This is a genomic window from Falsiroseomonas sp. E2-1-a20, assembly GCF_051433195.1.
Lineage (GTDB): Bacteria > Pseudomonadota > Alphaproteobacteria > Acetobacterales > Acetobacteraceae > Falsiroseomonas.
Map to the genome: position 1 here is coordinate 162,162 of NZ_JBHMFT010000004.1, position 55,200 is coordinate 217,361.

The window sequence follows — 55,200 nt, forward strand, 5'->3', positions numbered from 1 at the left end:
GCAGACCGCCTTCATGCACCCGCCCTTCGGCTTCGCGCTGTTCTACCTGCGCGGCGTGGCGCCCAAATCCGTGCTGACGCGGGACATCTACCTGGGCGCCATCCCCTGGCTCGGGCTGCAACTGGTGCTGGTCGCCATCGTGATCTTCTGGCCGCAGAGCGTGACCTACTGGCTGGACCGCACGCCGCGGGCGGACCCCAGCACGGTCATCATCGACATGCCGCCGCCGATGCCGGCACCGGACATGCCGAGCGTGCCGATTTTCCAGTGATCCTCACCCCGATCGGCACCGTGCGCGGCGGGCGGCTGGAGCCGGCGGATGACGGGTGGGATGCCGTCGAGGCCGAGATCGTGCTGGACCCCGCGCTGCTGGGGCCTGATGCGGCGCTGGGACTGGATAGCTTCAGCCACGTTGTCGTGGTGTTCGGCTTCCACCGGCTGGACCCTGCGCAGGTGGAGCGCAACGCCCGTCATCCGCGCGGCCGGCTGGACTGGCCACGCACCGGCATTCTGGCCCAGCGCGGCGCACCGCGGCCGAACCGCCTCGGCGTCACCACCTGCACGCTGTTGGGTGTTCAGGGGCTGCTGCTGCGCGTGCGCGGGCTGGATGCGGTCGACGGATCGCCGGTGCTGGACGTGAAGCCGCACATGACCGGCTTCGACCCGCGGGGGGAGGTCCGGGAGCCGGATTGGGCGCGGGAGATCATGGCAGGTTATTGGTAGGGTCTAGACTAAGGACGCGAACCACCGCAGACCGCGCCTATCCCGTTATTCCGCGGTCACCCCGGTTGACCCATTCCCTAGTGAACGGATCGTCTCGGCAACAGCCTCACGCTTTTGTGGTCGAGTGAGCTGACCCCATCTTTGATGCGCCACCTCTGGAATTTCCATCTCAACCACCTTCTGCGGCTCGATAAGTTCCCAAGAGGCGATACGCCGGCTTCGGCATGCTGGGCACAAAGGCTGTCCATCAATCGAATAGGGCTTTCCCTGCGGGTCTGGGTCACATGCCAGAGGGCCAAAAATTTGCTGCAGGATGTCCGCTACCCGGAATGGATCTTCCGCGCCGATGGCGTCCGTCACCAACGATTTCAGCTCTTCATAAACAGCATCTTCGAAAGCATTCAGGTGTGCCAACCTTCCGGATAATGACCATAATAAGAATTCGCCATACCGACTTTCATCCAGCATTGGCGCTTCGAAGGTATGATTGCATGCGGCGCAGACATATTTTCCTAAGGTAATTTTCATGGCGTCGCAGGACTCACCATCACGGGTTTAAGGACATCGTTGAAATCGCGAATTATAACAATGTTGGTGCCTGCGGTTCTCTCGGAAGAGTATCTGATAGCATTGTAGCCATTTTGAGCGGCTCTTTTACCGATTGTCTGAGTACTGGATGAAATCGGTCCGCCAGAATAGTTCCACGCCCGGGCAACGCTCGGATCGCTGAGGTCGAGTACCCGCAACGCATTCTGATTGACGCTGAACCGTATCCCCGTTGAAGGCTGCACTCCGTGGTGCGCCAACTCCGCCAGCGCTGTTCCTGGCTGCTCCGCAACGTAGAAGCCACGGCCGAAGCGGCTCTTTGCGTTCATGAAGGCGGGATCAATCCCGGCCTCAAGGATGCTACGGACTGCTCCTGGTGTCGGTGTCGCGTGCCAGACGGAACTGGCTGCTGCGCTCTCTGCAACCTCAGCATGCCGCATTCGGGCCGGCTTCGGCGATTGGTCATGCCCTTTGCGATTTTGCGGCCGGGACCTGCTGCCAGGCCTCTCCGCCACCTCCATCTGCCCGCCACGCGGCTTCTTCGGCCCCGCCCGCACGATGATGCGGATGAACAACTCCACCCCGATCAGCGTCACCGCCGCCGCCAGGATGACCGCCGCCGCCCTCAGGTCCGCCTCGGTCTTGGCCGACTGCACGCGGTCGAATACCTCGGAAAGCTTCGCGATCCCCTCCAGCACCGCGTCCTTGGCGAACACCAGCGTCACGCCCAGCAGCAGCCCACCGGCCAGCAGCGCGAGGACGCCGGCCGGGTTCATCATCATCAGCGCCATCGTCCCGGCCATCATCGCCAGGGCTTCGGGCGAGAAGAACTCGTCGAAGCGCGCCCGCACCTCCTTGCCCAGCCCGTCCAGCGAAAGCTCATCCGGCACCTTCGCCAGCACCAGCAGCCAACGCTCGTCCATCGGCATGGCCGCGACATTCACCCCGGCCATCCGCCGCACCGGCAGGGAAACCTCGCCTTTCAGCGACTGCAGCATGGCGCGGGTGTCGCCCTCGACCTCCCGCGCGCCGGGCAGATGCGCGATGCGCATCACCAGCACCCGGCGATCCTGCACGCCGCGAGCTATGGCGGCGATGACCTCCATGCCGGTCAGCACAGGGCCGGTCAGGAAAGCCGGCTTGCCCTGGAGTTCCGCGGCGAGGTCAAGTAGGGCTGCCTGCGTCGCCCCGCCATCCTGCATGGCGCGCCTCAGTGCCGCTTGCAACTCCAGCAGGCCGACGCCGCGGGAAATGCCCTGCTGGCGCACCACCGCATCCGACATCCATGCGGAGGCGGGAATCAGCAGGTAGCCTCCCTCGGCCTCCTGTAGCTGGATGATGCGTCCCTGCATGCACAGCGATACTTCATCCGAAACGGTTCAGTGTCGAGAGTGTTGATCGGCCTTGGTTGAGGCGGGCGTTCAGATCATCGCCAGCGACCGCTTTCGCCTCGGCGGAGGAAAGGCCGCGTCCAGTTCGGCCAGATCCTCCGCCGCCAGTCGCAGGTCGCGCGCTGCCGCATTGGCCCTCACATGCGCCGGATCGCTCGCCTTCGGAATCGCGATCACACCCGGCCGCGCCAGCACGAAGGCCAGCGCCACCTGCGCCGGCGCCACGCCATGCCGCGCCGCCACCACCCGCAGCGCCTTGTGCCGCAGCAGCGCGCCGCCCTGGCCGATCGGGGAATAGGCCATCACCGGCATCGCGTGCTCCGCGCAGAACGGCAGCAGGTCGAACTCCGGGCCGCGTGCCTCCAGGTTCCACAGCACCTGGTCCGTGGCGCAATCGGCCAGCGCCGGGCCGAGCTCCTTCAGGTCCGGCACGTCCAGGTTGGAGACGCCCCAGCGCGCGACCTGGCCGCGGGCGCGCGCCGCCTCCATCGCCTGCACCGTCTCCGCCAGGGGCACGCTGCCGCGCCAGTGCAGCAGGTACAGGTCGATCCGCTCCACCCGCAGCCGCTTCAGGCTGGCCGCCAGCGCCACCGGCAATCGCGTCGCCGAGGCATTGTGCGGATAGACCTTGGAGACGAGGAACACCTCCTCCCGCCGCCCGGCGATGGCCTCTCCCACCACCTCCTCCGCGCCGCCCTCGCCATACATCTCCGCCGTGTCGATCAGCCTCAGGCCGAGGTCGAGGCCCAGCCGCAGTGCATCCGCCTCCGCCCGCCGGTCGCCGCCCTCGCCCATGCGCCAGGTGCCCTGGCCGAGCGCCGGCACCGTCACGCCATCATGAAACCGCACCTGATCCATGGAACCACAGCCTCCCTCGACCCATTTGCCAGGCATGACCCGAATCGCGCTGCCCCTCTCGGCCTTCATGGTCGCTGCCTCCCTCGCCAACGCACAACCCGTGCCGAGCGTCCAAGGCCAGGTGCCGGAGGAAATCGGGTCCTGGCGGCTGTCCTGCCTGCAGGACCGCATGACCGACCGCGCCGACTGCCTGCTGCGGCACCGCGAACCGGTGGAACCCGCCCAGAGCGCCACCGGGTCCTCCCTGGTGCTGGAAGTGCAGGACCGCGGCGGCCACCTGGTCCCCGTGGTGGCGGCGCGCGACCTCGGCTTCGAATCCGCCAGCCGCGGCCTGCTGGCGATGACCGGCACCGCCCAGCTCCGCTTTCCGCCCAACCGCTACTTCGAACTGCCCTGCACCCTGGAAGGCCGCAGCCTGGTCTGCGCCCCCAGGCCGGAAGACGCCGCCCGCGCCGCCGCGGAACTGCCCGCCGCCGAGACCGCCCTGGTCCGCATGACCGGCCTCGGCGCCGGCTCCGACCGCGCCGACCCGGCCGAACTGCGCCTCAGCCAGACGCGCGAAGCCCTGACCCGCTACCGCAGCCGCGTCCCCGAAGGCAGCACCCCACCCCCCGCCTCCGGCCTGACCCTGCCCGACATCACCAACCGCCTGCAGCGCCTCTTCGGAAACTGACGCGGGTCGGGGCGTTCGTCTGGGGGTTGCGCTGGTTGATTGCAGGGAGGGCTCTGCCCTCCCTGCACCCTCCCGCCAAGGGGCAGTGGCCCCTTGGAACCCTTTGATTCATGAACAGGATGGGAGAGGGGCACAGCGGTCGTGCCGGACAGGAACGCGCGCGGCGCCCCTCTCCCATCCTGTTCAAGGTCCCGGCGGTCCAGGTGGCCCTGCCACCTGGTCAGGGGGTGCGGGGGGCGGACAGCCCCCCGCGAACCACCCGCGCGGACCCCAGGCGGACCGCGCCCGGTCAGCGCAGCATCAGGAAGGCCAGCATCGTGCAGCCGAGGGCGATGCGGTACCAGCCGAAGGGGGTGAAGCCGATGCGGCTGATCACCTTCATCAGCCAGCGCACCACGAACAGGGCGACGATGAAGGCGGTGACGAAGCCGACGCCGATCTGGCCGAGGGCGGACAGGTCCAGGTCGGCGCGGGCCTTGTAGAGGCTGTAGGCGGTGGCGGCGAACATCGTCGGGATCGCGAGGACGAAGCTGAATTCGGCGGCCGTACGCCGTTCCACCCCGACCAGCAGGGCCGTGATGATGGTGGCGCCGGAGCGCGAGGTGCCCGGGATCATCGCCAGTGCCTGGCCGAAGCCGATCAGCAGGGCGGCGCGGGGCCCCATCTGCGGGATGGTGTGGATGGAGGGGTCGGGGCGCCAGCGCTCGATGGCGATGATGGCGATGCCGCCGAGGATCAGGGCGGCGCAGACCACCCAGGGGTTGAACAGCAGCTCCGTGATGGTGCCGTGCAGCAGGGCGCCGATGACGGCCGCGGGCAGGAAGGCCAGGATCAGGTTCCGGGCGTAGAAGCGCTCCGGCCCGGGTCTCCAGGCCAGCATCGCCAGGCGCCACAGCGTGGCGCGGAACACCAGCACCACGGCCAGTACGGCGCCGAGCTGGATGCAGATTTCGAAGGTCTTGCCGGGCGGGCCCTGGAAGCCGATCAGCTCCCCCAGCAGGATCATGTGCCCGGTGGAGGAGATGGGCAGGAACTCGGTCGCGCCCTCCACGACGCCCATCAGGAAGGCGTCCAGAAAAGTAGCGAAGTCCATCAAACATGCATCCGCCGAGGTCCGGGCGGATGTATAGCCGGATCATCAGGGCGGCATAAGGCGGGGGCGGTGGCCCCCGTCCTCACGTCACCGTTGGGCTAGCGGACCGTCTGCGCGGCCGAGAAGGCGAAGTTGTCGAAGCTGTTCTCGGCGATCCGGAACCACTGGAACTGCTCGGTCCGGAAGCGGTTGTAGCTTTCCATGATCTTGGCGAAGCGCGGGTTTCCGGCGCTGATCTCGGCGACCATCGCCTCGTTCGCGCGCCAGGCGGCTTCCAGGATCGGGCGCGGCCAGAAGCGCAGCTGTGCGCCGGCGGCAACCAGGCGGCGCAGGGCCTGCGGGTTCAGGTGGTCGTAGCGAGCGACCATGTCGCTGTCGGCCTCGGCGCAGGCGACTTCGAGGGCGTGCTTGTAGAGCGCCGGCAGCGCGTCCCAGGCGCGCTGGTTGGACATGAAGTGCAGCCGCGCGCCCGGCTCCCAGAAGCCCGGCGCGTAGTAGAACTTGGCGACGCGGACGTAGTTGGCGCGCTCGTCGTCATGCGGGCCGACGAATTCGGCGGCGTCGATCACGCCTCGCTCGAGCGACGGGTAGATGTCGGCCGGGGCGATCAGGGTCGGCTCGGCGCCCAGCCGCTGAAACAGGCGCCCGGCCAGGCCCGTGATGCGGAACTTCAGGCCGCGGAGCTGGTCGACGGAAGAAATCTCGTTGCGGAACCAGCCGCCCATCTGCGCGCCGGTGTCGCCGGCGGTGATGCCGTGGACGTTGTAGTCCCGGAACAGCTCCGCCGCGAGCTCATTGCCGCCGCCGTAGCGGAACCAGGACGTCATCTGCCGCGTGGTCAGGCCGAAGGACATCGCGGTGAAGGGGACGAAGGCGGGCTCCTTGCCGATGTAGTAGTAGGAGGCGGTGTGCCCGGCCTCGATCGAGCCCTGCTGCACCGCGTCCAGGATCTGCAGCGTGCCGACGATCTCGCCGGCCGGGAAGGTCTGGATGCGGAACTTGCCGTCCGTGAGCTGGCCGACGCGGGCGGCGATGCGCTCCAGCTGGCCGTACAGCACGTCGAACACGCGCGGGAAGGCGGATTGCACGCGCCAGCGCACTTCCGGGCTGGACTGGGCGAGGGCGGGGGTCGCGAGGGCGAGGGGGGCGGCCGCGGCGGCGGCGCCCAGCATGGAACGGCGATTCAATGGACATCCTCCCTGTTCAGGGCGCGGACGGCACACGCCCGCTTCTGTCGCCAGGATTAAGCGATCCGCGGGCGGCCGGAAATAGGCCGGGCGCCTGAGTTATGCCAACTCCCACTGATTAGGCCCCATGCGCCCATCGGGTCGAGCAGCAGCCCGGCCTGCTGGCCGGGGCTGACCAATCCGCAGTCGGGCCGCAGGACAGAAGCCTGTTCACAGCCATGGCCAGATCACGGCCGGTGCGCCTGCACCGGGAGCGGGATGGGGATGGGCGGCGGAGGGCCGCTCAGGCTGGCACCCAGCGTGCGCTCCGCAGGGGTTGGCCCAGACCGTGTGGATGCTTCGCGGCAATCATCCAGCTCCGTACCAGAGACCCCGGAGAATTGTTGCGTATAAGCACCGAGATCGGCATTTTGGTGTTCGGAGGCGCCGATGGCGTCACTTTTGAGACATCGGGATCCGGGCCACAATGCGCGTTCTCCAGACTGCCGTCCCAGCGGCGCGACTTCACTCAGGTATCGGTTCGACACTCGTCGATACGCTGAGCTACTTTTCAACGATCGCCGTCGTGATGCCGCCACTGATCACCGACGGGGCCAGCGAAGGCCTGTTCTCACGCGCGCCGGCCCAGACCAATCAGCCGATCGTATCCACGATCACCAATGAAGCTGGCCTGATGCTCTTCGCCAAGGACATGGACACGCTGCGTCGTGGTCTCTCCGCCTATCCAAGGGATGTTGGCGTCAGGAGCGCCGACAGTGGCCTGGGCCTGATCGTGGGCAAGTTCCGGCGGGAAGGGTCGGGCCTTGCAGTCAATTTCATGAAATGGGGGATCGAGAACCGCAAGCAGCACTTCCTGCACGCGACTTTCAGGATCTCGGCCTGGCTCGTGAAACATGGCACGAAGCCCTGGGAGAGAAAGGCGGCCCACCGACAGCTGAACGAGATGGGCACCAGCATGGGAATGGACTATATTATTACGTTCAAGGACTTCTGCCAGCACTACAAGCCTGATGAAAAACTGATGCGCCGCGCCAGCTTCATCTTCATTATCCGGACGGCCGACATCGCGCCCGACTTCAGTCCGCCGGGCTGCACGGTCGTCCGCTACATCGCCAACTCCCTCCAGCTGGCGGATCTCGCCACGCATGCGGTCAGCCGGAAGTCATGATGTGGCGCCCTGCCTTGCGCGACGGCTTCCGCCCAACCGCTCCTGCCATGGGACCCTTCACTGTCCCGGCATGTGCAGCGCGCCCGCACTCACCCTCCCGCATCGGCGCACCGCTCCGTGGGGCGGATTCCTGCGCGCACGTTTGGTCCTGCGAAGCACCCCAAACCCTGACCCGATGAGCCTGCCGCGCCGGCCCTGTCACATCACAGGAAAAATCGGCCCAGCACGGCGCCGGCCGCGACCATCTGGAGCAGGTTGGCGGCGACCGACAGGCGGTGGGAGAGGTCGAAGCCCCGTTTCGCCTCCGCATCGCCGGCCTTGGCGCGGTCCGACAGCGCGTTGATCCGCGGCATCAGCACCTGGCGCAGCCAGAAGGCCATGCCGGCAATGACCACCATGATGCCGGCATCGAGCGGCGACAGCGGATACAGCGCCACCGCCGCGGCGGCCGAGGTTGCCAGAACCCAGAGGTAGTAGGGCGGAAACACGCCGCGCAGGAAGCGGCCGGCCATGTCGGCCGGCAGCACGCGGAACACCGACGGCGCGATGACGGCGGCGAAGAAGGCCATGCCGCCGAACAGAAGCGCCGTGGCGAACAGCGCGACGGTCAGCAGCCCAGTCATCGGTTATTCAATCAGACCGCCCGTTCGGCCAGCATCTTCTTGATGTCGCCGATGGCCTGCGCCGGGTTCAGCCCCTTCGGGCAGGTCCGGGTGCAGTTCATGATGGTGTGGCAGCGGTACAGCTTGAACGGATCTTCCAGCGCATCCAGCCGCTCGCCGGTGTGCTCATCGCGCGAGTCGGCGATCCACCGATAGGCCTGCAGCAGCACGGCCGGGCCGAGGTAGCGGTCGCCGTTCCACCAGTAGGATGGGCAGGCGGTGGAGCAGCAGAAGCACAGGATGCATTCCCACAACCCGTCAAGCTTGGCGCGCTCCTCCTTGCTTTGCAGGCGCTCGCCATCCGGCGGCGGGGGGGTGTCCGCCTTCAGCCAGGGCTCGACGCTGCGGAGCTGCGCGTAGATCTGCGACAGGTCGGGCACCAGGTCCTTCACCACCGGCATGTGCGGCAGCGGGTGGATGCGGACCTCGCCCTTCACATCCTCGATCGGCTTCAAGCAGGCGAGGGTGTTCAGCCCGTCGATGTTCATCGAGCACGAGCCGCAGATGCCCTCGCGGCACGACCGCCGGAAGGTCAGCGTGGTGTCCACCTCGTTCTTGATCTTGATCAGCGCGTCCAGGACCATGGGTCCGCACTGGTCGAGATCGATGTCGAAGGTGTCTGTGCGCGGGTTTTCGCCCGAGTCCGGATCCCAGCGGTAGATCTTGAAGGGCCGCACGTTCTTCGCGCCGGCGGGCGCGGGGAAGTGCTTGCCCTTCGTGATGGTCGAGTTCTTCGGCAGCGTGAAGGTGGCCATGGTCGTGATCGGGCTCCTAGTAGACGCGCGCCTTGGGCGGGAAGACCTGAACCTCGTTGGTCAGGGTGCGCATCTTCACGTCCCGGTAGTCCAGCTTCACGTTCCGCTTGTCGTCCACCCAGGCGAGGGTGTGCTTCATCCAGTTGGCATCGTCGCGGTCCGGATAATCCTCATGCGCATGCGCGCCGCGGCTTTCCTTGCGGGCCTCGGCGCCCACCACCGTGGTCAGCGCGTTGCCGATCAGGTTGTCGAGCTCCAGCGCCTCCACCAGGTCGCTGTTCCAGATCAGGCTGCGGTCGGCGATCCGGATGTCGTCGTAGCTGGCAGCGACGAGGTTCATCTTGTCCACGCCTTCCTTCAGCAGCTCGGAGGTGCGGAAGACGGCCGCGTGTTCCTGCATGGTGCGCTGCATCTGCGAGCGCACATTGGCGACCGTCTGGCCGCCCTTGGCGTTGCGCACCTTGTCGAAGCGCGCGAAGGACTTCTCGCCGGCACCCGGCGGCAGCGGGGCCTGGCTCGCACCCGGCTTGATGGTCTCGGCGGCGCGGTGCGCGGCGGCGCGGCCGAACACGACCAGGTCCAGCAGGGAATTGGTGCCGAGGCGGTTGGCGCCATGGACGGAGACACAGGCGGCCTCGCCCACCGCCATCAGCCCGCGCACCACCCGGTCCTGGTCCTGCGCCGTGGGGTTCAGGACTTCCGTGTGGATGTTCGTGGGGATGCCGCCCATGTTGTAGTGGACGGTCGGCAGCATCGGGATCGGCTCCTTCGTCACGTCCACGCCGGCGAAGATCTTCGCGGTTTCGGAAATGCCGGGGAGGCGTTCGTGGAGAAGCGCGGCGCCCAGGTGTTCCAGGTGCAGGTGGATGTGGTCCTTCTGCGGGCCGACGCCGCGGCCCTCGCGGATTTCCATCGACATGGCGCGGGAGACGACGTCGCGGGAGGCGAGGTCCTTCGCCGTCGGCGCATAGCGCTCCATGAAGCGCTCGCCTTCGGAATTGGTCAGGTAGCCGCCCTCGCCGCGGGCGCCTTCGGTGACGAGGCAGCCGGAGCCGTAGATCCCGGTCGGGTGGAACTGGACGAACTCGTTGTCCTGCAACGGCAGGCCGGCCCGCAGCACCATGCCGCCCCCATCGCCGGTGCAGGTATGGGCGGAGGTGCAGGAGAAGTAGGCGCGGCCATAGCCGCCGGTCGCCATCACCACGGTCTGCGCCCGGAAGCGGTGCAGGCTGCCGTCTTCCAGGTTCCAGGCGGTGACGCCGCGGCAGACGCCCTCATCGTCCATGATCAGGTCGAGCGCGATGTATTCGACGAAGAACTCGCAATTCGCCTTCAGAGCCTGCTGGTACAGCGTGTGCAGGATGGCATGGCCGGTGCGGTCCGCGGCGGCGCAGGCGCGCATCGCCGGGGTCTTGCCGTAGTCCTGCATGTGGCCACCGAAGGGGCGCTGGTAGATCTTGCCGTCCTCGGTGCGGGAGAACGGGACGCCGTAGTGCTCCAGCTCGATGATCGCCGGAATCGCCTCCCGGCACATGTATTCGATGGCGTCCTGGTCGCCGAGCCAGTCCGACCCCTTCACGGTGTCGTACATGTGCCAGCGCCAGTCATCCTCGCCCATGTTGCCGAGCGCGGCGCCGACGCCGCCCTGGGCGGCCACGGTGTGGCTGCGCGTCGGGAACACCTTGGTGATGCAGGCGGTCTTGAGTCCCGAGGCACCCATGCCGAAGGTGGCGCGAAGCCCCGCGCCGCCGGCGCCGACCACGACCACGTCATAGGTGTGGTCGACGATGCGGTAGGCCCCGCCGCCGATCGCGGGCTTGGAGATGGCGTTCATCTGGTCTGCCGTCCATCCGTGTGGCGGGGCGAAATGGCCCGCGCCGGTTGGTATCGTATTTGGTGCTTAGACCCGGACCGCAAGGCGCAAAACCGCAACCACGGCGGCCAGCGCCAGCAGAACGCACACCGCCTTCACCGCCAGGATGGACGCGATCTTCACCCATTCCGGCTTGGCGTAATCCTCGAGGATCACCTGCAGGCCGGAGGCGGTGTGCTGGAAGGTCAGGCCGATGAAGGCCAGCAGCAGCACGGCGTTCAGCGGATGCCCGATCCACGCCGCAGCCTCCAGCTGCGTCATGCCGGCGGAGGTCGCCAGCGACACGACGAACCAGATGGTCAGCGGCAGCAGCGCGATGGAGCTGACGCGCTGCATCCACCAGTGATGCGTGCCGGATTTCGCGGAGCCCGAGCCGCGCACGCGGCCAAGCGGGGTGCGGAGCGTGGTCTGGCGCAGCGAGGGGTCCTGGGCGGCCATGGTCTCGTTCCTTACCAGGACAGCAGCAGCGCGAGCCAGGTCAGCGCCGTCAGCACCGCCGTGCCGACCAGCACCATGCGCCCGGATTTGTAGGTGGTCGGGATGTCGTAGCCATAGCCCGCATCCCAGAACAGGTGGCGGATGCCGGCCAGGGTGTGGAACCAGGCGGCGGCGGTGACGCCCATCAGCAGCAGGATGCCGACGAAGGAGCCGAGGAACCACTGCACCCGGTCGAAGGCCACGGGGCCGGAGGCGGCAGCGACCAGCCACCACACCATCACGACGGTGCCGGCCGCCCAGATGACGCCGGTGATGCGATGCGAGATCGACAGCGCGCTGGTCATCTGCATCATGTCGTAGACCTGCAGATGCGGCGACAGCGGCCGGCGGACCTGGGTGCCGTCGGTCCGGAGACCCAGCATGGTGGGGTCCTGCTGATCCTGCATCGATGACATGCGGTGCCCGCTCCTCATGGTGCGCGGCGTGCCGGATTGGCTGCCCGGGGCGCGGCGCACACTGTCAACAGCGTTCTATGGTGCAGCGCGCCATAGCGCAACGCGGCGTGGCGGGAAAATGAGAACAAATAGGGGGTGAATGGGATGATTAGGAATGATATCCTTGCCTCATGCCCCAGCCGGACCCCCGCGCCAAGCTGCCCCGCTTCGCCCCTCGGCGCCAGGCCCGGAAACGCGCGCCCAAGCCGGCGGCGAAGCCCACGCCCTCGCCGTGGCAGCCGGTGCTGGACGTGCTGCACAAGATGCTGACGGCGGGTGCCGCGCTGGCGACGATCCTGCGGTTGCTGTTTTGACGGCGAGGTCGACTGCTGGGCCGGTAGATCTCGACTTCTTTGCGCGAGGCTGTCGGCTTCACGCCACAGCAAAGCATGATACAACTTCGATACAATCCGGAGGATCCGAAATGCGGCGCCTAATCCTGGCTTGCATGCTGCTCAGCGGCTGCGCCCTTGAGCGCGACTACATCGAAGTGCGCCATGTTGCGGCCCCCGGAGTTCAAGCCATCCCCGGCGCCTCGGAAGTTGTAGTGTCGGTCGATACGCGAGACGGCAGGACGATTAGAGACCGGGTTAGTAATAAAATAAATGGGTATGGAATGGAGATGGCTCCGATCATTTCCACCAACGACGTGATCACCGAAACTCAACGTGCCATCGTAGAGGAACTGACTTCGCGAGGATTCAGAATTGGTGGAAGCGAAGCGCGGCTCGACGTCGAGGTTCTTCGCTTCTTCAGCCAGTTCCAGACCGGATTCTTTGCCGGGTCGGCAAAAGCTGACCTTTCGGTCAACGTTCGCCTGACCGACAGGTCCGGCCGCCTGGTCCTGGCAAAGACTTTCACAGCGGAGGGAATCGTCCCAAGTCTTCAACTGGCGAGCGGCGCGAATGCAAGATTGGCCCTCGAGGACGGTTTGCGGAAACTCATTCGCATGATCGGGGACGATGTTGAGCTTGCTCAAGCCCTCCTGCGAGCCGGCCCCGCCGGGCGACCGGTCAGCTAGACTGGAACTCCTGACAACGCGGTTTCAGGGAGGGCGAGTGCGTCTCCGGAGGTGTTGAGAGGAGGTTTGCCAACAGCCCTGTCATCCGGGTGCTGTTTGCCTGGGGGTACGACGGTACTGGTCATCGCGACCCTAAAAGCCCCTGCGCCACCAGTTCCTCCGCGATCTGCACCGCGTTCAGTGCCGCGCCCTTGCGCAGATTGTCGCTGACGCACCAGAAGGCCAGCCCGTTCGGCACCGTCAGGTCGCGGCGCAGGCGGCTGACATAGACGGCGTCCTCGCCGGCGGTCTCGGCTTGCGTCGCATAGCCGCCGTCTTCCCGGCGATCGAGCAGGATCACCCCCGGCGCCTCCCGCAGGGCGGACCGGGCGTCGGCTTCGGTGATGGGTTCCTCGAACTCCACATGCACCGCCTCGGCATGGCCGATGAAGACCGGGACGCGGACGCAGGTGGCCATCACGGCGATGTCCGGGCTCAGGATCTTGCGGGTTTCCTCCGCCATCTTCGTCTCCTCCCGCGTCGAGCCGTCGCCGAGGAAATTGTCGATGTGGGGGATGCAGTTGAAGGCGATCTGCTTGGTGAACTGCTCCGACGGCGGCGTTTCGTTCACATAGACGCCGCGGGTCTGCGACCACAGCTCGTCCATCGCCTCCCGCCCCGCGCCGGACACCGACTGGTAGGTGGACACCACCACGCGCTTCACCCGCGCCAGGTCGTGCAGCGGCTTGAGGGCGACCACCATCTGGATGGTGGAGCAGTTCGGGTTGGCGATGATCCGCCTTTTCTTGAAGCGCGCCAGCGCCTGTGGGTTCACCTCCGGCACCACCAGCGGCACGTCGGGGTCCATGCGGAACTGGCTGGTGTTGTCGATCACGACGCAGCCGGCGGCCGCCGCCCGCGGCGCATGCACCGCGCTGATCGCGGCGCCGGGGGAAAACAGCGCGATGTCGATGCCCGTGAAGTCGAAGCTGCCCAGCGACTTCACCGTCAGCACCTGGTCCTCCCCGAAGGAGACCTGCTGGCCGGCGGACCGGCCGGAGGCGAGGGCCACCATGCTGTCCACCGGGAAGCTGCGCTCCGCCAGCGTCTTGAGGATCTCGCGCCCCACCGCGCCGGTGGCGCCGACCACGGCCATCCTGTAGCCCATGCTGCCGTTCCTTCGATGTGGCGGCGGGCTTAGGCGCTTCCGGCCCGCATGGGCAAGCTTCGGCGCGCCTACATGGACCGCACGCTGCGCAGGAAGCTGTCGGTCTTTTCCTTGAGCTGCCGCGCCTGGCCGGCCAGCGCGCCGCTGTCGTCGCGCATGGCACCCGCCGAGGCGCCGGTGGCTTCCGCCGCGCCGCGCACCCCCTCGATCCGCTGCGCCACCGTCTGCGTCGCCTCCGCCACCTGTGCCGCGCTGCGGGCGATCTCCTGCGTGGCGGTCCCCTGTTCTTCCACCGCCGCGGCGATCGCGGTGGCGATCTCGCTGGTGCGTTCGACCGTGGCGCCGATGCCGCGGATCGCGGCCACGGCCTGGCTCGTCGCCTGCTGCATCTGGCCGATCTGGGCGGCAATCTCCTCCGTCGCCTTCGCGGTCTGGCCGGCGAGGGACTTCACCTCGGACGCCACCACCGCGAAGCCCTTGCCGGCCTCCCCGGCGCGGGCGGCCTCGATCGTCGCGTTCAGCGCCAGCAGGTTGGTCTGCCCCGCGATGTCGCCGATCAGCCGCACCACGTCGCCGATCCGCGCCGCGGCCTCCGACAGGCCCTGCACCGTGGTGTCGGTGGCCTGCGCCTCCGCCACCGCGCGGCGGGCGACCTGGGCGGCCTCCCCCACCTGGCGGGAGATCTCGTGGACGGAGCTGGCCATTTCCTCGGCCGCCGCCGCCACCGCCTGCACGTCGCCCTGCGCCCGCCCGCCAGCCGCCGCCACCGCCGCGGCTTCCTGGCCGGAGGTCGCGGCGGTGCCGCTGAGCGCCACGGCGGAGTCCTGCAGCCGGGTGGCGGACTCGGCCACGGCGGCGACCACGGCGCCGATCTCCGTCTCGAAGGTGTCCGCCAGCCGGACCTTCTCCGTGCCCACCGTCCAGGCAAGCATCGCCGCGGTGTAGCCGCCGGCGGCATCGAGAATGGCGGAGATGCGCAGCTCCAGCACCTCCTCGCCCAGGCGGATCCGCGCCGTGTGCGGCAGGCGCGAGGCATCGGCGAGCATGGCGTGCTGGTGCGCCGGGTTCTTGTGAAAGATGTCGATGGACTGGCCGAGCATGTCCTCCGGCCCCATCGGCAGGACGTGGCGGATGCTGCCGAGCAGGCGCCTTGTCTCCGCATTCATGTAGGTGATGCGGAAGCCGTCGTTCGGGTCCGCGCTCATCACCGCGGCGGGAAGCTGCTCCACCATCTGGCTTTGCGCGAAGGCGGTCCGCACCGTGCCGCGCAGGGCCTCCAGCGCCTCCGCCATCTGGCCGATCTCGTCGCGGCGGCCGCGGTCCGGCACGGCCATGTCGGCCTGGCCGGACGCGATGCGGGCCATGATGGCGGACAGCCGGCGCAGCGGGGTGCTGATGGCGCGGGCCATGGCCAGGGCTGAAAGCAGCAGCACCAGGCTGATGGCAAGCCCGGTCCAGACGGTGCCCATGCGGACCAGCGTGGTGCGTTCGGACACCTGCGCGCGCTGCTCGGCGGCGATGGCGGCGCCGGCGGCGGCCAGGGTGGCGGCGGCGTCGCGCATCGCCAGGCGCGCCGGCGCCACCTGGTCCTGCCGCGCATTGGCGACCTGTTCCCCGGCATCCAGGATGGTGCCGGCGGCCGTGCCGAGGCCCTGAACATGCTCCACCAGCTTCTGAAGGTCGTCCCGCAGCCGCTGCACGCTGGAATTGGCCAGCAGGCCGCGGCTATGGACGCGGGATTGCGCGATGCCGCGGCGGACGCGGCGGACCTGCTCCTGCTCGCCCGTCGCCAGGAGACGCTGCACGCCGATCCGCACGTCGTTCACCGCCGCGTGCACGGTCAACAGCCGGTGCCGCGCCTCCTCGCGCTCGGCCGGTGGCAGGTCGAACTCGAAGCTGGTGGAGATCGACTCGAAGGTGGAATCGTAGGCCGCGGACAGCGGGAACAACTCCCGGTCCCGCGCCACGATCATGCGGGCCCGCTGCGTCGCCACCCGTTCCAGCGCACCCCGGTAGGTCGCGGCCACCTCGGCCAGGTTGTCGGCGGCGGCCAGGAGACGCGGTTCCCCGACGCTGGCGGCGGCCATCTGGACCTGCGCCAGGCCGTCCGCCAGCGCGCGACTGATCTCGGCCCAGGCGGGCGCCTGGCCCGCCTCGTCATGGGTCAGCAGCAGGTCGCGTTCCAGCACCGCGACGTCGCCCAGCCGGTCGGCTCCGGCCTCCATAGCGTCCATCGCTTCCTGGGTGCGTGCCGAGCCATCCTGTTCCGCCAGGATGCCGGCACTCTCGCGCCAGACCATGCCCACCAGCCCGGTCAGCAGCAGCAGGGCCAGGCAGGCGGACGCCGCCAGCTTTCGGCCAACCGACATGTCGAGGAGAAGGCGCATCATGCAGGCTCCGGCGTGCAGCGAGATGCGCAGCATGCCGGCCCGGCATTGCCATCCCGTGAACGGGAGGCGAAAGGCGGCCCCGGCGGTGACCGGGGCCGCGATGGTCACGCCATGACGAGGTTGTCGGGCACGTTCTGGCCGTTCTCCCGCAGGTAGCGGGCGGCACCGGGGTGGAAGGGCAGGAAGGTGTTCTTGGTCCAGTTCCCGATCACGGTCTCCGACGCCGCCGCGATCGCCGCCTTCAGCCGGTCGTTCTGGCCGAGCACGGACTTGGTGATCTCATAGGCCAGGTCGTCGGGGATCGACTTGTGGGCGATGGCGAAGTTGTACATGCCGACGATGCCGAGCGGCTTCTGCTGCGTGCGGTAGGTGCCCATGGGCAGCGACCCCGCGGCCAGTTCCGGATACTTCGCCGTCAGTTTCGCGGTTTCCTCCTGCGTGAAGTCCAGGAAGTTCACCTCGGCCTGCACCTCGATCTCGGAGAAGGCCGGCACCGGCACGCCGGAAGCGAACAGGAAGGCATCCAGCAGCCCGTCCTGGATCTGGCCCACGAGGTCGGAGGCGGAGCCGTAGCGGACGGCGGAGGGGGTGATGCCCAGTTCGGTCAGGATCTGCGGGTAGTAGGTGCCCGGCGTGCCGCCGCGCGGGCCCACGCCGACGCTCTTGCCGTTCAGGTCGGCATGCTTGGTGATGCCGGTGCGCTTCAGGGCGATGCCGTGGAACGGCGTGTCGTACATCGGGAACAGCGCGCGGATGTCGCGGAACTTGTTGCCCTGGGTCCAGGCGCCGACGCCGTTCCAGGCCTGCAGCGCCACGCCCATCGTGGCCATGCCGAGCTCGATTTCCTTGCGGTTCACCAGGATGATGTTCTGGTTCGGGCCCTGCGTCGTGCGGTAGGAAATCTGCACGCCGGTGGCTTCCTGGGCGATCTGGCCCCAGGCCGGCCCGTACAGCGCATAGGTGCCGCCCGGTGCGGCGGTGCCCATGTTCAGGGCGCGCGGCCAGGACGCATTCTTTGGCTGAGCGAGGGCCGGTGTCGAAAGAAGGGGGGCGGCAGCACCCAGGGCCGTGGCGGCAAGCAGGTGGCGGCGGCGCATGGTTTGTCTCCCTTGGACGGTTTCGTTGCCTCCGATTAACCCCGGATCACCGCCTGAGGCAAGCTTTGCGGCCCGGCGTGTCGATATAGACTGTTGACCAGGCTTGCCGCGACTCGGCCGCAGGCCACATGCATTCGGGCATGCTGCACCTGCTGAAACTCTGCGTCGGGCCGAAGGAGGTGGCGGAACTCGCCGCCGGGCAGGCGCGCCGCGCCGTGGTCGACCCGCCGCTGCGGCACCAGACCCGCATGGTGCCGAAGCGGGCGGCGGAGCTGGTCGAGGGTGGCTCCCTGTACTGGGTGCTGGCCGGGCTGATCCGCGTGCGGCAGCGCATCCTGGAGGTGCGGGACGAGCGCTGGGATGACGGCACCGCCTGCGCCGGCCTGGTGCTGGACCCGGAGCTGGTGCTGCTCCAGCCCCGGCCGCAGAAGCCGTTCCAGGGCTGGCGCTACCTGGACCCCGCCGCCGCGCCGCCTGATGCGCCAAAGGCAGGCCTGGCCGCGGATGGCATGGAGGCGCTGCCCCCGGCCCTGCGGCGGGAGCTGGAGGCGCTCTGCCTGATCTGAGCCCGCCGCATCCCGCATCGCGGCAAATGCTGGCGCCGCAACGAATTGGAAGCTTGTGCGCAACCGCCGCTGCGGTCATCTTCGCTCAACCTGCCATCAATTTTCCGCCGTCGATCGGGATCGCGCCATGCGCCGTTTTGCCCTCCTGGCCCTGCCGCTGGGGCTGCTTCTGAGCCTGCCGGCCGCCGCCCAGCATTGGAACGATTCGCCGCCGGGGCGCGACCTGCTGAGCTCGACCATCACGGATTTCGAGAATTTCCGGGAACGTGCGCCGGCGCCGCCAAGCTTTTCCTCCCGCGGCGCGCCCGTGGCCGACTCCACGGCGCGTGGCCCGATCCCGCTGCTGGACTGGGTGCCGCCGCCGCCGGTGGCCGCCGCGCCGCCGCGCCCGCAGCGCCGCAGCCCGCCGCGCCGCACCGTGCGTCGTGCGACGCCGCCGGTCGAACGCGAAAGCGCCGCCCTGCCGGCCCGGTCCACGCCGCAGCGCCAGGCGGCGTCCGTCAGCGGCGGCGGCGACTGGGAACGGTCCCTGGCGGACCGGGAGCGGGAGTTGCAGCGGCTGCGCCGCATCCTGGAAGACGATCGCCTGCGCTACCAGCAGGACCGCCAGCCGCAGTTGCAATAGGCGGCACCGCGGGGCAGGCCCCGCGGCGGCTTGGATTTCAGGCGGCGACCAGCGCGGTTTCGAAGGCCGCCTCGGTCTTCTCGCGGATTTCCTGTTCGGTCACGCCGGGCGCGATCTCCAGCAGCCGCATCGGCGCATCGCCCTTCTTGTCGATGCCGAAGACGCCGAGCTCGGTCACCACGATATCCACCACCCGGCGGCCGGTCAGCGGCAGGGTGCATGCGCGCAGCAGCTTCGGCTTGCCGCCGGCGGTGTGTTCCATCAGCACGATCACGCGCTTGACGCCGGCGACCAGGTCCATGGCGCCGCCCATGCCCTTCACCATCTTGCCCGGGATCATCCAGTTCGCCAGGTCGCCATTCTGCGCCACCTGCAGCGCGCCGAGGATGGACAGGTCGATATGCCCGCCGCGGATCATGCCGAAGGACTGGGCGCTGTCGAAGAAGCTGCTGGTGGGCAGCTGGGTGATGGTCTGCTTGCCGGCATTGATCAGGTCCGGGTCCTCCTCCCCCTCGAAGGGGAACGGGCCGAGGCCGAGCATGCCGTTCTCGGATTGCAGCTGCACCGACATGCCGGGGGGCACGTGGTTCGCCACCAGCGTCGGGATGCCGATGCCGAGGTTCACGTAGAAGCCGTCCTGCAGCTCGCGCGCCGCGCGCGCCGCCATCTCGTCGCGGGTCCAGGGCATTCGTTATCTCCCAAAAAGGGCGGCACGTGCCGCTTTGCACGGGCCGAGGCCGCGCATGCGGCCAGCGCACAGACCATCATTGCATCCCAGCACCACAGCGTCCTGCGCGAAGCCAAGGGCGCGGAGCGCCCGCCCGGCGTCTGAGGGCATCATGCAAGCACGCGCTTCGTCACGGTGCGCTGTTCGATGCGCTTCTCGAAGTCCGCCGGCAGGGCGATCATCCGCTTCACGAAGATGCCGGGGGTGTGGACGTGGTCGGCGTCGATCTCGCCCGGGCGGACCAGGTGTTCCACCTGCGCCACCGTCACCTTCGCCGCCGTCGCCATGATCGGATTGAAGTTCCGCGCCGTCTTCCGATAGACGAGGTTGCCCTCGTGGTCGCCCATGTACGCATGGATGATGGCGAGGTCGGCGACGATGCCGCGCTCCATGACGTAGTGCTCGCCGTCGAATTCCCGCGTCTCCTTGCCCTCCGCCACCGCCGTGCCGTAGCCGGTCCTGGTGAAGAAGGCGGGGATGCCGGCACCGCCGGCGCGGATGCGCTCGGCCAGCGTGCCCTGCGGGTTGAACTCGATGGCGAGTTCGCCGGCCAGGTACTGCTTGGCGAAGGTGGCGTTCTCGCCGACGTAGCTGCTGATCATCTTGCTGATCTGGCGCGTGTGCAGCAGCAGGCCGAGGCCGGCATCGTCGATGCCCGCATTGTTGGACACCACGGTCAGGTCCTTCACGCCGCTTTCGCGGATCGCCTCGATCAGCACGGAGGGGATGCCGCTGATGCCGAAGCCGCCGGACATGATGGTCATGCCGTCCCGCAGCAGGCCCGCCAGCGCCGCCGTCGCATCCGCATAGATCTTGCCCATGGCCCGCCTGTCGCCTTCAGCCCGTGATGGCAGGGAAACTATGCGCCTCCGCGCCGCTCCGAAAGGGGGGAAGCCGGGCTTGCGCCACTTCGGACCCAGGGCTATACGGCGCGCCTCGCAAGAGCGTGCGGGGCCATAGCTCAGTTGGTAGAGCGCTTGAATGGCATTCAAGAGGTCAGGGGTTCGACTCCCCTTGGCTCCACCAGGTTTTCGGGCCGCCAGTTCCGTCACCGGGGCTGGCGGTTTCGCTTTCGGGGCCCGCGGCATCTTTCGGCCCCCGGCGTCGTTGTCCTTTTGTGATGGACATCCTTCCCCCCAGGCTTTCCGAACCCGCGCCGCTCCAGGCGCTGGCGGCGCTTCACCCGCGGCTGGAGGCGGAGGCCGAGCAGGGCGACCGCGATGGCCGCTTCCCCGAGGCCGGCGTCGCCGCCCTGGCCGGCATCGGCCTGCTGCGCGCCCCGCTGGACGGCCTGGGCACGGCGCCGGAGGGGGCTGCCGCGCTCGCCCTGACCCTGCGCCGGATCGGCCGCGCCAGCCTGCCACTCGGCCGGTTGTTTGAGGGCCATGTCAACGCCCTGCGCCTGGTGCTGCGGCATGGCGATCCCGGCCAGCGCCGGCAGGCCGGGCGGGATGCCGAGGCCGGGCACCTGTTCGCCGTCTGGAACACGGATGACGCCGCGGCGCCGCTGATGCTGCGCGACGGCGTTCTCTCCGGCCGCAAGATCCTGTGCTCCGGCGCCGGCCATGTGCCGCGGGCGCTGGTGACGGCGCGGACGGCGCCCGATGCGCCGCCGCAGATGCTGCTGCTGGAGCTTGCGGCAGGGGAGCGCGCGGATTTGTCCGGCTGGACGCCGCTCGGCATGAAGGCGTCCGTCTCCGGCGCCATGGATTTCGAGGGTGTCGTGGTGCCCGAGGCCGCGCGCATCGGCGCGCCGGGCGCCTATGCGACGCAGCCGGATTTCTCCGCCGGCGCCTGGCGCTTCGCCGCGGTGCAGTGCGGCGGGATGGAGGCGGTGCTGGAGCAGTTGCGGGCGCAGCACCGGCGCACCGGGCGCGGCGGCGACCCGAACCAGGCGGCCCGCCTCGGCCAGGCGGCCATCGCGGTGGAGTCCGCGCGGCTCTGGGTGGAGGCCGCGGCGGGCCGTGCCGAAACCGGTGCCGCGGATGCCGCCGCCTACACCAACCTGGCGCGCAGCGCGGTGGAGCGGGCGGCGCTGGACCTGCTGGAACTGGCACAGCGCTCCGTCGGGTTGCAGGCCTTCATGACGGCGCATCCGTTGCAGCGCCTGTGCCGCGACCTCGCCACCTATCTGCGCCAGCCCGGCCCGGATGGCGCCCTGGCGGCGGGGGCGGCGCATCTGCTCGATGCTCCGGGCGCGGCCGGAGAGGTTTGGACATGAGGGCTGGCGCGTGGCTGCGCCGGGCGCAGGCGGATCTGCCGGTGACGGCGGATCCGGCCGCGGCGCTGGGCGGCACCGGCCCCCTGCTGGTGCTGGCGCCGCACCCGGATGACGAGAGCCTGGGCTGCGGTGCGCTGCTGGCGGCCTGCGCGGCGGAGGGCCGCCCGGTGCATGTCGTCGTCGTCAGCGACGGGCGCCTGTCCCACCCCCGCTCCCGCACCCATCCGGCGCAGCGGCTGGTCGCGCTGCGGCAGGCGGAGGCGCGGGCGGCGGTGGCGGAGCTCGGCCTGGACCCGGCGCGGGACCTGTCCTTCCTCGGCCTGCCGGATTGCGGGGTGCCGGCAGGTGGCCCGGCGCTGGCGGCCGCGGTGGAGGCGTTGCGAGGCGTGGTGCCCTTCACGCCCGCCGTGGTGCTCGGCCCCTGGCGGCATGACCCGCATGCGGACCATGCGGCGACGGCTGCCATCGCCGTGGCGCTGGCGGCTGGCTGCGAGGCCCGGCTGCGATCCTATGTCGTCTGGGGCTGGGCCTTCGTCACGCCGCCGCCGGGCTTCGACCTGGGCGCGGAGCCGGAGCCGGAGGGGGCACCGCAGGGCTGGCGCTTCAGCGCCGGCCGCCACCTGGCGGCGAAGCGTCTTGCGGTGGCGGCGCACAGGTCGCAGACCAGCGGGCTGATCGCCGACGACCCCACCGGCTTCCGCCTGGTGCCGGAGGCGCTGGCGCTGTTCCAGCAGCCGGAAGAACTGGTGCTGGCATGAGCCTGCCGGTCGATTACTTCGACGCGCTGTATGCGAAGTCGCCCGACCCCTGGGGCTTCGAGACAAGCCCGTATGAACGCACCAAATACGCCGCGACGCTCGCCGCCCTGCCCCGCCCGCGCTACGGCCGGGCGCTGGAGGTCGGCTGCGCCATCGGCGTGCTGACCGCGCTGCTGGCGCCGCGCTGCGAGGCGCTGCTGGCGCTGGACGGGGCGGAGGCGGCGCTGGCCCTGGCCCGGCGGCGCGTGGCGGCGCTGCCGCAGGTCCGCATCCGTCGCGCCTGGGTGCCGGGCGATTGGCCCCAAGCTGATGGGACCCAAGCTGATGGGACCCAGGCTGATGGCCCCTTCGACCTGATCCTGCTGTCGGAGGTGATCTACTACCTGCAGCCGGCCGAGGTGGCGGATCTGGCCCGCCGCGTCCGCGACACCGCGGCACCCGGTGCCGACATCCTGGCGGTGCACTGGACCGGGGAGACCGACTACCCGATGTCCGGAGATGCCGCCGCCGAGGCGTTCATCGCGGCGCTGGGTCCGCAGGCCCGCATCCTGCGGCAGGACCGGCAGCCCGAATACCGGCTCGACCTGATGCGGCTTTGAACGCCCTCAGCTTCCGCCCGCCAGGCTCCGCGCCCTGGCCGCATGCGGCAGGGCCTCCGGACGCGACTTGAGCGCGGCGATCATGCCCCGCGCCGCCAGGCTTTCGGTGCGCAGCGCGGCCAGCGGCAGGGCCTGCTGTGCCAGGCGCGGCGACGCGGACTCGACCTGTTCCCAGCCGGCCCAGAAACTGGCGGCGCCGAGGGCGCGGTCCAGCGTCCCGCCGTCGAGCCCGGCCAGCGCTGCCGGCAGCGGGCCGGCGCCATCGGCCGCCCGCGCCTGCCAGGCCAGCCGGAACTGGGCGCGGCAGCGCAGGCGGAACAGCGCCTGGCCGACCGGCTCCAGCCGGTCATCGGCCGTGGTCGCGACGCGCAGCAGGCGGTGGCGCAGGGTCTCGGCCATGCCGGCGGCGGCGCGGCCATCGAGCCGGGCGGAAACCGTGGTGCGAACCTCCGGCGCATGCCGCACCCGCAGCCCGGCGCGGCGCAGCGCGGCGACCATGGCGCGATCCTCCCCGGCCGGCTGGTCCGGCACGCCGCCGATCCCGGCCCAGGCGTGGCGCGTCAGGGCGAGGCTGGCGCCGGATTGCCGGGAGTGCCGCGGCCAGGGATCCAGCGGCTCCGGATCGAGCAGGCTGGCGAGGCGGTCGATCAACAGGGCGTAGCGCTCCTCCGCCCGGATCTGCTCCCGCAGCAGGGGCGGCAGTTGCGCCGCCTCGGCGGTATCCAGGCGGATGGCGCCGGCCACCGCATCCGCGCCCGCGGCCAGCCAGCCCAGGTTGCCGGCGAGCCAGCCCGGATCGGCCACCGCATCCGCATCCGTGGTCAGCAGCGCGCCGTCCTCCGCCACCCACGATGCGGCCATGGCCATGGCCCGGCGCCGCGCGTGGCCGGCGGAGGCTTCGGGCATCACCACGTCCCGCAGGATCAGGCGGAATGGCAGGGCCGCTTCCAGCGCCCGCGCCTGGGCCACGGTGTCGTCGGTGCAGTTGTTGGCCAGGACCAGGACGCCGATCCGGTCCCAGCTACCGTTCGGCAGGCGTTGCGCGGCAAGACCGGCGAGGCAGGCCGGCAGGCGGTCCGCTTCGTTGTGGGCGGGAATGGCGATCGCCGCCCGCAATGGGCTGCAGTCCTCGCGCGGTGGTCCTGCAGCCTTGAGCATCCGTGGCCAAACGCTGCGACGCCGGGAAGGTTTCGGCGCCGCGCGTTCAGCCCACCGCCACCACCCGCCAGGCCGCCTCCGCCCCGTCCGGTTCCCGGATCGTCACCACCTCCCCGGGCCGCAGCCAGCCGGGGCCGCCGAGGATGCGGGCGAGCGGTGCCTCGGCGGCTGGCGTTCCCTCCGGCCAGAAGCGCAGCGACCAGCCCTCCTCGTCATGCGCGACGTCGCCGTGGAGAAGCGCGCCGGCCTCGGCCTCCCGCCGCGCCGGCCAGGGGGCGGGGTCGGCCAGCCAGGCCTCGGCATCGGGTACGCCATGGGCGTCCAGCGCCATGCCGAAGGTGATCCGGTGGGCGCCCTGGTCCTCCGGCGCGGCCGGGCTCCAGGTACGCACCAGCGTCACGTCAACCAGCTTCGCCGCGGACAATCCGGCCATTCCTTCTGCAGTAGGCCGGATGAACGCCCGGCGTCGAGGATCGGTTCAGATGGCGACGCGCACGCCAAGCTCCACCACGCGGTCGGAGGGGATGCGGAAGAATTCCGTGGCCGGCAGGGCATTGCGGCTCATGATGGTGAACAGCCACTGCCGCCAGCGCGGCATCTTCGGCACCGCGGCCGCCACCACCGTCTCCCGCCCCAGGAAATAGCTGGCCTGCATGGACTCGAACGGGATGCCGATGTCGCGCAGCGCCTCCAGCTCCTTAGGAAGATTGGGGCTCTCCAGGAAGCCGTAGCGCAGGATGACGCGGTGGATGTCGGGGGCGAGTTCCGTCACCTCCCGCCGGTCCTCCACGCGGGGAATGTCCTCGTTCATCACCGTCACGAACAGCACCCGCTGGTGCAGCACCTTGTTGTGCTTGAGGTTGTGCAGCAGCGCGCCGGGCACGAAATCCGCCTGGCTGGTCATGAACACGGCGATGCCGGGCACCCGCAGCGTGCGGCTCTGCGGCAGGCGGGCCAGGAAGGATTTCAGCGGCAGGCTGTCCTGGCGGAAGCGGGCGAACAGCAATTCACGGCCACGCCGCCAGGTCCGCATCAGGGTGAACAGCGCGATGCCGAGCAGCAGCGGGAAATAGCCACCCTCCGGCACCTTCAGCAGGTTGGAGGCGAAGTACAGCACGTCGATCAGCAGGAAGGTGCCGAACACCGGCAGCGCCAGCCACAGCGGCCAGGCGAAGCGGCGCCAGAACACCACGAGCGCCAGCAGGCTGGTGCAGACGAAGGTGCCGGTCACCGCCAGCCCATAGGCCGCCGCCAGCGCGTCCGAGGTGCGGAATTCCAGCACCAGGATGATGACCCCGGCCAGCAGCAGGAAGTTCACCTGCGGCACGTAGATCTGGCCCTGCTCCGTCTCGCTGGTGTGCTTCACCGTCAGCCGTGGCAGCAGGCCGAGCTGCACCGCCTGGCGTGCGACGGAGAAGGCGCCCGAGATCATCGCCTGGCTGGCGATGATGGTGGCCATGGTGGCCAGCAGCACCAGCGGCAGGCGCAGCACCTCCGGCGCCAGCAGGAAGAACGGGTTGGCCAGCGCCTCCGGATTGGACAGCAGCAGGGCGCCCTGGCCCAGGTAGTTCAGCACCAGCGCCGGCAGCACGATGAACATCCAGGCGAAGCGGATCGGCTTGGCGCCGAAATGCCCCATGTCGGCGTACAGCGCCTCCCCGCCCGTCACCGCCAGCACCACGGCGCCGAGCGCGATGAAGGCGGCGAGCCGGTACTCCAGGGCGAAGGCCAGCGCGTGGTGTGGCGACAGCGCCGAAAGCACCGCCGGGTTCTGCACGATCTGCGCCAGGCCGAGCAGCGCCAGCACCAGGAACCACACGGCGGTGACGGGGCCGAAGATGGCACCCATCGAGCCGGTGCCGCGGTACTGCACCAGGAACAGCCCGATGAGCACCGCCAGCGAGACCGGGATCACTGCAGGCTCCATCGCCGGCGAGACCACCTTCAGCCCCTCCACCGCGGACAGCACGGAGATGGCGGGGGTCACCATGCCATCGCTGAAGAACAGCCCGGCACCGGCAATTCCGACGACCAGCACCGCGCGCCGCAGCCACGACCCCGCCGGCAGCGCCTGCTGCGCGAGCGCCGTCAGCGCCAGGATGCCGCCTTCCCCGCGATTGTCGGCGCGCAGGATGAAGCCGACATACTTCACCGTCACGACGATGATGAGCGACCAGAAGATCAGGCTGAGGATGCCCAGCACCTCGAAGGGCGAAATGCCATCCGCCGCAAACAGCAGCAGCGAGGCGCGCATGGCGTAAAGCGGGCTGGTGCCGATATCGCCATAGACGATGCCCAGCACCCCGATGACGGCAGCCACCGAGGCGGGACGGGCGGCACCAGGCTGGCTCAAGCGGAGGCTCCATCGACGTGGCCGCGGAGGCATAGGCCCGCTTGATGCTGCACTGCAAGCATGGCGGGCCGGATGGGGTGTCCCGGCCCGCCGGCGACCCTCAGTGGCCGCGCAGGATCTGGCTCAGGAACAGGCGCAGGCGGTCGGTCTTGGGGTTGCTGAACAGGGATTCCGGCTCGCCGCTCTCGACGATCTCGCCCTGGTCCATGAACACCACGCGGTCCGCCACCTGCCGGGCGAAGCCCATCTCATGCGTCACGCAGATCATGGTCATGCCGGTTTCCGCCAGCATCACCATGGTATCCAGAACTTCCTTGATCATCTCCGGGTCGAGCGCCGAGGTCGGCTCGTCGAACAGCATGATCTTGGGCTTCATGCACAGGGCGCGCGCGATGGCGACGCGCTGCTGCTGGCCGCCGGAGAGCTGGCCGGGGTACTTCTTCGCCTGCTCCGGGATGCGGACCCGGGTCAGGTATTCCATCGCCAGCTCCTCGGCCTCCTTCTTCGGCATCCGGCGCACCCAGATCGGCGCCAGGGTGCAGTTCTCGAGGATCGTCAGGTGCGGGAACAGGTTGAAGGACTGGAACACCATGCCGACCTCGCGGCGGATGGCGTCCAGGCTGCGCAGGTCGTCGGACAGCTCGATCCCGTCCACCATGATCTTGCCCTGCTGGTGCTGTTCCAGCCGGTTGATGCAGCGGATCATGGTGGATTTGCCGGAGCCGGAGGGCCCGCAGACCACCACGCGTTCGCCGGTGGCGACGTTCAGGTTGATGTCGCGCAGCACGTGCAGCGCGCCGAACCACTTGTTGACGCCTTCCAGCACGATGGCGGGCGGTGCGTCGGCCCGCATGGCGGAGGCGAAGCGGCCCTCGGTCTCGATGGTCTTACCCATTTGTTCTGCTTCCCTAGCCCGCTTCAACGGCGGCGATGTTGGTTGAGGTCGCGTTCCAGGTCCTGGCTGTACTTCGACATGGCGAAGCAGAAGACCAGGTAGATGGCGCCGACGAAGACGTAGACCTCGATCCCGAAGCCCTGCCAGGCGGGCTCCACGATGGCGGTCTTGCCGGCGGTCAGCAGGTCGAAGATGCCGATGATGAGCACAAGGCTCGTATCCTTGAAGAATCCGATGAAGGTGTTCACCAGCGGCGGGATCACCAGGCGCAGCGCCTGCGGCAGGATGATGAAACCGGTCTTGTACCAGTAGGACAGGCCGAGTGCGTCCGCTGCCTCGTACTGCCCGCGCGGCAGGGTCTGCAGGCCGGCGCGGACCACTTCGGCCAGGTAGGCGCCGGCGAACAGGGTGATGGCGACCTGCGCGCGCAGCAGCTTGTCGATGTTCATGCCCTCCGGCAGGAACAGCGGGAACATGACGCTGGCCATGAACAGCAGGCTGATCAGCGGCACGCCGCGCACCAGTTCCACGTACAGCACGCAGAGCATCTTGATGGCCGGCAGTTTCGACCGCCGGCCGAGTGCCACCAGGATGGCCAGCGGGAAGGCGAAGGCGAGGCCGAAGGTGGCCAGGATCAGCGTGATGGGCAGTCCGCCCCAGCGTTCCTGCGGCACGTAGGACAGGCCGAACACGCCGCCCCACATCAACACGCCGATCAGCGTCAGCGTGCCGATCCAGATCGGGATCAGCACCCAGGACCAGAAGCGCCGCATGGCGGAGACGACGTACAGCCCGATGAACAGCAGGCAGACCAGCAGCGGCCGCCAGTGTTCCTCATACGGGTAGGTGCCGAACAGGATGAAGCGGTGCTTCTCCCCGATCACCGCCCAGCAGGCACCGGAGCCCTCGAGTTCGCGGCAGGCGCCCGTCTGCGCCACGTTGCCCTGCATCGGCACCGACCAGATGGCGTTGATGAACGCCCAGTCGATGAAGCCCATGGTCCAGCGGATGACGAGATAAGCCAGCACCAGCGTGACGGCGGTGTTGATCCAGGAGGAGAACAGGTTGGTGCGCAGCCAGGCCACCGAGCCGGTGGTGGCGACGGGCGCGGTGCGGGGGGCGGCTTCCGCGTTGGCGGTCGCGGCATTCAGCGTGACGTCGCTCATGCTCAGCGCTCCACCAGCGCGATTCGGGAGTCGTGTCCAGCCGCAGGCGGGATGCGCCAGGAAAGCAGCAATGCGCCGGAGCCGGAGACATGTTGCCGAGGCATGGGGCTACCGCTCCACCAGCGCAATGCGCGCATTGTACCAGTTCATGAAGAAGCTGATCGACAGGCTGATGGTCAGGTAGACCGCCATGATGATGGCGATGCCCTCGATCGCCTGGCCGGTCTGGTTCAGGGTGGTGTTGGCGATGCTGACGATGTCCTGGTAGCCGATGGCGACGGCGAGAGAGCTGTTCTTGGTCAGGTTCAGGTACTGGCTGGTCATCGGCGGGATGATGACGCGCAGCGCCTGCGGCAGCACGATGCGGTTCAGGATATCCCCGCGCCGCATGCCGAGCGCCTGGGCGGCTTCCCACTGCCCCTGGTTCACCGCCTGGATGCCGGCGCGCACGATCTCCGCGATGAAGCCGGCGGTGTAGGTCACGAGGCCGAGCAGCAGCGCGAAGTATTCCGGCGTCATCGTGATGCCGCCCTGGAAGTTGAAGCCGCGCAGCGCGGGGATGTCCGGCGTGAACGGCGCGCCGTTGGCGATCCAGACCAGCAGCGGCAGCCCGATCATGAACCCGAGCGCCGCCGGCCATACACGCCGCGGCTGGCCATCGGCGTATTGCCGGGCCCGCATGGCGCGCTTGAACAGCAGCGTGCCGACGGCGCCGGCAATAAGGGCGACCAGGGCCCAGTTGTGCGCCGGCATCCATTCGATGAAGGGCAGCAGCAGGCCGCGGTTGGACAGGAAAACGCCATCCACCGGGTTCAGCGCCTGGCGCGGCGCCGGCAGGCTCTGCAGCAGGGTGTACCAGAACAGCAATTGCAGCAGCAGCGGCAGGTCGCGGATGATCTCGACATACAGGCCGGCGATCTTGGACAGCAGCCAGTTGTGCGACAGCCGGGCGATGCCGACCAGCGTGCCGAGGATGGTGGCGAGCACCACGCCGACCACCGCGACCTTCAGCGTGTTCAGCACGCCGACCATCAGGGCGCGGCGGTAGGTATCGGTGGGGTCGTAGGCGATCAGGCTCTCGCCGATCGGCAGGCCGGCTTCCCGGCCGAGGAAGCCGAAGCCGGTGGCGATACGGCGGACTTCCAGGTTGTGCACCGTGTTGGACCACAGCCAGTAGAAGATCGCCACGACCACGCCGACCACGAGAAGCTGCCAGACGATGCCGCGCAGGCGTTCATCGGACCAGGAGAGGCGGATCGGTCGTCGGGGCGGCCCGGCCTTGGCCAGGCGCGGATCGGCGGTCGAGGAGGACATGCAGCATCCCTGCTATGGCGTCGGATCCGGCGGGTTGGCTCCCGGCGGCAGGCGTGAGCGTGGTCGGGCACGCAGGTCATGCAATTCCGGGGCCGCGGCCCCTGGGCAATTCCGGGGCCGCGGCCCCTGGGCAAGGCTGGGGCCGTGGCCCCGGAAAAACCCCTCCCCCCGGGCGGAGGGAGGGGGCGTTCAGCTCAGCGCAGCGGCGGGGCGTATTGCAGGCCGCCATTGGTCCACAGCGCGTTCGGGCCGCGCTGCAGGCCGATCGGCGTCAGGTTGCGCTCGAAGATCTCGCCGTAGTTGCCCAGCGTGCGGATGATGTTGACCATCCACAGGTTGTCGACGCCGAGCATCTGGCCGAGCTCGCCGCTGCGGCCCAGCATGCGCTGCACGTCCGGCCGCGCATCGGATTGCGCCGCCTGGGCGACGTTCGCGGCGGTGATGCCCAGTTCCTCGGCACCGACCAGGCCGAAATGCACCCACTTCACCAGGTCCGCGAAGCGCTGGTCACCGTGGCGCACGGCCGGGCCAAGCGGTTCCTTGCTGATGACGTCCGGCAGGATCATGTGCTCGGCCGGGCGCGGCTGCGCCGAACGGGTGGAGGCGAGGCCGGAGACGTCCGTCGTGTAGGCGTCGCAGCGGCCGGAGACGTAGGCGCCGACCACTTCCTCCAGCCGCTCGATCACCACCGGGGTGAAGCGGATGCGGTTGGCACGCGCCCAGTCGGTCAGGTTCTGCTCGGTGGTGGTGCCGGGCTGCACGCAGATGGTGGCGCCGTTCAGGTCGCGCGCGGTGCGCACGCCGGCGGCGGTCTTCACCATGAAGCCCTGGCCGTCGAAGAAGTTGATCCCGGTGAAGTCGAAGCCGAGCGAGGTGTCGCGCGACAGCGTCCAGGTGGTGTTGCGGGACAGCATGTCCACTTCGCCGGACTGCAGCGCGGTGAAACGGTTCTGCGCCGTGGTCGGCACGTAGCGCACCTTGTTCGGGTCGTTCCACAGGGCGACCGCGACGGCACGGCAATAGTCGACGTCGAAGCCGCGCCAGACGCCCTGGCTGTCGGGCTGCGCGAAGCCGGCGAGGCCGGTGTTGACGCCGCAGATCAGCGTGCCGCGGGCGCGGATCGCGTCCAGCGTCGGTGATCCGGCGGCCGGGGCCTGCGCCGCTGCGGGCGCCAGGGCCGAGGCGGCCATCAACGCGGCGCCGGCCATGGCGCCCTTCAAGCTAAGGCGAAGTGCCTTCATTCCGTGAACTCCCTCATTCTCTTGCGGCCTGTCCGGCCCTTCGGTGAACCGGTCCGAACGGCGGCATGCTGGCATGCTGCGCCCGCCCCGGGCCTGGATCAACGCGCAAATTGGCGCGCGCCCGTGCTCGCCTAGTGGGGCGGAAAGGCGCTGTCAAACCTGTGACGCAAAGCCGATCCGCGTTGTTGCGCCGCACGATGCGGGATGCGACAGCGTTCCTGTCGGGCAGCGGGGACAGGGGCGGATGCGGATCATCTCGGCGGAGCAAATCCGGGCGGCGCTGCCCTGGGCCGGCCTCGAGGCGGCGCTGGAGGCGGTGTTCCGGGACGGCTGCGCGGCGCCGCTGCGCCACCGCCACGCGCTGCCGCCCGCCGGCGCGGCGGCGGAGGGGATGCTGCTGCTGATGCCGGCCTGGAATGCCCGGCATACCGGCGTGAAGATCGTCCATGTCGCCCCCGGCAACGGCGCCCTTGGCCTGCCGGCGGTCCAGGCCGTGTACCTGCTGTCGCATGCCGCCACCGGACAGCCGCTGGCGATGCTGGATGGCGGCGAATTGACGGACCGTCGTACCGCGGCCGCCAGCACGCTCGCCGGGCGGTTCCTGGCGCGGCCGGACAGCCGGCGGCTGCTGGTGCTGGGCGCCGGCCGCGTCGGCGCCGCGCTGGCGGAAGCCTGGTGCGACCGCTTCCCGATCGAGGACGCGGCGATCTGGTCGCGCAACCCGGCGCATGCCCAGGCACTGGCCGACCGCCTCAAGGCGCATGGTGTGCCGGCGCGCGCCACGGCTGATGCCGATCCGCGCGGCTTCGACATCGTCAGCGCCGCCACCCTGTCCGAGGAGGCGCTGGTGCGCGGCGCGGCGGTGGATTCGGGCACCCATGTCGATCTCGTCGGCGCCTTCCGCCCGGCCATGCGGGAAAGCGACGGCGCGCTGCTGGCGCGGGCCACGCTGGTGGTGGACACACGGGCCGGCGCCCTGGCCGAGGCCGGCGACTTGGTGCAGGCCATGGCGGAGGGCGCCATGACGGAGGCGCATGTGGTGGCGGACCTGGCGCAGCTCTGCCGCGGCGAACACCCCGGCCGGACGGCGCCGGCCGAGGTGACGGTCTTCAAATCCGTCGGCTGGGCCGGGGAGGATCTGGCCGCGGCCTCCCTGGCCTACGGCTGAGGCCGATCAGGCCGCGACAGCGCGCCGCCGCATCCGCCGCACCGCGCCGAGGCCGAGGAGCCCGGCGCCGAACAGCGCCAGCGAGGCCGGCTCCGGCACCGCGACCGTCGTCGCGGTGGTTTGGCCGCTGAAGGTGCAGGGGCCGCCCTGGAAGGGCTGGCAGGCAATGGCGGAGGAGAAGACGCCGGTGAAGCTGTCCCCGAGCAGGGCCACCGAGAAGGCGAAGGCCGGGCTGCCCAGGGTCAGGCCGCCGAAGGGCAGGCCGCCGGAGGCGCTGAACAGCGTGCCGGCGCCGAATGTGCCCGGTGGGAAGGACGCAGCGCTCAGGAAATCGGCATCCGTCAGCTCGATGCTGAAGGCGCCGCTGCTGAGCGACAGGGAAAGCCCCAGGATTCCGTCGATGCCGTTGGTGACGACGTTGCCGCCGGCAATGGCGATCGAGCTGGTCAGGCCGCTGGCATAGGCCGCGTCGGTCACGCGCAGGGTGCCGCCGACGGTGACGCCGCCCGCCGGGCTGCCGCCGGTCTGGGTGAAGGTGAAGATGACGTCGGCCTTCGCGGGCGCCACCGCCACCAGGACGGCCAGGGCGGCTGTCAACGCAAGCTGCTTCATTCGTCTCATCGGGTGCTCTCCGTCTTGAGCAGGATCATCCCACCTGCGTCCGAAGGAACAGCAACTCGTGTACCAAACAAAACAATGTTGCTTAACAGAGCCTTGGCGCGCGTCCCGATACCCTTCGCCGCAGGCTGTTAACGCAGCCGACGCGCCCTTAGCGCCGCGGGCGCTCCGGCGCGATGTCCACCGGTCCGCCGCGAAGCTGTGCCTGCTCCATGGTCTCGCCCGGCTGGACCTCGCCGGGCTGGATCGGGCGGTCAATGGTGCCGGAGGCCTGTTCGGGCTCGCTGCCGCTCTCACCCTCCCGCGCCCGCTCGCCGCCGGGCAGCGTGGGGCGCAGCGCATCCTCGGCGCCCCGGGCCTCGCCGGCCCTGTCCTTGTCGTCCATGTCGCCCATCCCGTCCGGTTGCGGGCGTTCAACGCGCACCCGCCGCGGCCGGTTGCGGTCAGCCTTCCATCGGCGTCAGCATCAGGGTGGCCAGCGGCGGCAGCGTCAGCGCCACGGATTGCGCGTGGCCATGCATCGGCACCGCATCGGCCATCACCACCCCGCCATTGCCCTGGCCGGAGCCGCCGTATTCCGCCGCGTCGGAATTCAGCCGTTCCGCCCAATGCCCGGGGCGCGGCACGCCGATGCGATAGCCGTGGCGCGGCACCGGGGTGAAGTTGCAGGCGACCAGCACCGGCTGTTCGCCTGCCCCACCCTGGCGCAGGAAGGCGTAGGCGCTGTTCAGGCTGTCATCCGCCACCAGCCAGCTGAAGCCCTCCGGCATCGCGTCCTGCCGGTACAAAGCGGGCAGGCCGGTGAGCAGGCGGTTCATGTCCCGCACCAGGCGCTGCACACCGAGATGCAGCGGGTCGCCGAGCGCGTTCCAGTCCACTTCCGCGTCGTGGTTCCATTCGCGTTCCTGCGCCACCTCGTTGCCCATGAACAGCAGCTTCTTGCCGGGATGCCCCCACATGAAGCCGAGATAGGCGCGCAAATTGGCGAAGCGCTGCCAGCGGTCGCCCGGCATCTTGTTCACCAGGCTGCGCTTGCCGTGCACGACCTCGTCATGGGAGATCGGCAGCAGGAAGCGCTCGCTGAAGGCATAGACCATGCCGAAGGTCATGGCGTTGTGGTGGAAGCCGCGATGCACCGGGTCGCGCTGCATGTAGTGCAGCGTGTCGTTCATCCAGCCCATGTTCCACTTGTAGCCGAAGCCGAGCCCGCCTTCGGACACGGGGGCGGAGACCTTGGGGAAGGAGGTGCTCTCCTCCGCGATCACGGTGGCCCAGGGCGCGTGCTCGGCGACCGCCTCGTTCAGTTCCTTCAGGAAGGCGACCGCTTCCAGGTTCTCCCGCCCGCCATGCACGTTGGGCGTCCACTCGCCCTCGTTCCGCGAATAGTCGCGATACAGCATGGAGGCGACGGCATCGACGCGCAGCCCGTCGCAGCCATATTCGCGCAGCCAGTGCAGGGCGGAGGCGATGAGGTAGCCGCGCACCTCGTGCCGGCCGAAATTGTAGATCAGCGTCGACCAGTCCTTGTGGAACCCCTCGCGCGGGTCCGCATGCTCGTACAGCGCGGTGCCGTCGAACTGGCCGAGGCCATGGGCATCGGTCGGGAAATGCGCGGGGACCCAGTCCAGGATCACACCGATGCCGGCGGCATGGGCGCGATCCACGAAGCGCCGGAATCCCTCCGGCGGGCCGAAGCGGGAGGTGGGCGCGAACATGCCGACGGGCTGGTAGCCCCAGCTGCCGTCGAAGGGATGCTCGGTGATCGGCATCAGCTCGATATGGGTGAAGCCCATGCCGGCGACGTAGGGGACCATGCGGTCGGCCAGCTGGTCCCAGGTCAGCCGCGTGCCGTCCTCGTGCCGCATCCAGGACCCCGCATGCGCCTCGTACACGCTGATCGGCGCATCGGGCGCGTGGGAGGGGCCGTGGCCTTCGCGGTACCGCGGCGGCGCCGGTTCCGGCACGATGGAGGAGGTGGCCGGCGGCAGTTCCGCCTGGCCGCCGCAGGGGTCCGCCTTCAGCGGCAGCGTCACGCCGTCAGGTCCGACGACCTCATACTTGTAGCGGCTGCCGGGGCCGATGCGCGGGATGAAGACTTCCCACACGCCGGCCTCGATGCGCAGGCGCATCGGGTGGCGGCGGCCGTCCCAGCCGTTGAAGTCACCGACGACGGAGACGCGCTTCGCATTCGGCGCCCAGACGGCGAAGCGCACGCCCGGAATCTCCTGCACCGTCACGGCATGGGCGCCGAGTACGCGACCGAGTTCGCGGTGCCGCCCCTCCGCGATCAGGTGCAGGTCGAGCGGGCCGAGCAGCGGCGGGAAGGCGTAGGTGTCCTCCGTCTCCTGCTCGCCACCGGGCCAATCGATCCGCAGGCGATAGGCGCCGCTGCCGGAGACGTCGCCGGCGAAGAAGCCGGCCTCGTGGCGGCGGGCGAGCGTTCCGCGCGAGGCGCCGTTGGTCCCGATGACCTCGACGCCACGCGCACCGGGCAGGAAGGCCCGCACTTCGTTGCCGTGCGGGCCGAGCACGGCGAAGGGGTCGCCGTGGCGGCCCTCGACGATGGCCGGGATCGCGGCGTTCAGATCATGCACCATGCGCATCGTCTCCCTGCTGCGGCACCGCGATGCCCGCCAGCGCCAGCAGCGCGGCGATCGGGATGCCGACCCAGGCCGGGCGGTTCGCCAGCTCGTAGGTCAGTTCATAGGCGGCCTTGGCGGCGACGAAGAGATCGATCAGCGCCTGCCGTTCGGCGGCCGGCTGCGGCCAGGCCCGCGAGTCCCCGACCGCAGCGGCATAGCCGCCGAGGAAGGTCTCGCGCGCCGCGATGCGCCAGCGTTCCACCAGCGCGGCGCGGACGTCCGGCGAGCCGGGCGGCTGGGGCGCCAGGCCGCGCAGCGCGGCATCGGCGGCGTAGTCCAGGCTGCGCAGCATGCCGGCCACGTCGCGCGCGGGCGGACCCTTGGCGCGGCGTTCCTCCAGCGGCCGCAGCGGCTCGCCTTCGAAATCGACGATCACCGCGTCGCCGGCGGCGACCAGCACCTGGCCCAGATGCAGGTCGCCGTGGATGCGCGTCTTCAGCCCGCCCTGCATCGGCTGGCCGAGGGCCTTGATGGCGTCCAGCAGCGCTTCGCGGCCCTTGAGCAGCGCGGCGGCCGGGCTGGCAGCGTCCGGTGGCAGGTCGCCCGCGCGGGCCGCGAGCTGGTCCAGCGCCGCGCCGGCTTCCCGCACCGCGGTCGCCGTCCAGTCCTTGATGTCGGAGGCGTCGAGCGGCTCCGGCGCGAAGGCGGTGTCGTCGGTGTCCCGCGCCAGGGACAGGTGCATCTCACCGATGCGGCGGCCGAGGGTTGCGAGGAAGGGCGCCAGGGTCTCCAGCGGTTCCGCCGCCTCCGCCACCGCGGTGGCATCGCCGGCGATGCCGTCATGCACCAGCGCATCGTCCAGAAGGCGATTGAGCTGCGCCAGCGTCCAGGTCCAGGCATCGCCCTGGTTGCGGACGAAGGCCTGCGCCACCGCGATCAGGCGTTCCTGCCCATCGGGCTCCACCTGCACGACATCGCCGAGGAAGGCGGGCGTGCCCTCGAAGCCGCCGGGGCCCGTCAGGTAGCGGCCCATCTCGGCTTCCGGATGCGTGCCGACGAAGGTTCGGCGGACGATCTTGAGCACCACGTCGCCGACGATGACGGTGCTGTTCGACTGTTCCCCACCGAAGCGGGAGATCGCGGCTTCCGCATCCAGCTCCATCTCGCCCAGCTTCGGCGTCGGGCGGAAGCGGATCTCGCCGCTGCCGGCCTTCAGCTTGGCGCCGGAGACCAGGTTGGACAGCATGGCGCGGGTGAAGGCATCGCGGGAGATCGCATCCGTCACCAGCCCGACGCGGCGGCCGCGGCGGGCGCGTGCCAGGGCGAGCTGCACCGACAGCGCCGAGGGCCGGTCCTGGTCCTCGAACACCACGGCCAGCGGCAGCATGTAGCGATCCGTGCTGCCCGGCGCGGTTTCCACTTGCAGCAGGACCATGTCGCCATCCGGCGTCGGCATCTGCACGGCCTCCAGCACGCGCGCCTCGGCCAGCTTCGTGCCCTTGCCGTGGTACCAGCGGCGCAGCGGCAGGTAGGCCGGCAGCACCTGCTGTTCGAACACCTTGCGGTCGGCATCGCCGAAGGCGGTGCGCAGCCCGTCGCGCAGCACGAAGGTGACGAGTTCCGGCATCGGCTGCGGCGTCGGCGTGTGCCAGTTCGGCAGCGCGTGTTCCTCCGCCAGCACGAACCAGAAGAAGCCGTAGGGTGGCAGCGTCAGCAGGTAGGTGAGGTCGCCGATCGGCGGGAACGGCGTGCGGCCGAGCATCTCCACCGGCACGCGGCCATGCCACTGCGCCAGGTCCAGTTCGACGGCCTGCGGGGATCGGGAGAGGTTGGCGACGCAGAGGATGGCTTCCCCGTCATGCTCGCGCATGTAGGCCAGGATCTTGCGGTTGCCCGGATACAGGAAGCGGTATTCGCCGCGGCCGAAGGTGGCGGCGTGGGTCTGGCGCACCGTGATCATCCGGCGCGTCCAGTTCAGCAGGCTGTGCGCGTCGGCGCGCTGCGCCTCCACGTTCACCGCCTGGAAGCCGTAGATCGGGTCCATCACCGGCGGCAGAACCAATCGGGCAAAATCGCTGCGGGAGAAGCCGCCGTTGCGGTCGGGCGACCACTGCATCGGCGTGCGCACGCCGTCGCGGTCGCCGAGGAAGATGTTGTCGCCCATGCCGATCTCGTCGCCGTAGTAGATCACCGGCGTGCCGGGCATCGACAGCAGCAGGCCGTTCATCAGCTCGATGCGCCGGCGGTCATGTTCCAGCAGCGGCGCCAGGCGGCGACGGATGCCGAGGTTGATGCGGGCGCGGCGGTCCGTGGCGTAGGTGTTCCACAAATAGTCGCGTTCCGAATCCGTCACCATCTCGAGCGTCAGCTCGTCGTGGTTGCGCAGGAAGATCGCCCATTGGCAGGTGGCCGGGATCGCCGGCGTCTGGCGCAGGATGTCGGTGACCGGATACCGGTCCTCCTGCGCGATCGCCATGTACATGCGCGGCATCAGCGGGAAGTGGAACGCCATGTGGCATTCGTCGCCGTCGCCGAAATAGTCCTTCACATCCTCCGGCCACTGGTTGGCTTCCGCCAGCAGCATGCGGTCGGGGTAGTGCGCGTCCATCTCCGCGCGCACCTTCTTGATGATGTCGTGCGTCTCCGGCAGGTTCTCGTTGTTGGTGCCCTCGCGCTCGATCAGGTAGGGCACGGCGTCCAGCCGCAGCCCGTCCACGCCCATCTTCAGCCACAGGTGCATGACGTCGAGGATGGCGCGCAGCACGCGCGGATTGTCGAAGTTCAGGTCGGGCTGGTGGCTGTAGAAGCGGTGCCAGTAATAGGCCTTGGCGACATCGTCCCAGGCCCAGTTGGATTTCTCGGCATCGACGAAGATGATGCGCGTGTCGCCGAAGCCCTTGTCGTCGTCGCGCCACACGTAGAAGTCCCGCTGCCAGGACCCCTTCGGCGCACGGCGCGCGCGCTGGAACCATTCATGCTGGTCGGAGGTGTGGTTCACCACCAGTTCGGTGATGACGCGCAGCCCGCGGCTATGCGCCTCCGCCACGAAGCGCTTGAAGTCGCGCATCGTGCCGTAGTCCGGGTGGACGCCGCGGTAGTCCGCGATGTCGTAGCCGTCGTCGCGGCGCGGGGAGGGGTAGAAGGGCAGCAGCCAGATCACGTTGACGCCAAGGCCCGCGATGTAGTCCAGCCGCCGGATCAGCCCCTCGAAGTCGCCGATGCCGTCATCGTTGGAATCGAAGAAGGACTTGACGTGCACCTGGTAGATGATGGCGTCCTTGAACCACAAGGGGTCCTTGTTGCCGGGCATGTTCGCTTCGGCATTGGCAGCGGTGGTCATGCGGGGCTCCCCGGGGGGGTGATACGGAACAGGGCGAAGGGACGAACGCCGGGGTCGAGCCGGATGTGCTGGACCTTGCCGCGCCAGGTGAAGACGCGGCCATCCATCAGGTCTTCGACCTGGACTTCCGCATCGTCGGGCAGGCCGAATTCCCACAGGGGAACCTCGAAGCTGGCCTCCTGCGCGTGGTGCGGGTCCATGCTGACGGTGGCGAGCACCAGGTTGCCGCGGTCCGGCGTCATCTTGCGGTAGGCCAGCACGTTGTCGTTCCAGCAGCTCAGGAACTGCAGGCCGAGATGCGTCTGCAGGGCCGGATTTTCCCGCCGGATGCGGTTCAGCGCGCTGATGTCGCCGATGATGTTGCCGGGGCGGTGCCAGTCCCAGGCGCGGATCTCGTACTTCTCCGAGTCCAGGTAGTCCTCCTTGCCCGGCATCGGCGTCGCCTCGCACAGCTCGAAGCCGTTGTAGACGCCCCAGAGGCCGGATAGCGTGGCGGCCAGCGCGGCGCGGATCTGGTGGCCGGCGCGGCCGGAGGTCTGCAGGAACACCGGGTTGATATCCGGCGTGTTGACGAAGAAATGCGGCCGGTAGAAGTCGGCGGCCTCGGTCTGCGTCAGCTCCGTCAGGTACTCCGTCATCTCCGCCTTGGTGTTGCGCCAGGTGAAGTAGGTGTAGCTCTGGGTGAAGCCGAGCTTCGCCAGGCGCTGCATCATCTTCGGCCGGGTGAAGGCCTCGGACAGGAACAGCGCGTCCGGGAATTGCGCCTGCACCTCGGCGATCATCCATTCCCAGAACGGCAGCGGCTTGGTGTGCGGGTTGTCGACGCGGAAGGTGCGCACGCCTTCCTCCGCCCAGTGCAGGATCACGTCGCGCAGCGCCAGCCACAGCGACGGCACGGCGTCCTTCGCGTAGAACTCGACGTTGACGATGTCCTCGTACTTCTTCGGCGGATTCTCGGCGTAACGGAGACTGCCGTCGGGCCGCCAGGCGAACCAGCCCGGGTGGTCCTTGAGCCACGGATGGTCCGGGCTGCACTGGATGGCGAAGTCCAGCGCCAGCTCCAGGCCCTGCTCGCGCGCCGCCTTGACCAGGCGCTGGAAGGCGTCGCGCCCGCCCAGCTCCGGATGCAGCGCATCATGCCCGCCTTCGGGCGCACCGATGGCGTAGGGGCTGCCGGGGTCGTTCGGACCCGGCGTCAGCGTGTTGTTGCGGCCCTTGCGGTTCGACTTGCCGATCGGGTGGATCGGCGTGAAGTACAGCACGTCGAAGCCCATGGCGCGCACGCGCGGCAGATGCGTGATGACATCGTCGAAGGTGCCGTGCCGCGTCACGTCGTTGGCGGCGGAACGCGGGAACATCTCGTACCAGCTCGCGAAGGCCGCGGCGCGACGGTCCGCCATCACCGGATAGGCCCTGGTTCGGACGGCCTGCGCGCGTTCGGCGCAGCGCGCGATCAGCGCGATGGCGTCCTGCGAGAGCAATTCATGCAGCCGGTCGCCATCGCCGCCGGCTTCCAACCGTCGAAGCAGGCCAGTGAAGGTCGCGGCATCGGCGCCCTTGGCCCGCGCCGCCGCCTGTTGCACCAGCGCAATGCCTTCGCGCAGTTCCAGGGATACGGGGATGCCGGCGGCGTGCTTCTTCTCCACCTCGTCGCGCCAGCTGGCAAAAAGGTCACGCCAGGCCTCGATGACGAAGCGGTGGGTGCCGAGCGCGGTCAGCGGCAGGCGGCCGGCCCAGCGGTCGTTCACGCCGCGCAGCATTGGCGCCTCGTGCCAGGTCGCATCGCCCGGCACCTGCCAGGCCACCACCGCGGCCAGCTTGTCGTGGCCATCGGCGAAGATGTCGGCCTCGACCTCCACGGACTCGCCCGCCAGGCGCTTCACGGCGAAGCGGCCGTCATCCACCGCCGGTGCCACGCGCTCGATCGCCACGCGCGGCATGGCACGGGCGTCCTGCTGCGTCAGGGCGGGCAGGGTCAGCTTCGGGGTGGGCGCGGCGCGGCCGGCATAGATGCGCAGCTCGCCGGCCAGCAGCGTCACCGGCTGGCCGGGCACCAGCATCTCGTCCGACCGCGAGGGGAAGACCTGGCGCAGCGCCGGGAAGCGGCCGTCGAAGGCGGACAGGATGTGGTCGGGCAGCAGCGTCGCGCCGGCATCGGCACGGGTGGTGGCGACCACCACGGCGGCTTCCTCGGCGTGACGCAGGTCGCCGCCGCTGGCGCGGGCGAAGGCCACCACGGGGGCGCCGGGGCCGGACAGCGGCAGCATCTGGCCGGGCTGGGACAGCGGCGCGCAGCCGCGCAGCAGGGCCAGCGCCTCCGCCACGTCGCCGGCCATCTCGGCCTGGTCCGGATCCTCCCGCCAATCCCAGTCGGAGGGGCGGTCGGCGGTGAAATCCATGGCGCGGCGGGCGCCACGCTCGGCGCCCATGGGCAGCATCAGCCCGGCGCCGCTGGCGGCCGCGATGGCGAGCGCCCGGCGCAGCGCACGGCGGGCGGCGCCGGCATCGGCGCCATGCAGCCGCAGCCGCGGCCCGGCCGGGTCCTCCACCAGCCCGATGGAGGGCAGGGTTGTGCGGCGGACCTCGTATTCGCGGGCCAGCCAGCTCGCGCGCCAATCCCACCAGGGGGTGCTGGCGACGCTGCGGTCGAAGCCGGCCTCGCCCAGCGCCGCGACCTGCTCCGCCCCCAGCCCGGGGGTCCAGGCGATGGCGGTGAAGTCCGGATAGGCGGCGCGCAGGTCGCCCAGCAGGCGCTGCCAGAGCTCGGACGGCACGCGCTGCGGCGCCAGGGCCCGGATCCCGGTGACGCCGGCCTGGGCCCAGCCGCGCAGCATGCCGCCGAACAGCGAAAGCGCCTGGTCATGCGCCGCCTGGCTGTCGAACTGCGCGAAGGTGGCGTCCGGCCGGGTCAGCGGCCGGCGCGGGTCGGGCGGCAGGCCATCCGCCGTGCCGCCGGGGCGGAACAGGTCCGGATGCGCCGGCACCAGCGGCGAATCCGCGGCCAGGTGGTCCGTCACCAGGTCCACGAACAGCGCCATGCCATGCGCGGCGGCGGCCTGCGCCAGTTCCGCCAGGTAGTCGGCGACCGGACCTTCGCCGAGCAACGGATGCAGGCGGTCCGCCTCTCCGATGTCGAACAGATTGCCGCTGCGGCCGGGCCGGCTGGGCGGGGCGATCAACAGCGTGTCGAAGCCGAGACCCGCGATGCGCTTCAGGTGCGCGTCGCGCACGCCGCCGCCGCCCAGCAGCAGGGGGGAGGCATAGTAGATCGCCCTGGCCCTGGGGGCTGGGGCGGCCTCGGCCGGAGGTGGTGTCATCGCCGCGGGCTGCGCGGCAACGGGGGCCGCCGCACGCTTCGGCGCGCGGGACGGACGGGCGGCAGCCGATGCCGGGCGCTGCGCCGCCAATCAACCGACTCCCAAATCGATGGCAACGGAATGGCTGAAACGGCCCGACCGGGCGTCCAAGGACAGCATGTCCATAGGATTTCTCCTTCATTTTCGGTACGATGAGGCTCAGGATGAGTTGTATCGCGTGAGCAGATCGCGAATTGCGATTGGCGCCATTCCAATTCAGGGCGCCGTTCATCGTCACTGGTTGACATGAATCTACGAGAATTGGGAATTTCTGTCAAAAGGCATTATATTTCAGGAACTACAAACACTTCTGCTTTCAGGGGCGATGGCGTTCGTTGGGGCAAGGCAGCGGTTCTGGCAGCCACGCCGCCGTCTCCTGGCAGCGCGAACGACCGCCGGCGGGATTCGTTCCGTCGCCTTGTGCAATTGTCACGGGGGAGAGGTCATCTGGACGCAAGCCCACCACTGCGCTTCAAGCGCTGGGCATCAGGACGGAAGACAGCCCCATGGACGCATCGGTGAAGGACGCCCTGATGGGCGTCACCACGGCCACCCTCACCACCGTGCTGCTGAAGAAGGGCGTGCGCTTCTGCTACGTCGCCGCGGCCCGGCCGATCGTCCCGGGCCCGACGCGCCGCATCGTCGGCCCGGCCTTCACCCTGCGCTTCACCCCGACCCGTGAAGATCTGGCGACGGTGGAAAGCTGGTCCTCCCCCACCTCCACCCGCGCCGCGATCGAGGCGATGCCGGAGGGCTGCGTCGCCATCGCGGATGCCATGGGCAACACCCAGGCCGGCATCTTCGGCGACATCCTGTGCGCCCGCATGGCGAAGCGCGGTGTCGCCGGGCTGGTGACGGATGGCATGGTACGGGATGGCGCCGGCGTCATCGGCACCGGGCTGCCGGTGTTCTGCCAGGGCTACGTGGCGCCGGCCTCCGTCGCCGCGTTGAACTTCGTCGGCTGGCAGGAGACCATCGGCTGCGGCGGCGTCACCGTGGTGCCGGGGGATATCGTGGTGGCGGACCAGGACGGCGCCGTCATCATCCCGGCGGCGCTGCTGGATGCGGTGACCGAGGCGGCGGTGGAACAGGAGAGGCTGGAGGCCTGGATCATGGGCGAGGTCGAGAAGGGCCTCGCCCTGCCGGGGCTATATCCGCCGAATGCGGAGACCAGGGCGCGCTACGAGAAGAGCCGGTAGCGCGCCCTCGGGCCCTTAGAGCGCCGGCATCGGCTCGCCGGTCTCGGCGCGCATCGCCATGCGGGCGATGGTGCCCCAGGCGCGGTCGTATTGCGGCGGGCTGCGCACCGCATCCACGCGGCCGAGCGCCACGGCGGCGCGCATCGGCCAGTACGGGTCGCGCAGCGTGGCGCGGGCCAGCAGCACCAGGTCGGCGCGGCCCTCGGTGATGATGGCCTGCGCCTGCTCCGGCTCCGTGATCAGGCCGACGGCCGCCACCAGCACGCCCGCACCGCGCTTCACCGCCTCCGCCCCCGGCACCTGGTAGCCCGGGCCGAGCACGATCTTCTGGGCCGGGTCGATGCCGCCGGAGGAGACGTCGATCATGTCGACCCCCGCCGCCTGCATTCGCCGCGCCAGTTCCACGGATTCCTCCGTCGTCCAGCCGCCCTCCAGCCAGTCGGTATGCGAAATGCGGAGCAATAGAGGAAAACCCTCGCCAACTGCTTCCCGTACCGCCCTGGCGACGGCCAGCGGCAGCCGCGTGCGGCCCTCGAAGTCGCCGCCCCAGCGGTCGTTGCGGGTGTTGGAGATGGGCGAGAGGAACTGGTGCAGCAGGTAGCCATGCGCGCCGTGCAGCTCGATCAACTTCCAGCCGGCCTGCACCGCCCGCCGGGCGGTGGCCGCGAAGGCGGCGGGGATGGCGAGGATTTCCTCCTCCGTCATCGGCCGCGGCGCGGCGAAATGGCCCATCGGGAGGTTGGAGGCGGAGACGATCTCCCACCCCGGATCGGCCGGCGCATCAATCCAGGCCGGCGCCCGGCTGGCCTTGCGGCCGGCATGGGCGATCTGGATCGCCGGCACCGCCCCGGCGCGCTCGATGGCACTGGCCAGCCGCGCATGGCCGGCGATCTGCCCATCCTCCCACAGCCCGAGGTCGCCCGGCGTGATGCGGCCCTCGGCGGTCACCGCGGTGGCCTCCGCCATCACCATCCCGGCGCCGCCGATGGCGCGCTGCAGCAGGTGCGCCAGGTGCCAGTCGGTCGGGCGGCCATCGTCGTCGCAGCAATACTGGCACATCGGCGAGATGCCGATGCGGTTCGCCAGGGTCACGCCACGGATGGTCAGGGGGGAGAACAGGTCGGTCATCGGGTCGGGGTATCCTGTGCGATCGCCAGGGGTGAGTAGCCAAAAGGCGGCAGCCGCCCAAGCCGGCTTTCCATCACCAGCAGGACAGGGGTCTGCCCCGGCGGCGCCTGGGCCAGCAGGCCGGCGGCATCGGCGGGGTAGCGCGTCATCGTCACGGCGTCGGAGACGTTGCCGCCCACCACCTCCACCACGCCTGGCGCCACGCCGGTCACGATGTCGCAGTGCATCGGGCGCGGCCGGCCGGTCTCGGCCAGACGGTCACGCCACTGCGCCAGCTTCACCCGGCTGCGGTCGAAGCAGACCAGGTCGCCGGGCCGCGGCGCATGTTCCGCGGGCTCGCGTGGCAGGAAGGGCGCGAGGGTGGGGAAGTGCCGCGCATCGGCGATCAGCGCATCGAGGTAGAGGGAATGCGTCGCGTTCGGCGGAAACTCCCGCGCATCCACGCCGGCGCTGCGGAACACCCAGGAGATGAAGGCCGCCGACCAGGCCGGTTCGGACCATAGTTCCGCGCCCGCGGCCCCGGCCAGGGCGGTCAGATACAGCGGGCGGTTGTCGCGGATGGCGCCCTCGTCATCCTCCACCGCGCGCCAGTAGGCCAGGACGCGCGGAAAATTCGCCGGTGCGGATTCGGCGGGCGGTGCCTCGGCCGCCGGCGTCCAGGCCTGCCGCACCGGGCTGCCCCAGTCGCGCCATTCGCCCAGGGCCAGCCGCACCACGCGCTGCGCGGCGGCCGGCGGGTAGGGCAGCGGCGGCTGCGGCGGCGGTGCGGGCGCGGCGCAGCCGGCCAGAAGGACCAGCGCTGCAGCCCATGCAGGCGCCTTCAAGCCGCCACCGGCACCAGCCGCAGGATCGTCGCATCCGGCGCCATCAGCCCCAGCACCAGCGCGGCCTGCCCGGCCGGATTCGCCGGGCCGCCGAGGGGCGAGGACGCCACCTCCAGCGCCGCTCCGGCGGGCCGCACCAGGGGGCGCAGCAGCGCCAGCGCGTGGCGGTGCAGCGCCTGGGCATGCGCCAGGGCCTCGGCCGGCACGGTGCCGGGCCGGACCTCATCGGCCAGCAATACCGCCCCAAGCGCGCGTGCCATCAGCCCGATGGCCAGCGCGTAATCCTGCTGTGGCATCGCGCCGGCGCCGACCAGGGCCAGGGCCTCCACCGTGCTGCTGCGCAGGCCCTCGGACAGCGTCACCGGGCCGGGCTGCACCGCGGCCAGCGCGCGCGCGATCGGCCCGGCCAGCACGGCCGGTTCGAAATACGGCACCGCGCGGGCCAGGGCGAGCAGCATCACCGCGTGATCGGCCAGCGGTGCCGGGGGCTCGCCCCGCCCCTGGAAACGGCCATCCGGGGTCTGCAAAGCCAGGACCTGCTGCAGGAGAGGCCCGAAAGGTTCCGCGCTGCTGCCGGCCCGCATCCGCGCTTCCGTTGCCAGCATCGCGTGGCCGAGGTCCACCGGCTTCGCCTGGCCGGCCATCAGGGCCGCAAGCTCCCGGTCGAACCAGGCTTCCAGCGCCGCGACACGCGCGGCGGGGGGCGGCGCGCGGTAGGCGCCGTGCGCCGTCATCAGCAACTGGGTCGCCACCGCGTTCAGCGCCACCCCGCTCGGCGGCATCGCCTCCAGGTCCAGCCCCAGCACCGAGTCGCCAGCCTGGGCCGCGAGCGCCATGGCGGAGGCCACGGAATCCGGTGCGCCGCCGGCGGTCAGCAGGCGATCCTCCCGCACCTCGACGGAGGCGCCGCCTGCCAGAGCGTGTGGACCGTGCCGCAGGATCACCCAGTGCAATGCACCGGCGCGCTGCGCGACCGCCTTCACCGACATCACCCCGTCGGCGGCGGCCGGGCGGACGTGCAGCACCGGAGCCTGCGCCGGCCAACCCGTGCGGCCCAGCGCGACATGCGGCACGGGCTTCCCATCCGACCAGACGCTCAATCCGGGCAGCTTCGGCACGCCGATGTCGCGCCAGGCCATGGCGCCCGCCGGACCCGCGCCCACCATCCCTTCCGCCATGGCGGTGCCCCCGCCGCCCAACTGGTCCACCGCGGTGGTCAGCCGCAGCTGGCGGATGCGACGGCGCGGCGCCGCGGTGAAGGTCACGGAAAGCCGGAGCAGCGGCGAGCCAGCCAGGATCTCGTACTGGTAGCGCAGCGTGCCGGCTTCCACCTGGCGCGGCCGGAACCACCCGGCCGTTCCCATGATGCGGCTTTCATGCATCAGCACGACGCCGTCGGTCGTCCGGCGCAGGGCGAAATGCGTGATGGTGTTCTCGGCATCGACGCCGTTGCGATGGCGGTCGAGGCGGAATTCCACCAGGTTGCCGGTGTGCATCACCTCCGCTGGCGGCTGCGATCCGCCCCGCGGTTCCTGGCGCACCACCCCGGCCGACAGGTCGCCGGTGAAGCGGTGGAAGGGGGTCAGGATCTCGAAGTCGCCGAGGTTCTCACGCAGCACCTCGATCCCACCGGCCGCGGCGCGCCGGCAGGGCAGCGGTGCGTCGGCCATGGCCATGACGAAATCCAGGATGCCATCGGCAAAGGCCGGGTCGGCGTCGCGGATCTCGGGCTGCGCGAGCAACTCGGCAACCAGGGCGTTGGCGGGCGCTGCGCAGAAGCTGCCACCTGCCGCACTGGCGCCTTCGGCCAGGGCGACCAGGCGGCGTTTGCCCACCACCAGGTCCCGCAGCAGCGCGTCGCGGAGATGGGCCACCAGGCGGTCACGGTCCAGCGCGTGCAGCAGGTTTCGCATGGCGTGCAGTCAGGCTCCCGAAATCGCGAGCAGGATACCGCCATGCGGGGGCGCACGGGAAGGGCGGCCGTGTATTGGCCGCCCCGGAAGCGGGCGCTCAGCGCCCGGTCAGGATACGCTCCACAAGCTGCTTGGCCGTCGGGACGAACCCGTTGGAGTAGAAGGGATCGCTGCCGAAGCGGTAGGCGTTGTGGCCGGCGAACATCAGGTTGCGCTCCAGCGCCCCGTCATGGGCGATGTCCTGCAGGGTCTTCTGGATGCAGAAGCTGCGCGGGTCCGCCTTCTTGCCGGTCGAATAGTCGGGCTCGACCTGCGCCCAGTTCGAGAAGCGGCAGTGGCTGAGGCAGCCCATGCAGTCGACCTGGTCCTTGACGATCTCGGCCAGCTTCTCCGGCGTCACGAAGATCAGCGTGTTGTCCGGCGTGCGCATCGCCTCGACGAAGCCATCCGCCTCCCACTGCCTGGCGCGGGCCAGGTCGTGCGGCGTCAGGTAGACGAGGCGCTTGCGCGGGCCGACACCGAAGGGTGCCACATGGTCGCCCACCGGCTCCGACGAATAGGCCACCTGGCGCTCGTTCCGTTCCTCGAGCTCGTGCAGGAACTCGTTGCGGACGGCGCTGGAATAGAAGCCGGTGGGGGAGAAGGGCTGCAGCGAGACGTCGCCCGGCTTCAGGGTCAGCAGGCGCTGCTTCCAGGCTTCCGAGATCGGGCTTTCCTGGGTCAGCAGCGGGCGGGTGCCGAACTGGAAGGCGATCGGGCCGAGATCGGGATTGTCGATCCAGTCCTCCCACTCCTCCAGCCACCAGACGCCGCCGGCCATGATGATCGGCACGTCGCCCAGGCCGAATTCGCGCATCTGCTGGCGCAGCTTGAGGACGCGGGGGAACGGGTCCTCCGGCTTCTTCGGGTCTTCCGAATTGGACAGGCCGTTATGGCCGCCGGCCAGCCAGGGGTCCTCGTAGACCACGCCGCCGAGCCATTCCCGCGTCTTGGAGTAGGCGCGCTTCCACAGCGCGCTGAAGGCGCGGGCGGAGGAGATGATGGGGTAGTAGTGCACGCCGTAGTCGCGCGCGATGTCGGCCAGGCGGTAGGGCATGCCGGCGCCGCAGGTGACGCCATGCACCAGGCCCTTGGCGCCTTCCAGGATGCCGCGGGCCACGCGTTCCGCCCCACCCATTTCCCACAGGATGTTGGTGTGGATGCGGCCGACGCCACCCGAGCGTTCATGCGCTTCCCGGGCCTGGGCAATGCCGCCGGCGATGCCGTAGGCCACCAGTTCCTCGTGCCGGTCGAGCCGGGTGCGGCCGTGATAGACCTGCCGGATGACGTTGCCTTCGGCATCGTAGCTGTCGGCGTTGACGGCCGAGAAGGTGCCGACGCCGCCGCCGGAAGCCCAGCCGCCGCAGGTCGCGCCGTTGGAGACCGCAACGCCCTTGCCGCCCTCGATCAGCGGCAGGACATCGACGCCACCCATGCGAATCGGGTTGATCGCCTTCAATTTTTTCGGGCTCCGCGAACTGTACGTTGCGCCGTCACCCCTGGGTGCACGGCGCATGACTGTAATATGGCGACACATATGCCGCAGGGGAGGGGGCCCCTGCGGATTCAGCTGTGGGATTACTCCGCGGCGCCTTCGCGGCGCGGGCGGAACCCACGCTCGCCGCCGTCGCGCCGGGCGCGCTCGCCGCGCGGCCGGTCGCCACCGCGATCAGCACCGCCACCATTCTCGCCCTCCTCGCGCGGCCGGCGGGCGCCGACCTGCTCGGAGATGTCGGCGCCGGTCGCCTGGTCCACCATGCGCATGGAGAGCTTGACCTTGCCGCGGTCGTCGAAGCCGATGACCTTCACCTTCACCGCATCGCCGTCCTTGACCACATCGGTGGTCTTCTGGACGCGCTCGTTCTGCAGTTCGGAGATGTGGACCAGGCCGTCCTTGGCGCCGAGGAAGTTCACGAAGGCGCCGAACTCGGCGGTCTTCACCACCTTGCCATTGTAGATCTTGTTGATCTCCGGCTCGGCGACGATGCCCATGATCCGGTCGATGGCCTTCTGGGCCGCCTCGATCGTCGTCGCCGCCACCTTGATGGTGCCGTCGTCGTCGATGTCGATCTTGGTGCCGGTCTGCTCGGTGATTTCCCGGATGACCTTGCCGCCACTGCCGATCACATCCCGGATCTTGTCCTTGTTGATGTTGATGACCGTGATGCGGGGCGCCGTGGCGGCGACATCACCGCGGGCGCCCGAAAGGCCCTTGGCCATCTCGCCCAGGATGTGCAGGCGGCCGTCCTTGGCCTGGCCCAGGGCGATCTTCATGATGTCGAAGGTGATGGACGTGATCTTGATGTCCATCTGCAGCGCGGTGATTCCGTTCTCGGAGCCCGCCACCTTGAAGTCCATGTCGCCCAGGTGGTCTTCGTCACCCAGGATGTCGGACAGCACGGCGAAGCCGCGGTCTTCCTTGATCAGGCCCATGGCGATGCCGGCGCAGGGGCGCTTCAGCGGCGCGCCGGCGTCCATCAGCGCGAGCGAGGTGCCGCAGACGGTGGCCATGGAGGAGGAGCCGTTGGACTCCGTGATCTCGGACACGACGCGCATCGTGTAGGGGAACTTGTCCTTCTCCGGCAGCAGCGGGTGCAGCGCGCGCCAAGCCAGCTTGCCGTGGCCGATTTCCCGGCGGCCGGGCGAGCCCATGCGGCCGGTCTCGTTCACCGAGTACGGAGGGAAGTTGTAGTGCAGCATGAAGTTCTCGCGGTACTCGCCCGCGAGGGCATCGATGACCTGCTCGTCCTGGCCGGTGCCGAGGGTCGCGACGCACAGCGCCTGCGTCTCGCCGCGGGTGAACAGCGCGGAGCCGTGGGCGCGCGGCAGGATGCCGACCTCGGCCACGATCGGGCGCACGGTCTTGGTGTCGCGGCCGTCGATGCGCATGCCGGTGTCGAGGATGGAGTTGCGCACGACGTCGGCCTCGAGGTCCTTGAGCAGGCCCTTGGCGGCGCCTGCATCCAGGCCCTCGGCCTCCAGCGCCGCGACCACCTGCTTCTTCACCGCGGAAACATTGCCCTGGCGGAGCAGCTTCTGCGTCTCCTTGTAGGCCTCGGCCATCGGCGCGCGGCCGAGTTCGGAGATACGGGCCTTCAGCGTCTTCACGCTGTCGGCTTCCTCCGGCAGGGCCCAGGGCTCCTTGGCGGCGACCTCGGCCAGCTCGATGATCCCCTGGATCACCGCCTGGAACGACTTGTGGCCGAATTCCACGGCGCCGAGCATGACGTCCTCGGACAGCTCCTGCGCTTCCGATTCCACCATCAGCACGCCCTCGGCGGTGCCGGCGACCATCAGGTCGAGCTGCGACTGCTGCAGCTGCGCGGCGGTCGGGTTCAGCACGTAGCCGCCATCGATGTAGGCGACGCGGGCGCCGGCGACCGGGCCGAAGAAGGGAATGCCGGACAGGGTCAGCGCGGCGGAGCAGCCGACCAGCGCCACCACATCCGGGTTGTTCTCCAGGTCATGCGACAGCACGGTCGCGACCACCTGGACCTCGTTGCGGAATCCATCCGGGAACAGCGGGCGCAGCGGGCGGTCGATGAGACGGGAGACGAGCGTCTCGTTCTCGTTCGGGCGGCCTTCGCGCTTGAAGAAGCCGCCCGGGATCTTGCCGGCCGCGAAGGCCTTTTCCTGGTAGTTCACGGTCAGCGGGAAGAAATCCTGGCCGGGCTTCACGGACCGGGCGCCGACCACGGTGCAGAGCACGATGGTGTCGCCGAGGCGGGCCAGCACGGCGCCATCCGCCTGGCGGGCAATCTTGCCGGTCTCCAGCGTCAGAAGCTGGCCGCCCCAGGAGATGTCCTTGCGGAAATACTTGTCGAACATGGATCGTCCTTCTTGGACCCGCCGGATGCGGGGCCACAGCATGTCGCCGTCCACGCGCAGGGCGCAGGGCCGGCCAGAACGCGACGAAGGCGGATGCCCATGAGGCTGACCAGGGATTCGAGCCCGGGAGATGCGCGGCGACTCGGGCGGCATGGGTCCCACCGCGCTTCTGCCCCGATGCCGGGAACGACGCGATGGGGACGGCGCTGAGGGGGCCGCCCATGTGGCCGGAGGCGCCGTCATCGCCCTTCCGGGCGCGGCTGGTCCGCGAGGCATCCGCTGCCATCGCAGCGAAGGTCGCCCCCGGAATCGGGGCCGACCCGGGCCGCCTATGGCATGAAGTGTCCCGAAAGGCCAGCGGAAACCCGTTTCAGCGCCGCGCCTCACCCTCCAGGAAGCGCGGGTCGTTGAAGTCGAACAGGCGGTTTTCCAGCGTCATGCCGGTCTGCACCTCGTACAGCGTCACCCGCGTCTCCCGGCCCTGGGCGTCCAGCACGGTCCATTGCCGCAATTCCATCGGCTGTTCCGCCAGCGCCAGGGTCAGCAGCCCTTCCGCCCGCGCGCCGGTGCGATGCAGCGACACCCGCAGGAAGCCGCCGGAGCGTTCGGTGGCGGTCACGGTGATGTCGCCGGCCAGGCGGATCTCCGGCCGCAGCAGCATGCCGAGCGGGGTGGAGGAGGCCGGCACCGCCGTCGGCTGGCGCAGCTCCCGGTCATACATCAGCACCTGGCCGCCGGAGGCGACCAGCAACAAGGGCTCGGGCGGGTCGTAGTCGAAGCGCATGCGGCCGGGGCGGCTGATCAGCGCGGTGCCCTGGGCGGAGGCGCCGTTCTGCGCCACCTGCAGGAAGCGCGCGCGCAGCGTGCGCAGCCCGTTCAGATAGGCCTCGACCCGCGCGATCGCGGCGCGGTCCAGGTTGCCTTGCGCCGAGGCAAGGCGGGGCGCGACCAGGGGCGCGACCAGGGGCGCGAGCAGGCCGGCGGTGGCCGTGAGCAGGAGGCGTCGGTTCATCCTTCGCACATGGCGCATGCCGGGCGGTGCGGAAAGGGCCGTTGCGGTTAACCCTCTCTCAATCCTCGGTGCGTCTAATGAACCTCGCCGGCCAGGACAGCCGCCCCCGCCCGAGAACCGGGTCTCCCTCCCATCGTCGCGGAGACAGAGATGCCCTTCGATTTCCTGCCGCCCGGCCCGCTGCACCTCGACGCCGCCATCCATGGCGTGCCGCGGCCTGAGCTGGAGGCGCATGTGCTGCAAGGCCTGGCCCCGGCGCAGCGCGCGGCGCTGGCGGAGATCGAGCTGATGCCGGGCGGCCGCATGGTCCACATGGGCGTGGTGTTCGAGCAGGTGGCTTGGCGCGCGATCTTCCGGCAGGCCGGGCAGAAGGTGGCGCGCGGCAGCTTTCCGGTGTGGAACGGCAGCCCCGCCTGAGCTTTGGGAGGGCCGAGGTTCCGCCGCGTCACCGTCCGGCCTACCCTTCGCGTTCCGAAGGAGATGTCCGGATGTTCGAGACCGCCGAAACCCCTGCCTCCCGCATTGCCGGCGCCGCCGCGCTGCTCGCCGATGTCCGCCGTGGCCGCCGCGCGCCGCTGCCGGGCCTGCCGGAGGCGCTGCGCCCGCAGGGCATCGCGGAGGCCGAGGCGATGCAGCTGGCGACCTATGCCGCCCTCGGCTGGTCCATCGGTGGCTGGAAGGTCGGCCGCGCCCAGGGCCGGCCGATCGCGGCGCCGCTGCCCGCAACCGCCCTGGCCCCCGCCGGCGAGGCCACGCTGCACCTGCCGCTCGGCGCCGGGATGGAGTTGGAGGCGGCCTTTCGGCTGACCCGCGCGCTGGACGACGCGGCACTGGCGGCGCTGCGGGTGGAGGATATCCCCGCCATCGCCGACCTCGTGATCCTGTACGAATGGGTGGAAACCCGCTTCGCCGCGGCGCCGCCGGCCAGCGAGCTGGAGAAGCTGGCGGATTGCGTCTCCAACGGCAGTTGCAGCTTCGGCCCGCCCACCGGCGCCTGGAGCTGGGCGGATGTCGAGACGCTGGAGATGCGGCTGAGCGTCGATGGCATCGACGTGGCGCATCACGTCGGGCCGCACCGGTCCATGCCGCTGGCCGAGCTGGTGCTGGGCTGGCGCGACCGCTGCCGCGCCATCGGCCATGCGCCGCCGGCCGGGGAGGTGGTGACGCTTGGCAGCCAGACCGGCCTGCTGCCGGTGCCGGCGGCGGGCGGGCTGCTGGTGGGACACTATGCCGGCCGCGGCAGCCTGACCTGCCGCATCGCCCCGCTCGGAAGCTGAGAGGGCGCCCCTGGGCGGTGCTAGGGGTAGTCGGGGCGGGGCGGCAGCGGCAGGATCGTCGCCTCCAGCCGGTCGGCGGTGCCGGCTATCAGCACCGCCGCCATGGGCTGGTCCGAATCCAGCGCGACCAGGGCGAGCCGGCGCAGCTCCAGAAGGATGGACTCGAGCGAGCGCGCGGCCGGCAGCGGCCCTGCGGCCTCAGGATCAGATTGCTGGTGGTCACCTGGTGAGGACATTTCCAGAATATTGGAGCGGACCTGGCGCGATAGACAAGACTGTAGGTTTTCCGACACCGGGCGGCCTTGCGTCCGTGGCGGAGAACATAATATGAACTGAGACCCTGCCCCAGGATGCCCGCGCCCATGGAGCTTCTCCAGAAACTCGAAATCCTGGCCGATGCGGCGAAGTATGATGCCTCCTGCGCCTCCTCCGGCACCAGCAAGCGCAACAGCCTGAAGGGCGGGATCGGCAGTACCGAGGGCAGCGGCATCTGCCATGCCTATGCGCCGGATGGGCGCTGCATTTCCCTGCTCAAGCTGCTGCTGACCAATGCCTGCGTCTTCGACTGCGCCTACTGCATCAACCGCGCTTCCTCCAACACGCCGCGGGCGCGGTTCACCGTGGAGGAGGTGGTGCAGCTCACGCTCGGCTTCTATCGCCGCAACACGATCGAGGGGCTGTTCCTGTCCTCCGGCATCATCCGCTCGCCGGACTACACCATGGAACAGGTGGTGCGCGTGGCGCGGACCCTGCGGCTGGACCACGGCTTCCGCGGCTACATCCACCTGAAGACCATCCCCGATGCGGCGCCGGAGTTGCTGGCGGAGGCCGGGCTGTACGCCGACCGGCTGTCCATCAACATGGAACTGCCGACCGTCGCCGGGTTGGAATCCCTGGCGCCGGAGAAGAATTTCCGCCGGATCCGGCATGCCATGGCCGGCCTGCGGACGCGGATCGAGGGCTCGCAGGACGAGGTGAAGACCGCCCGCCGCGCGGCGCCGAAGCGCTTCGCGCCGGCCGGGCAGAGCACGCAGATGATCGTCGGCGCCGATGCGGCGGATGACGGCGCGATCCTCGGCACCGCGACGGACCTCTACGCCAGCTACCGGATGCGGCGCGTCTATTATTCAGCTTACAGTCCGATTCCCGACGCATCCCGCCTGCTGCCGCCGGTCGCGCCGCCGCTGGTGCGGGAACACCGGCTGTACCAGGCGGATTGGCTGCTGCGCTTCTACGGCTTCTCCCGCGAGGAGATCATGGCCGGCGGCCAGGACGGCATGCTGGACCTGGAGCTGGACCCGAAGACCGCCTGGGCGCTGCGGTCCCGCCAGGATTTCCCGGTGGACCTGAACCGGGCGCCGCGGGAGGCGCTGCTGCGCGTGCCGGGACTCGGCGCGAAGACGGTGGACCGGCTGCTCGCGGCCCGCCGCCACACCACGCTGCGCGTTGCGGATCTGGGCCGGCTGCGGGTGAAACTGTCAAAAATCCTGCCCTTCGTGGTGCTGTCGGACCATGCGCCGCGCGGGCTGGACAGCCCCGGCCTGCGCCGCCTGCTGCTGCCCGCCACCGGCTTTGCCATGGCCCTGCCCGGTGGCGCCCGCCCGGCGCAGCTTTCGCTGTTCTGATGATCCACCTGGCCACCCTGCCCGGCCCCGCCGATTTCACCGCCTGGCGCCAGGCGGCGCGTGGCCTGGTGGCGGCCGGCATCCCGCCGGAGGCGGTGGAATGGCAGGTGGCGGGCGAGGCCGCGGGGCTGTTCGCGGAGGCGCCGGCGCCG

Annotated in this window: 51 protein-coding genes and 1 tRNA gene (2 of these 52 running past the window's edge); 18 read left to right on the top strand and 34 right to left on the bottom strand. The window is 69.9% G+C overall.

All coding sequences use genetic code 11. The annotated features are described in order from the left end of the window. Together ACFHPP_RS07340 and ACFHPP_RS07345 are read left to right on the top strand one after the other, a co-directional pair. Window positions 1-271, top strand: the final stretch of a protein-coding gene (locus ACFHPP_RS07340; RefSeq protein ID WP_437162610.1) for a TRAP transporter large permease. 1,154 nt of this gene lie to the left of the window's left edge; 271 of the gene's 1,425 nt are visible here — the last part of the coding sequence; its start codon lies beyond the left edge, outside the window; its stop codon occupies window positions 269-271. Next, window positions 268-723: a TrmO family methyltransferase domain-containing protein gene (locus ACFHPP_RS07345; protein WP_437162611.1), complete on the top strand. Its 456-nt coding sequence runs from the start codon at window positions 268-270 to the stop codon at window positions 721-723. Before ACFHPP_RS07340 ends, ACFHPP_RS07345 begins: the two co-directional genes overlap by 4 nt. Window positions 724-768: 45 nt before the next feature. Here the strand turns inward: ACFHPP_RS07345 and ACFHPP_RS07350 are convergent, their stop codons facing one another. From ACFHPP_RS07350 to ACFHPP_RS07360, 3 genes are all read right to left on the bottom strand, one after another. Next, window positions 769-1,251, bottom strand: coding sequence for a hypothetical protein (locus ACFHPP_RS07350; protein ID WP_437162612.1), 483 nt, complete (start codon window positions 1,249-1,251; stop codon window positions 769-771). After that, complete coding sequence (locus tag ACFHPP_RS07355; RefSeq protein WP_437162613.1) at window positions 1,248-2,621, bottom strand: RES family NAD+ phosphorylase; 1,374 nt, start codon at window positions 2,619-2,621, stop codon at window positions 1,248-1,250. The genes ACFHPP_RS07350 and ACFHPP_RS07355 overlap by 4 nt, the downstream gene beginning before the upstream one ends. A gap of 69 nt (window positions 2,622-2,690) precedes the next feature. Continuing rightward, a complete protein-coding gene (locus ACFHPP_RS07360; RefSeq protein ID WP_437162614.1) occupies window positions 2,691-3,518 on the bottom strand; it encodes an aldo/keto reductase in 828 nt (275 codons plus the stop codon). Window positions 3,519-3,552: 34 nt separating this feature from the next. On the opposite strand from ACFHPP_RS07360, the gene ACFHPP_RS07365 reads away from it, so the two are divergent. Continuing rightward, the gene (locus tag ACFHPP_RS07365) at window positions 3,553-4,191 is read left to right on the top strand and encodes a hypothetical protein (protein WP_437162615.1); all 639 of its coding nucleotides are present in this window, start codon (window positions 3,553-3,555) and stop codon (window positions 4,189-4,191) included. A gap of 289 nt (window positions 4,192-4,480) precedes the next feature. Here the strand turns inward: ACFHPP_RS07365 and ACFHPP_RS07370 are convergent, their stop codons facing one another. Next, a complete protein-coding gene (locus tag ACFHPP_RS07370) occupies window positions 4,481-5,284 on the bottom strand; it encodes an undecaprenyl-diphosphate phosphatase (protein WP_437162616.1) in 804 nt (267 codons plus the stop codon). A 98-nt stretch (window positions 5,285-5,382) separates the two neighbouring features. Further along, a complete protein-coding gene (locus tag ACFHPP_RS07375; protein WP_437162617.1) occupies window positions 5,383-6,471 on the bottom strand; it encodes a TRAP transporter substrate-binding protein in 1,089 nt (362 codons plus the stop codon). A gap of 466 nt (window positions 6,472-6,937) precedes the next feature. Here ACFHPP_RS07375 and ACFHPP_RS07380 point away from each other — a divergent pair, with 466 nt between their 5' ends. Beyond that, a complete protein-coding gene (locus ACFHPP_RS07380) occupies window positions 6,938-7,639 on the top strand; it encodes a hypothetical protein (protein WP_437162618.1) in 702 nt (233 codons plus the stop codon). Between the two features lie 203 nt (window positions 7,640-7,842). Here ACFHPP_RS07380 and ACFHPP_RS07385 read toward each other — a convergent pair whose 3' ends face one another. The 5 genes from ACFHPP_RS07385 to sdhC form a co-directional block, all read right to left on the bottom strand. Beyond that, window positions 7,843-8,262 (bottom strand): DUF4149 domain-containing protein, encoded by a 420-nt coding sequence (locus ACFHPP_RS07385; protein WP_437162619.1) that lies wholly within the window; start codon window positions 8,260-8,262, stop codon window positions 7,843-7,845. 11 nt (window positions 8,263-8,273) lie between these two features. Continuing rightward, the gene (locus tag ACFHPP_RS07390) at window positions 8,274-9,056 is read right to left on the bottom strand and encodes a succinate dehydrogenase iron-sulfur subunit (RefSeq protein WP_437162620.1); all 783 of its coding nucleotides are present in this window, start codon (window positions 9,054-9,056) and stop codon (window positions 8,274-8,276) included. A gap of 16 nt (window positions 9,057-9,072) precedes the next feature. Further along, window positions 9,073-10,890, bottom strand: a complete 1,818-nt coding sequence (gene sdhA / locus ACFHPP_RS07395) for a succinate dehydrogenase flavoprotein subunit (protein ID WP_437162621.1) — start codon at window positions 10,888-10,890, stop codon at window positions 9,073-9,075. A gap of 66 nt (window positions 10,891-10,956) precedes the next feature. Beyond that, entirely contained in the window at window positions 10,957-11,367 is a 411-nt protein-coding gene (sdhD, locus tag ACFHPP_RS07400) for a succinate dehydrogenase, hydrophobic membrane anchor protein (RefSeq protein WP_437162622.1), read from the bottom strand. 11 nt (window positions 11,368-11,378) lie between these two features. Next, window positions 11,379-11,822 (bottom strand): succinate dehydrogenase, cytochrome b556 subunit, encoded by a 444-nt coding sequence (sdhC, locus tag ACFHPP_RS07405; protein ID WP_437162623.1) that lies wholly within the window; start codon window positions 11,820-11,822, stop codon window positions 11,379-11,381. A 170-nt stretch (window positions 11,823-11,992) separates the two neighbouring features. Here sdhC and ACFHPP_RS07410 point away from each other — a divergent pair, with 170 nt between their 5' ends. Both ACFHPP_RS07410 and ACFHPP_RS07415 read left to right on the top strand, forming a co-directional pair. Next, the gene (locus ACFHPP_RS07410) at window positions 11,993-12,175 is read left to right on the top strand and encodes a hypothetical protein (protein WP_437162624.1); all 183 of its coding nucleotides are present in this window, start codon (window positions 11,993-11,995) and stop codon (window positions 12,173-12,175) included. Window positions 12,176-12,285: 110 nt separating this feature from the next. Next, window positions 12,286-12,882: a YajG family lipoprotein gene (locus ACFHPP_RS07415; RefSeq protein ID WP_437162625.1), complete on the top strand. Its 597-nt coding sequence runs from the start codon at window positions 12,286-12,288 to the stop codon at window positions 12,880-12,882. Window positions 12,883-13,003: 121 nt separating this feature from the next. On the opposite strand, the gene ACFHPP_RS07420 is transcribed toward ACFHPP_RS07415, so the two are convergent. The 3 genes from ACFHPP_RS07420 to ACFHPP_RS07430 form a co-directional block, all read right to left on the bottom strand. Continuing rightward, window positions 13,004-14,029, bottom strand: coding sequence for an aspartate-semialdehyde dehydrogenase (locus ACFHPP_RS07420; RefSeq protein ID WP_437162626.1), 1,026 nt, complete (start codon window positions 14,027-14,029; stop codon window positions 13,004-13,006). A 68-nt stretch (window positions 14,030-14,097) separates the two neighbouring features. Continuing rightward, window positions 14,098-16,419, bottom strand: coding sequence for a methyl-accepting chemotaxis protein (locus tag ACFHPP_RS07425; RefSeq protein WP_437162627.1), 2,322 nt, complete (start codon window positions 16,417-16,419; stop codon window positions 14,098-14,100). A 104-nt stretch (window positions 16,420-16,523) separates the two neighbouring features. Beyond that, window positions 16,524-17,516, bottom strand: a complete 993-nt coding sequence (locus tag ACFHPP_RS07430; RefSeq protein WP_437162628.1) for a TAXI family TRAP transporter solute-binding subunit — start codon at window positions 17,514-17,516, stop codon at window positions 16,524-16,526. 140 nt (window positions 17,517-17,656) lie between these two features. Between ACFHPP_RS07430 and ACFHPP_RS07435 the strand changes: the two genes are divergently transcribed. Both ACFHPP_RS07435 and ACFHPP_RS07440 read left to right on the top strand, forming a co-directional pair. Next, window positions 17,657-18,082 (top strand): DUF1489 family protein, encoded by a 426-nt coding sequence (locus ACFHPP_RS07435; RefSeq protein WP_437162629.1) that lies wholly within the window; start codon window positions 17,657-17,659, stop codon window positions 18,080-18,082. Between the two features lie 127 nt (window positions 18,083-18,209). After that, entirely contained in the window at window positions 18,210-18,707 is a 498-nt protein-coding gene (locus ACFHPP_RS07440; RefSeq protein ID WP_437162630.1) for a hypothetical protein, read from the top strand. A 37-nt stretch (window positions 18,708-18,744) separates the two neighbouring features. Here ACFHPP_RS07440 and ACFHPP_RS07445 read toward each other — a convergent pair whose 3' ends face one another. Both ACFHPP_RS07445 and ACFHPP_RS07450 read right to left on the bottom strand, forming a co-directional pair. Beyond that, a complete protein-coding gene (locus tag ACFHPP_RS07445) occupies window positions 18,745-19,395 on the bottom strand; it encodes a CoA transferase subunit B (RefSeq protein WP_437162631.1) in 651 nt (216 codons plus the stop codon). A gap of 149 nt (window positions 19,396-19,544) precedes the next feature. Then, entirely contained in the window at window positions 19,545-20,255 is a 711-nt protein-coding gene (locus ACFHPP_RS07450; protein ID WP_437162632.1) for a CoA transferase subunit A, read from the bottom strand. A 129-nt stretch (window positions 20,256-20,384) separates the two neighbouring features. Between ACFHPP_RS07450 and ACFHPP_RS07455 the strand changes: the two genes are divergently transcribed. From ACFHPP_RS07455 to ACFHPP_RS07470, 4 genes are all read left to right on the top strand, one after another. Next, window positions 20,385-20,460: transfer RNA gene (locus ACFHPP_RS07455), tRNA-Ala, on the top strand. Window positions 20,461-20,554: 94 nt separating this feature from the next. Continuing rightward, window positions 20,555-21,655: an acyl-CoA dehydrogenase family protein gene (locus ACFHPP_RS07460; RefSeq protein ID WP_437162633.1), complete on the top strand. Its 1,101-nt coding sequence runs from the start codon at window positions 20,555-20,557 to the stop codon at window positions 21,653-21,655. Further along, complete coding sequence (locus ACFHPP_RS07465) at window positions 21,652-22,413, top strand: PIG-L deacetylase family protein (protein WP_437162634.1); 762 nt, start codon at window positions 21,652-21,654, stop codon at window positions 22,411-22,413. Before ACFHPP_RS07460 ends, ACFHPP_RS07465 begins: the two co-directional genes overlap by 4 nt. After that, window positions 22,410-23,012 carry an SAM-dependent methyltransferase gene (locus ACFHPP_RS07470; RefSeq protein ID WP_437162635.1) on the top strand — a complete coding sequence of 201 codons (603 nt, stop codon included), beginning with the start codon at window positions 22,410-22,412 and terminating at the stop codon, window positions 23,010-23,012. The genes ACFHPP_RS07465 and ACFHPP_RS07470 overlap by 4 nt, the downstream gene beginning before the upstream one ends. A 6-nt stretch (window positions 23,013-23,018) precedes the next feature. Here the strand turns inward: ACFHPP_RS07470 and ACFHPP_RS07475 are convergent, their stop codons facing one another. The 7 genes from ACFHPP_RS07475 to ACFHPP_RS07505 all read right to left on the bottom strand — a co-directional run bounded on the left by ACFHPP_RS07475 (window position 23,019) and on the right by ACFHPP_RS07505 (window position 31,139). Then, window positions 23,019-24,128, bottom strand: a complete 1,110-nt coding sequence (locus ACFHPP_RS07475; RefSeq protein WP_437162636.1) for a glycosyltransferase — start codon at window positions 24,126-24,128, stop codon at window positions 23,019-23,021. Window positions 24,129-24,216: 88 nt separating this feature from the next. Further along, on the bottom strand, window positions 24,217-24,603 hold the full coding sequence (locus ACFHPP_RS07480) for a hypothetical protein (protein ID WP_437162637.1): 387 nt from the start codon (window positions 24,601-24,603) through the stop codon (window positions 24,217-24,219). A gap of 45 nt (window positions 24,604-24,648) precedes the next feature. After that, window positions 24,649-26,556: a potassium transporter Kup gene (locus tag ACFHPP_RS07485; RefSeq protein WP_437162638.1), complete on the bottom strand. Its 1,908-nt coding sequence runs from the start codon at window positions 26,554-26,556 to the stop codon at window positions 24,649-24,651. Between the two features lie 67 nt (window positions 26,557-26,623). After that, on the bottom strand, window positions 26,624-27,418 hold the full coding sequence (locus ACFHPP_RS07490; RefSeq protein ID WP_437162639.1) for an amino acid ABC transporter ATP-binding protein: 795 nt from the start codon (window positions 27,416-27,418) through the stop codon (window positions 26,624-26,626). Between the two features lie 23 nt (window positions 27,419-27,441). Next, entirely contained in the window at window positions 27,442-28,584 is a 1,143-nt protein-coding gene (locus tag ACFHPP_RS07495; RefSeq protein WP_437162640.1) for an amino acid ABC transporter permease, read from the bottom strand. A gap of 108 nt (window positions 28,585-28,692) precedes the next feature. Then, window positions 28,693-29,898 carry an amino acid ABC transporter permease gene (locus ACFHPP_RS07500; RefSeq protein ID WP_437162641.1) on the bottom strand — a complete coding sequence of 402 codons (1,206 nt, stop codon included), beginning with the start codon at window positions 29,896-29,898 and terminating at the stop codon, window positions 28,693-28,695. A gap of 194 nt (window positions 29,899-30,092) precedes the next feature. Beyond that, window positions 30,093-31,139 (bottom strand): amino acid ABC transporter substrate-binding protein, encoded by a 1,047-nt coding sequence (locus ACFHPP_RS07505; RefSeq protein ID WP_437162642.1) that lies wholly within the window; start codon window positions 31,137-31,139, stop codon window positions 30,093-30,095. Between the two features lie 244 nt (window positions 31,140-31,383). On the opposite strand from ACFHPP_RS07505, the gene ACFHPP_RS07510 reads away from it, so the two are divergent. Further along, window positions 31,384-32,307 (top strand): ornithine cyclodeaminase family protein, encoded by a 924-nt coding sequence (locus ACFHPP_RS07510; protein WP_437162643.1) that lies wholly within the window; start codon window positions 31,384-31,386, stop codon window positions 32,305-32,307. Between the two features lie 6 nt (window positions 32,308-32,313). On the opposite strand, the gene ACFHPP_RS07515 is transcribed toward ACFHPP_RS07510, so the two are convergent. From ACFHPP_RS07515 to ACFHPP_RS07535, 5 genes are all read right to left on the bottom strand, one after another. Beyond that, window positions 32,314-32,928 (bottom strand): PEP-CTERM sorting domain-containing protein, encoded by a 615-nt coding sequence (locus ACFHPP_RS07515; RefSeq protein ID WP_437162644.1) that lies wholly within the window; start codon window positions 32,926-32,928, stop codon window positions 32,314-32,316. Between the two features lie 148 nt (window positions 32,929-33,076). Then, entirely contained in the window at window positions 33,077-33,310 is a 234-nt protein-coding gene (locus tag ACFHPP_RS07520) for a hypothetical protein (RefSeq protein ID WP_437162645.1), read from the bottom strand. Window positions 33,311-33,368: 58 nt separating this feature from the next. Beyond that, a complete protein-coding gene (gene glgB / locus ACFHPP_RS07525; RefSeq protein WP_437162646.1) occupies window positions 33,369-35,522 on the bottom strand; it encodes a 1,4-alpha-glucan branching protein GlgB in 2,154 nt (717 codons plus the stop codon). Continuing rightward, window positions 35,512-38,847: a maltose alpha-D-glucosyltransferase gene (treS, locus tag ACFHPP_RS07530; RefSeq protein WP_437162647.1), complete on the bottom strand. Its 3,336-nt coding sequence runs from the start codon at window positions 38,845-38,847 to the stop codon at window positions 35,512-35,514. Before treS ends, glgB begins: the two co-directional genes overlap by 11 nt. Further along, window positions 38,844-42,164: a maltotransferase domain-containing protein gene (locus ACFHPP_RS07535; RefSeq protein WP_437162648.1), complete on the bottom strand. Its 3,321-nt coding sequence runs from the start codon at window positions 42,162-42,164 to the stop codon at window positions 38,844-38,846. The genes treS and ACFHPP_RS07535 overlap by 4 nt, the downstream gene beginning before the upstream one ends. A 545-nt stretch (window positions 42,165-42,709) precedes the next feature. On the opposite strand from ACFHPP_RS07535, the gene ACFHPP_RS07540 reads away from it, so the two are divergent. Continuing rightward, window positions 42,710-43,402, top strand: coding sequence for a ribonuclease activity regulator RraA (locus tag ACFHPP_RS07540; protein WP_437162649.1), 693 nt, complete (start codon window positions 42,710-42,712; stop codon window positions 43,400-43,402). 15 nt (window positions 43,403-43,417) lie between these two features. Here the strand turns inward: ACFHPP_RS07540 and ACFHPP_RS07545 are convergent, their stop codons facing one another. From ACFHPP_RS07545 to ACFHPP_RS07570, 6 genes are all read right to left on the bottom strand, one after another. After that, window positions 43,418-44,530: an NADH:flavin oxidoreductase/NADH oxidase gene (locus ACFHPP_RS07545; RefSeq protein ID WP_437162650.1), complete on the bottom strand. Its 1,113-nt coding sequence runs from the start codon at window positions 44,528-44,530 to the stop codon at window positions 43,418-43,420. After that, a complete protein-coding gene (locus ACFHPP_RS07550) occupies window positions 44,527-45,354 on the bottom strand; it encodes a DUF2272 domain-containing protein (RefSeq protein ID WP_437162651.1) in 828 nt (275 codons plus the stop codon). The genes ACFHPP_RS07545 and ACFHPP_RS07550 overlap by 4 nt, the downstream gene beginning before the upstream one ends. After that, the gene (locus tag ACFHPP_RS07555) at window positions 45,351-47,267 is read right to left on the bottom strand and encodes a hypothetical protein (RefSeq protein WP_437162652.1); all 1,917 of its coding nucleotides are present in this window, start codon (window positions 47,265-47,267) and stop codon (window positions 45,351-45,353) included. Before ACFHPP_RS07555 ends, ACFHPP_RS07550 begins: the two co-directional genes overlap by 4 nt. Window positions 47,268-47,364: 97 nt before the next feature. Then, the gene (locus ACFHPP_RS07560; protein ID WP_437162653.1) at window positions 47,365-48,765 is read right to left on the bottom strand and encodes an NAD(P)H-dependent flavin oxidoreductase; all 1,401 of its coding nucleotides are present in this window, start codon (window positions 48,763-48,765) and stop codon (window positions 47,365-47,367) included. A 119-nt stretch (window positions 48,766-48,884) separates the two neighbouring features. Continuing rightward, entirely contained in the window at window positions 48,885-51,134 is a 2,250-nt protein-coding gene (pnp, locus tag ACFHPP_RS07565; protein ID WP_437162654.1) for a polyribonucleotide nucleotidyltransferase, read from the bottom strand. Between the two features lie 370 nt (window positions 51,135-51,504). Then, the gene (locus ACFHPP_RS07570) at window positions 51,505-52,146 is read right to left on the bottom strand and encodes a LolA family protein (protein WP_437162655.1); all 642 of its coding nucleotides are present in this window, start codon (window positions 52,144-52,146) and stop codon (window positions 51,505-51,507) included. 150 nt (window positions 52,147-52,296) lie between these two features. Between ACFHPP_RS07570 and ACFHPP_RS07575 the strand changes: the two genes are divergently transcribed. After that, complete coding sequence (locus ACFHPP_RS07575; RefSeq protein WP_437162656.1) at window positions 52,297-52,563, top strand: hypothetical protein; 267 nt, start codon at window positions 52,297-52,299, stop codon at window positions 52,561-52,563. Window positions 52,564-52,634: 71 nt separating this feature from the next. Further along, a complete protein-coding gene (locus tag ACFHPP_RS07580; RefSeq protein WP_437162657.1) occupies window positions 52,635-53,423 on the top strand; it encodes a hypothetical protein in 789 nt (262 codons plus the stop codon). A 20-nt stretch (window positions 53,424-53,443) separates the two neighbouring features. Here ACFHPP_RS07580 and ACFHPP_RS07585 read toward each other — a convergent pair whose 3' ends face one another. After that, window positions 53,444-53,659, bottom strand: a complete 216-nt coding sequence (locus tag ACFHPP_RS07585) for a hypothetical protein (protein WP_437162658.1) — start codon at window positions 53,657-53,659, stop codon at window positions 53,444-53,446. A 126-nt stretch (window positions 53,660-53,785) separates the two neighbouring features. On the opposite strand from ACFHPP_RS07585, the gene ACFHPP_RS07590 reads away from it, so the two are divergent. Then, entirely contained in the window at window positions 53,786-55,048 is a 1,263-nt protein-coding gene (locus tag ACFHPP_RS07590) for a putative DNA modification/repair radical SAM protein (protein ID WP_437162659.1), read from the top strand. Further along, window positions 55,048-55,200 carry the beginning of a UdgX family uracil-DNA binding protein gene (locus ACFHPP_RS07595; RefSeq protein WP_437162660.1) on the top strand. The gene runs 1,326 nt beyond the window's last position, so the window shows 153 of its 1,479 coding nt (coding positions 1-153); its start codon is at window positions 55,048-55,050; the stop codon falls past the right edge of the window. The genes ACFHPP_RS07590 and ACFHPP_RS07595 overlap by 1 nt, the downstream gene beginning before the upstream one ends.

Bases quoted from the DNA above. Each gene is read 5' to 3' on its own strand.
- ACFHPP_RS07350 (WP_437162612.1), bottom strand. From the start codon at position 1,251: ATGAAAATTACCTTAGGAAAATATGTCTGCGCCGCATGCAATCATACC.
- ACFHPP_RS07355 (WP_437162613.1), bottom strand. From the start codon at position 2,621: ATGCAGGGACGCATCATCCAGCTACAGGAGGCCGAGGGAGGCTACCTG.
- ACFHPP_RS07360 (WP_437162614.1), bottom strand. From the start codon at position 3,518: ATGGATCAGGTGCGGTTTCATGATGGCGTGACGGTGCCGGCGCTCGGC.
- ACFHPP_RS07365 (WP_437162615.1), top strand. From the start codon at position 3,553: ATGACCCGAATCGCGCTGCCCCTCTCGGCCTTCATGGTCGCTGCCTCC.
- ACFHPP_RS07370 (WP_437162616.1), bottom strand. From the start codon at position 5,284: ATGGACTTCGCTACTTTTCTGGACGCCTTCCTGATGGGCGTCGTGGAG.
- ACFHPP_RS07380 (WP_437162618.1), top strand. From the start codon at position 6,938: ATGCGCGTTCTCCAGACTGCCGTCCCAGCGGCGCGACTTCACTCAGGT.
- ACFHPP_RS07385 (WP_437162619.1), bottom strand. From the start codon at position 8,262: ATGACTGGGCTGCTGACCGTCGCGCTGTTCGCCACGGCGCTTCTGTTC.
- ACFHPP_RS07390 (WP_437162620.1), bottom strand. From the start codon at position 9,056: ATGGCCACCTTCACGCTGCCGAAGAACTCGACCATCACGAAGGGCAAG.
- sdhA (WP_437162621.1), bottom strand. From the start codon at position 10,890: ATGAACGCCATCTCCAAGCCCGCGATCGGCGGCGGGGCCTACCGCATC.
- sdhD (WP_437162622.1), bottom strand. From the start codon at position 11,367: ATGGCCGCCCAGGACCCCTCGCTGCGCCAGACCACGCTCCGCACCCCG.
- sdhC (WP_437162623.1), bottom strand. From the start codon at position 11,822: ATGTCATCGATGCAGGATCAGCAGGACCCCACCATGCTGGGTCTCCGG.
- ACFHPP_RS07410 (WP_437162624.1), top strand. From the start codon at position 11,993: ATGCCCCAGCCGGACCCCCGCGCCAAGCTGCCCCGCTTCGCCCCTCGG.
- ACFHPP_RS07415 (WP_437162625.1), top strand. From the start codon at position 12,286: ATGCGGCGCCTAATCCTGGCTTGCATGCTGCTCAGCGGCTGCGCCCTT.
- ACFHPP_RS07420 (WP_437162626.1), bottom strand. From the start codon at position 14,029: ATGGGCTACAGGATGGCCGTGGTCGGCGCCACCGGCGCGGTGGGGCGC.
- ACFHPP_RS07425 (WP_437162627.1), bottom strand. From the start codon at position 16,419: ATGATGCGCCTTCTCCTCGACATGTCGGTTGGCCGAAAGCTGGCGGCG.
- ACFHPP_RS07430 (WP_437162628.1), bottom strand. From the start codon at position 17,516: ATGCGCCGCCGCCACCTGCTTGCCGCCACGGCCCTGGGTGCTGCCGCC.
- ACFHPP_RS07435 (WP_437162629.1), top strand. From the start codon at position 17,657: ATGCTGCACCTGCTGAAACTCTGCGTCGGGCCGAAGGAGGTGGCGGAA.
- ACFHPP_RS07440 (WP_437162630.1), top strand. From the start codon at position 18,210: ATGCGCCGTTTTGCCCTCCTGGCCCTGCCGCTGGGGCTGCTTCTGAGC.
- ACFHPP_RS07445 (WP_437162631.1), bottom strand. From the start codon at position 19,395: ATGCCCTGGACCCGCGACGAGATGGCGGCGCGCGCGGCGCGCGAGCTG.
- ACFHPP_RS07450 (WP_437162632.1), bottom strand. From the start codon at position 20,255: ATGGGCAAGATCTATGCGGATGCGACGGCGGCGCTGGCGGGCCTGCTG.
- ACFHPP_RS07460 (WP_437162633.1), top strand. From the start codon at position 20,555: ATGGACATCCTTCCCCCCAGGCTTTCCGAACCCGCGCCGCTCCAGGCG.
- ACFHPP_RS07465 (WP_437162634.1), top strand. From the start codon at position 21,652: ATGAGGGCTGGCGCGTGGCTGCGCCGGGCGCAGGCGGATCTGCCGGTG.
- ACFHPP_RS07470 (WP_437162635.1), top strand. From the start codon at position 22,410: ATGAGCCTGCCGGTCGATTACTTCGACGCGCTGTATGCGAAGTCGCCC.
- ACFHPP_RS07480 (WP_437162637.1), bottom strand. From the start codon at position 24,603: ATGGCCGGATTGTCCGCGGCGAAGCTGGTTGACGTGACGCTGGTGCGT.
- ACFHPP_RS07485 (WP_437162638.1), bottom strand. From the start codon at position 26,556: ATGCCTCCGCGGCCACGTCGATGGAGCCTCCGCTTGAGCCAGCCTGGT.
- ACFHPP_RS07490 (WP_437162639.1), bottom strand. From the start codon at position 27,418: ATGGGTAAGACCATCGAGACCGAGGGCCGCTTCGCCTCCGCCATGCGG.
- ACFHPP_RS07495 (WP_437162640.1), bottom strand. From the start codon at position 28,584: ATGAGCGACGTCACGCTGAATGCCGCGACCGCCAACGCGGAAGCCGCC.
- ACFHPP_RS07500 (WP_437162641.1), bottom strand. From the start codon at position 29,898: ATGTCCTCCTCGACCGCCGATCCGCGCCTGGCCAAGGCCGGGCCGCCC.
- ACFHPP_RS07505 (WP_437162642.1), bottom strand. From the start codon at position 31,139: ATGAAGGCACTTCGCCTTAGCTTGAAGGGCGCCATGGCCGGCGCCGCG.
- ACFHPP_RS07510 (WP_437162643.1), top strand. From the start codon at position 31,384: ATGCGGATCATCTCGGCGGAGCAAATCCGGGCGGCGCTGCCCTGGGCC.
- ACFHPP_RS07515 (WP_437162644.1), bottom strand. From the start codon at position 32,928: ATGAGACGAATGAAGCAGCTTGCGTTGACAGCCGCCCTGGCCGTCCTG.
- ACFHPP_RS07520 (WP_437162645.1), bottom strand. From the start codon at position 33,310: ATGGACGACAAGGACAGGGCCGGCGAGGCCCGGGGCGCCGAGGATGCG.
- glgB (WP_437162646.1), bottom strand. From the start codon at position 35,522: ATGGTGCATGATCTGAACGCCGCGATCCCGGCCATCGTCGAGGGCCGC.
- treS (WP_437162647.1), bottom strand. From the start codon at position 38,847: ATGACCACCGCTGCCAATGCCGAAGCGAACATGCCCGGCAACAAGGAC.
- ACFHPP_RS07535 (WP_437162648.1), bottom strand. From the start codon at position 42,164: ATGACACCACCTCCGGCCGAGGCCGCCCCAGCCCCCAGGGCCAGGGCG.
- ACFHPP_RS07540 (WP_437162649.1), top strand. From the start codon at position 42,710: ATGGACGCATCGGTGAAGGACGCCCTGATGGGCGTCACCACGGCCACC.
- ACFHPP_RS07545 (WP_437162650.1), bottom strand. From the start codon at position 44,530: ATGACCGACCTGTTCTCCCCCCTGACCATCCGTGGCGTGACCCTGGCG.
- ACFHPP_RS07555 (WP_437162652.1), bottom strand. From the start codon at position 47,267: ATGCGAAACCTGCTGCACGCGCTGGACCGTGACCGCCTGGTGGCCCAT.
- pnp (WP_437162654.1), bottom strand. From the start codon at position 51,134: ATGTTCGACAAGTATTTCCGCAAGGACATCTCCTGGGGCGGCCAGCTT.
- ACFHPP_RS07570 (WP_437162655.1), bottom strand. From the start codon at position 52,146: ATGAACCGACGCCTCCTGCTCACGGCCACCGCCGGCCTGCTCGCGCCC.
- ACFHPP_RS07575 (WP_437162656.1), top strand. From the start codon at position 52,297: ATGCCCTTCGATTTCCTGCCGCCCGGCCCGCTGCACCTCGACGCCGCC.
- ACFHPP_RS07580 (WP_437162657.1), top strand. From the start codon at position 52,635: ATGTTCGAGACCGCCGAAACCCCTGCCTCCCGCATTGCCGGCGCCGCC.
- ACFHPP_RS07585 (WP_437162658.1), bottom strand. From the start codon at position 53,659: ATGTCCTCACCAGGTGACCACCAGCAATCTGATCCTGAGGCCGCAGGG.
- ACFHPP_RS07590 (WP_437162659.1), top strand. From the start codon at position 53,786: ATGGAGCTTCTCCAGAAACTCGAAATCCTGGCCGATGCGGCGAAGTAT.